The sequence below is a fragment of the Klebsiella sp. GW_Kp182 genome (genome assembly GCF_040062275.1).
GTDB classification, from domain to species: domain Bacteria; phylum Pseudomonadota; class Gammaproteobacteria; order Enterobacterales; family Enterobacteriaceae; genus Klebsiella; species Klebsiella michiganensis.
The window spans coordinates 56,233-112,329 of record NZ_JBEAFQ010000042.1; the positions used below are offsets into that span (position 1 = coordinate 56,233).

Consider the following 56,097-nt stretch of genomic DNA (forward strand, 5'->3'; position numbering starts at 1 on the left):
TCTTTCTGCATTCGCCCTGACTCAAAAATATAAATACAATTTGTGGCCTGTGTCAAGCAAGGTAAAAACGAGAACCTCAATCACAACGGATAATTATGAGATTATATCGTAATGAAACATAAATCACTTATATTCTTAATGGGTATAGTTTAAAAGACCAGGAATAATAGTTCATGATCGATGGAGATTTTGTCAAAGCAGATTTGTAGTTGCAGAAAAATCCATGAGGCCGGGAGGCTGAAAATCGAGGCAAATCCCGGCAGCCCATCTTTCAGCCTTCCACGCAGACAAGGACGAGGCCCGGCGACAAGTCAGCGGTTATATTCTGGTGAATGGCCATAGCGCCAGGCTTCACCATGACAACAGTGTGCTGAAGCCGGAAGAATTAGATAGCAGATACCCTTTTTACTGTAAAATCGTCGCCAATATGGCTTACCAGGTCAAAAAAGGGTTCTGCTGTTTTAGCCGGATGTTGTGGAAATCCCACAGGGCTACATTAGCCTTCGTGCAGCCCGCACTCTCTTTTCAGACCAAAGAAGCGCGTTTCTTCCTCCGCCATCCCCGGCTCCCATTTGCGGGTGGTGTGGGTATCCCCCACAGACAAATAGCCCTGATCCCACAGCGGGTGATACTTCAGGCCGTGCTTTTGCAGATACTGATAGACGGTACGATTATCCCAGTCGATGATCGGCAGCACCTTAAACACGCCGCGCTGGATCGCCAGCACCGGCAGGTGGGCGCGGCTGCCGGACTGCTCGCGGCGCAGGCCCGCAAACCAGGTTTGCGCATTCAGCTCTTCCAGCGCCCGGTTCATCGGCTCGACCTTGTTAATATCATTGTACTTTTCAATACCCTCAACGCCCTGCTCCCACAGCTTACCGTAGCGCGCCTCCTGCCAGGCGGCGCTCTCCTTCGCCCGATAGATCTTCAGGTTCAGATTGAGTTTGTCCGTTAACTCGTCGATAAACTGGTAGGTTTCCGGGAACAGATAGCCGGTATCGGTCAGAATGACCGGAATATCCGGGCGCACCTGATTGACCAGATGCAGGCTCACCGCCGCCTGAATACCAAAGCTCGAAGAGAGCACATATTCGCCCGGCAGGTTTTCCAGCGCCCACGCGACGCGCGCTTCCGCGCTCAGCTTTTCCAGCTGGCTATTGGTTTCCGCCAGCTGCAAAACACGATCGACCTTCGGTAATGCGTTCAGCGCGTTTAGATCGAGTACGGACATAAGAACCTCGCTTGCCTGTTTCGCCGGGCGGTACTGCGTTTGCCCGGCCTACAAAACCCACAGGCCCGGATCGCTGCTCGCCACCGGGCACCTGGATGTTATTCCCAGAAATCACGGGCTGGGTCGAGCACCGGGCGAATGATGCCCGCACGCACCGTAAAGTCGCCGAAGCCTTCACCCGCTTCGCGCTCTTTCGCCCAGCGCCCTACCAGTTCGTCGATCGAATCGAGAATTTCCGACTCGGTAATGTTTTCCCGATACATACGTGGAATACGCGTCCCGCTGCGGTTGCCGCCAAGGTGCAGGTTATAGCGGCCCGGCGCTTTACCGACCAGCCCCACTTCCGCCAGCATCGCGCGGCCGCAACCGTTCGGGCAGCCGGTAACGCGGGTAACGATATGCTCGTCGCCAACGCCATGTTTGCTCATCACCGCCTCGACTTTATCGATAAACGACGGGAGGAAACGCTCGGCTTCCGCCATCGCCAGCGGGCAGGTCGGGAACGACACGCAGGCCATAGAGTTTTCGCGCTGCGGCGTGACGGCGTTCATCAGGCCGTGATCGCGGGCCAGCTTCTCGATCTTCGCCTTCTGATCTTCCGGTACGCTGGCAATAATCAGGTTCTGGTTCGCCGTAATGCGGAATTCGCCTTTGTGGATCTTCGCAATCTTCAGCAGGCCGGTTTTCAGCGGGCGACCCGGATAATCAAGGATACGGCCATTTTCAATAAACAGCGTCAGATGCCAGTTATTGTCGATACCCTTCACCCAGCCGATACGATCGCCGCGGCCGGTGAACTCGTACGGACGGATCGGCTCAAACTTGATGCCCGCCCGACGTTCCACTTCCGCCTTAAAGGTCTCAACGCCAACGCGTTCGAGGGTGTATTTGGTTTTCGCATTTTTACGATCGGTACGGTTACCCCAGTCGCGCTGGGTCGTGACCACCGCTTCCGCCACCGCCAGAGTGTGCTCTAGCGGCAGATAGCCAAACTCGCTCGCCGTACGGGCGTAGGTTTTCTTATTGCCGTGCTCAATCGATAAACCGCCGCCGACCAGCAGGTTGAAGCCAACCAGCTTGCCGTTTTCGGCGATGGCCACGAAGTTCATATCGTTCGCGTGCAGATCGATATCGTTCTGCGGCGGGATCACCACGGTCGTTTTGAACTTACGCGGCAGATAGGTCTGACCGAGGATCGGCTCTTCATCGGTGGTGGCGACTTTCTTCTGATCCAGCCAGATCTCGGCGTAGGCGCGCGTGCGCGGCAGCAGGTGCTCGGAGATCTTCTTCGCCCATTCGTAGGCTTCAGTATGCAGCTGGGACTCGTACGGGTTAGAGGTACACAGCACGTTACGGTTCATATCGTTGGCGGTGGCCAACGCGTCCAGCCCGACCGAATGCAGCATCTGGTGCACCGGCTTGACGTTCTTCTTCAGAATGCCGTGGAACTGGAAGGTCTGACGGTTGGTCAGACGGATACTGCCGTAGATGGTGTTATCGGCGGCGAATTTATCGATCGCCTGCCACTGTTTGGTGGTGATCACCCCGCCCGGCAGGCGGCAGCGCAGCAGCATCGCGTGACGCGGCTCCAGCTTCTGCGCCGCGCGCTCGGCGCGGATATCGCGGTCATCCTGCTGGTACATACCGTGAAAACGGATCAGCAGAAAGTTATCGCCTTTAAAACCGCCGGTCAGGCCGTCGTTCAAATCTTCCGCAATGGTGCCGCGCAGGTAGTTGCTTTCGAGCTTCATGCGCTCGGCGTCAGTCAGTTTACCTTCGACCACCAGCGGGCCTGGATGTTTTTCGCTCATTAGTAGACATCTCGCTGATAACGGCGCTCAACGCGCAGCTCACTTAAAAATTCGTCCGCCGCTTCGGCGTCCATCGCGCCGTATTCGGCAATCACTTCCAGCAACGTCTGCTCAACGTCTTTTGCCATACGATTGGCATCGCCGCAGACATAAATATGGGCGCCGTCGTTAATCCAGCGCCACAGTTCGGCCCCCTGCTCGCGCAGCTTGTCCTGAACGTAGACTTTTTGTTGTTGATCGCGGGACCAGGCCAGGTCGATGCGGCTCAGCAGGCCTTCTTTGACGTAGCTTTGCCACTCCACCTGATAAAGGAAATCTTCGGTAAAGTGCGGGTTGCCGAAGAACAGCCAGTTCTTCCCTTCCGCGCCTTCCGCCGCGCGCTGCTGCATAAAAGCGCGGAACGGCGCGATGCCGGTGCCGGGGCCAATCATGATCACCGGCGTCTGCGGGTTGGCAGGCAGACGGAAGTTATCGTTATGCTCGATAAAGATGCGCACTTCGCCATCTTCTTCGACGCGGTCAGCCAGGAAGCTGGAAGCGCCGCCGGCCCGAGCGCGGCCTTCGATGTCATAACGCACCACGCCAACGGTGACGTGAACTTCGCTTTCCACTTCCGCCTGCGAAGAAGCGATCGAGTACAGTCGCGGCGTCAGCGGGCGCAGCAGGTCGACCAGCGCCTGGGCATCCAGCTGCGCCGGGGAGAAACGCACCATATCGACAATCGGCGTGGTCGCGGCGTAATGCTGGAGCTGTGCCTTATCGCCCACCAGCGGCAGCAGGGATTCGCTGCGGGTTAAGGTGGCATAATTTTCCACGATGTTACCGGTGTTGACCGTCAGCTCGAAGTGCCACTCCAGCGCTTCGGCGAGCGGCAGCGTTTTGCCGTCAACCGTGACCGGCTCCTCGCCCGTCAGCCACAGCAGCTCTACCAGCTCTTTCACCAGAGCCGGATCGTTCTGGTACCAGACGCCCAGCGCATCGCCCGGCTGATAGCGCAGGCCGGAGTCGCCGAGGTCGATTTCAATATGGCGCACATCTTTTTCAGAATCGCGACCGGTAATTTTTTGATTCACCGCCAGCGTCGCGGTCAGCGGCGCTTCTTTGGTATAGGGGCTGGTGTGGATCTCGTTCACCGACCCGCTGGCAATCAGCTGAGACGGGGCGGCGGCAGGGGCGCGCGCTTTCAGCACCTCAACCACCCGAGCGCGCCATTCGGCGGCGGCGGCCTGATACTCTACATCAGCATCAACCCGGTCGAGCAGGCGTTCGCCGCCCAGTTCGGCCAGCTTGTTATCAAAATCTTTGCCGGACTGGCAGAAGAATTCATAGGAAGTATCGCCGAGGCCAAACACGGCAAATGCGGTATCGGTCAGCTTCGGCGCTTTCTTCGAGAACAGGAACTTATGCAGCGCGACGGCTTCTTCCGGCGGCTCACCTTCCCCCTGCGTTGACGTCACCACGACCAGCAGTTTTTCGGAGGCAATTTGTTTGAATTTATAGTCGCCTGCGTTGACCAGCTTCACGTTCAGCTGCGCGGCCTGCAGATCGTCGCGCAGCGCTTCAGCGACGCGGCGGGCGTTGCCGGTTTGCGATGCCGAAATCAGGGTAATGGACGGCACTTCAGCCGCCTGGGCTGGCGCAACAACCGCCGCGCCGGGCTGCTGGTTCAGCACCCCCCAAAAATAGCCGGAAACCCAGGCCAGCTGGGTGGGCGTGAAGTCAGTCGTGGCCGCCTGAAGGCGCGCCATTTGCTCCGGACTCAGCGGTAGCAAATTGGAAGGTGGGGCCTGTGTCGTCATGCGTTGTTATGTTCCAGTAAGCAAAGCTGTGATTCACGCCCTGTCAGCGTGATAAACAGAAGAAAATGTATTCACTCTAAATAATTCGAGTTGCAGGCAGCGACACGGCGCCCATCAGGGCAAAGCCCAAGGCTGGGCCGAGTTATTGCCAACGCACATGCGGCTCGAAGTATGACGAGTGAGTAGGTTAACGGTGCAAATAGTAACAACTAAATAAAGGATGGAAATAACAAATAACCAAATGGACTAACCTGTTTTAGTTATAGTTATTAACAACAAAATCGATTAAATAAGCCCATGAAATATAGGCAATTAATTTGAACAGGCTGGATGAATGTGGCTATTTTCCGCTCAGGGCCGTTTTAGTTAATGCGAAAAAATGTGCTTTCCGGTACCCTACGGCGGTTTTTTGCCATATTGAGAAGAAAAGATGTCCACCACGCTGTTTAAAGATTTCACCTTCGAAGCCGCTCACCACCTGCCGCACGTGCCGGAAGGTCATAAGTGCGGTCGCCTGCACGGCCACTCTTTTATGGTGCGCCTGGAGATTACCGGTGAAGTCGATCCCCATACCGGGTGGATCATGGATTTTGCCGAGCTGAAGGCCGCGTTTAAACCCATCTACGATCGCCTCGACCATTACTACCTGAACGATATTCCCGGGCTGTCCAATCCGACCAGCGAAGTGCTGGCAAAATGGATCTGGGAGCAGATGAAACCGCGGGTACCGCTGCTGAGCGCGGTGATGATCAAAGAAACCTGTACCGCGGGCTGCGTCTATCGCGGCGAGTGATAGTGCCTTTAGCTGAATAAGACCCTGATAGCCCTGCGCTATCAGGGTTTTTTTATATCACGCGATATTGAGGTACTTGTGCGTCTGCATCGATAAGCGCCAGTTGCGGGCGATACAGGTTTCGATGCACAGGCGCGTCGCGTCATCTTTCTGGCTAATCGGCTGAAGCGCGATAATACGCGGCTTTTCATCGGCCAGCGTTGCCAGCAGCTCATCCAGCGCTTCGATATCGCGCACGCGTCCAACCGGATGTTTAATTTCATCAGCCCGCTGTAGCGCCTGAGAGAGTACGTCATAGCCGCCGCGCATGTTCACCTTTGGCGACACCGTCACCCAGGTATGCGGCGTGCAGCGCACTTCATGGGTGCCGCTGGTTTCAATCTGGCAGCTAAATCCGTTTTGCTCCAGTAAAGAGGTTAACGGCGTTAAATCATGAATGCATGGCTCGCCGCCGGTAATAACCACGTGGCGGGCCGTCCAGCCCTGACGCCCGATGATAGCCAGCAGATCTTCGCTGCTCGCCGGGCCCCATTTATCGCTCTCTTTGGTTTTTGCCAGAATGCTGAACAGCGACACTTCCCGATCGGCAAGCTTATCCCAGGTATGTTTGGTATCGCACCAGGCGCAACCAACCGGGCATCCCTGTAAACGAATAAAAATGGCGGGAACGCCGGTGAAGTAACCTTCGCCTTGCAAGGTCTGGAACATCTCGTTAATCGGGTACTGCATAATCATCTCTGCTTAGGGTTGTGAGCGCGCATTATCGCAGATTTGCCCGCGCAGATCTTGTCCCGCGCTGCGCCGCGTGGTGGGTAAAACCTAAACCTTAATAATAAACCTCCGGCAGCTGGCCGATTCCATTATCCCACACCGGCTAATTTAATTAGTCTGATAATCATCAGGCGACTATTAAGCAGCACGGCTAAAATTTTTGGTGTAACAAAACATGTATGATTTTGAAAGCCAAAAATAAAATAACAAACTTAAAAATAATAAATTTCAACGATGTACAAATGGATACACGAAATAATGAATTTATTGTCATAGCTTAGGGTCAAATTCGATCCACGACGCCAAATTATCTTAAAATAACCTTAATAAACCGCACCTTATGGTCATTTTCCATTTAATATCCGTTTAATTTTCCGCGCCTAGAATCCAGTCAACCAACCATAATGAGACTGCATTCATGAATACATTATTAATTACTGGCGCGACCGGTTTTCTCGGTGGAGCAGTGTTAGAAAGCATTCTGAATAAAAAGAATGCGCCTAATCTATTACTGTTAGTTCGTGCAGATAATAGTGTAGCTGCCGTAGAACGGGTAAAGGAAAACCTGCGAAAATTCAATATTAGCGAAGAGAGATTAACGGCCCTGACGCCCGGCAACATTCTGCTGGGGGATCTGGCCAATCCGCAGCCCTTTCTCGACGACCCGCGCCTGAATCAGGTGACCTACGTGCTCAACTGCGCCGCCGTCGCCTCATTTGGTAACAATCCGCTTATCTGGAAGGTCAACGTCGAAGGTACGCTGCAGTTTGCCCGGCGGATGGCTCAGGTCGGCGGCCTTGAGCGCTTTCTGCACGTGGGTACCGCGATGTCCTGCTCGCCGGACCCCGATTCGCTGGTAGCGGAAAGCACGGCGTTTCGTGAACGCGCCGAGCATCTGGTCGAATACACCCACTCTAAATCAACAATTGAGCGTCTCATGCGGCAGGAGTGCCCAACGCTACCGCTGGCGATCGCCCGTCCCTCTATTGTTGTTGGCCACACTCATCACGGCTGTCAGCCCTCCAGCAGCATCTTCTGGGTGTTCAGCATGGGGCTGATGCTGCAAAAATTTATGTGTTCGATGGAAGACCGCATCGATGTGATCCCCGTCGATTACTGCGCCGATGCGCTGCTGATGCTGCTTACCAGCCCGCTGGCGCGCGGAGAGGTGGTGCATATTTCAGCGGGAGAGGAAAACAGCGTAAGGTTTGCGGATATCGATAACGCGATGGCCTCCGCCCTCGAGCAGGCGCCGGTCGGCGATAAATACGCGCAGGTCAGCTATGAAACGCTGGTCAAAATGCGCCGTGAGCTGAAGGCTATTTTTGGCCCCTGCAACGAACGGCTGATGCTAAAAGCCATGCGCCTGTACGGCGCCTTCGCCACGCTTAACGTACGATTCAGCAACGACAAGCTGCTCAGCATGGGTATGCCAAAACCGCCGCGCTTTACCGATTACATTGACCGCTGCGTACAGACCACGCGCGGGCTTTCTATCCCGCAGCAAATGGCGGTAGATTTTAAGTAGCCGCTTTTGCAGGTATAAAAAAAGCCAGCCCGAAGGCTGGCTTTTTCATATCAGATAAAGACAGGCTTATGCCTGACCTTTGATCTCTTTACGACCGTTGTACGGTGCTTTTTCGCCCAGCGCTTCTTCGATACGAATCAGCTGGTTGTATTTAGCAACGCGGTCAGAACGGCTCATAGAACCAGTTTTGATCTGGCCTGCAGCGGTACCCACAGCCAGGTCAGCGATGGTCGCGTCTTCAGTTTCGCCAGAACGGTGAGAGATAACGGCAGTGTAGCCAGCGTCTTTCGCCATTTTGATCGCAGCAAGAGTTTCGGTCAGAGAACCGATCTGGTTGAATTTGATCAGGATGGAGTTAACGATGCCTTTCTCGATGCCTTCTTTCAGGATCTTGGTGTTGGTTACGAACAGATCGTCACCAACCAGCTGGATTTTGTCGCCCAGTACTTTAGTCTGATATGCGAAACCGTCCCAGTCAGATTCGTCCAGGCCATCTTCGATGGAGACGATCGGGTACTGTTTGGTCAGCTCTTCCAGGAAGTGGGTGAATTCTTCAGAGGTGAACGCTTTGTTGCCTTCGCCGGCCAGAACGTATTTACCGTCTTTGTAGAATTCAGAAGCCGCGCAGTCCATCGCCAGAGTGATGTCTTTGCCCAGCTCGTAGCCAGCAGCTTTAACCGCTTCAGCGATAACAGCCAGCGCTTCAGCGTTGGAGCCCAGGTTCGGCGCGTAGCCGCCTTCGTCACCAACAGCGGTGTTCATACCTTTGGCTTTCAGAACTTTAGCCAGGTTGTGGAACACTTCAGAACCCATACGTACGGCTTCTTTCAGGGATTTAGCGCCAACCGGCTGAATCATAAATTCCTGGATGTCGACGTTGTTGTCAGCGTGCTCGCCGCCGTTGATGATGTTCATCATCGGAACCGGCATGGAGTATTTGCCCGGAGTGCCGTTCAGCTCAGCGATGTGCTCGTACAGCGGCTGACCTTTAGAAGCAGCGGCAGCTTTGGCGTTAGCCAGAGAAACGGCCAGGATAGCGTTCGCACCGAAGTTAGATTTGTTTTCAGTACCGTCCAGGTCGATCATGATTTTGTCGATGCCAGCCTGATCTTTGGCATCTTTGCCAAGGATTGCCTGAGCGATCGGGCCGTTAACCGCGCCAACAGCTTTCAGTACGCCTTTACCCATGAAACGGGATTTGTCGCCATCGCGCAGTTCCAGCGCTTCGCGGGAGCCAGTAGAAGCACCTGACGGAGCAGCTGCCATACCGACGAAACCACCTTCCAGGTGTACTTCGGCTTCAACAGTCGGGTTACCACGGGAGTCGATGATTTCACGACCGATGACTTTAACGATTTTGGACATTAGGTTTTCCTCAGTACAAGTTAAACTAAAACTCCAGACAAACAATGCACCCGGATGGGTGCATTGCCGTTCTAACTCTTTTACTTCGCCTGACGCTTCTGGTACTCGCCTGCGGCCTTCACAAAGCCAGCAAACAGCGGATGGCCATCACGCGGCGTCGAAGTAAACTCCGGATGGAACTGACAGGCGACGAACCACGGATGGTTAGGCACCTCGATGATCTCGACCAACTGATCATCCCCGGAACGGCCCGCAATACGCAGGCCCGCATTTTCAATCGGCTTCAGCAACATATTGTTGACTTCGTAGCGGTGACGATGGCGTTCGGTAATGGTTGGCTCGCCGTACAGCTGGCGCACCAGGCTATCTTCAGCCAGCTGGCACTGCTGCGCGCCGAGGCGCATCGTGCCGCCGAGATCGCTCTTATCAGAGCGGACTTCGACATTACCGTCTTCATCACGCCATTCGGTAATCAGGGCCACGACCGGGTACTTACAGTCTGGCACAAATTCCGTTGAGTTGGCGTTTTCCATCCCCGCTACGTTGCGCGCGAACTCAATCAGCGCAACCTGCATCCCCAGGCAAATGCCCAGGTATGGAATGTTGTTTTCACGCGCGTAGCGCGCGGTGGCAATCTTACCTTCAACCCCGCGATAGCCGAAGCCACCAGGAATGAGGATAGCGTCTAAATTCTTCAGAATTTCGACGCCGCGCGTTTCCACATCCTGCGAATCAATCAGCTTGATGTTGACGGTGACGCGATTTTTCAGACCGCCGTGTTTCAGCGCTTCAATCACCGATTTGTAGGCGTCCGGCAGTTCAATGTACTTGCCGACCATACCAATGGTGACTTCACCTGCCGGGTTCGCTTCTTCGTAGATAACCTGTTCCCATTCGGCCAGGTTCGCTTCCGGACAGTTTAAGCTGAATCGTTTACAAATATAATCGTCCAGCCCCTGAGATTTCAACAGGCCCGGGATTTTATAAATGGAATCGACATCTTTCATCGAAATAACGGCTTTTTCCGGGACATTGCAGAACAATGCAATTTTGGCACGTTCGTTCGCCGGAATAGCGCGATCGGAGCGGCAGACCAGAATATCAGGCTGAATACCGATGGAGAGCAGTTCTTTAACGGAGTGCTGGGTCGGCTTGGTTTTGACTTCACCCGCGGCGGCCATATACGGCACCAGGGTCAGGTGCATAAACAGCGCGTTTTCACGACCGATATCCACCGCCAGCTGGCGAATCGCTTCAAGGAACGGCAGCGATTCAATATCGCCAACGGTGCCGCCGATTTCAACCAGCACCACATCATGGCCTTCACCGCCGGCCAGCACGCGCTCTTTGATCGCGTTGGTGATGTGCGGAATAACCTGAACGGTGGCACCCAGATAGTCGCCGCGACGCTCTTTGCGCAGGACGTCAGAGTAAATACGACCCGTGGTGAAGTTGTTGCGACGGGTCATCTTGGTGCGAATGAAACGCTCGTAGTGACCCAGGTCCAGATCGGTTTCAGCGCCGTCTTCAGTAACGAACACTTCCCCGTGTTGGATTGGGCTCATGGTGCCCGGATCGACGTTGATGTACGGATCCAGTTTCATCATGGTCACGTTAAGCCCGCGGGCTTCGAGAATGGCTGCGAGGGAAGCTGCGGCAATGCCTTTACCCAGAGAGGATACGACCCCGCCGGTCACAAAAATATAGTTCGTTGTCATGCTGAACCTGAGAAGTTAGGTTTAAAAGACGATGGAATAACCAGGACGGGAAAGCAGTATACCCGATCATGACTGACGCCACAAACTTTCATTATCCCTCCTTTTCATCAGGCCCACACAAACGCAGGGAGTGAGAAAATAGCCGCTTTTGGCGAAATGTTTTTGACGTAAATCAAGCGCTTGTTATTTAAAAAATCACACAAATAGCGCTTGATCACGAAAACTCTTTAGAGATCAGTTTCCTGGCGTTTTACTTCCTGCCACACCAGCTCCATGGTATCGAGGTCAACGCCGGTCATTTCCAGGCCGCGCGCGGCGACAATCCGCTCAACTTCGCGGAACCTGCGCTCAAACTTCAGGTTGGCTTTTTGCAGCGCAACTTCGGCTTTTACCCCTAAATGGCGGGATAAATTGACCGTCGCAAACAGCAGGTCGCCCACTTCCTCCTCCAGTTTAGCTTCATCCACCACGGCCTGCTGCGCTTCGTGCATCACTTCATCTATTTCTTCGTGCACTTTATCCAGCACCGGCCCCAGAGAGGTCCAGTCAAAGCCTACCGCCGAGCAGCGTTTCTGGATTTTATGCGCGCGCATCAGCGCCGGAAGGCTATGCGGGATGTCGTCCAGCGCGGAGTGCTGGGACTTTTCCGCTCGCTCAGCGCTTTTGATCTGTTCCCAGCGGGCCAGCACTTCGCTGCTGCTACCGGCGCTCGCCTCGCCGAAAATATGCGGATGACGGCGCTCCAGCTTGTCGCTGATGGCGGCGCAGATATCGTTAAAATCAAAGCGCCCCTCTTCCTGCGCCATCTGAGCGTAGAAGACGACCTGGAACAACAGGTCGCCCAGCTCACCGCGCAGATCGTCAAAATCTTCGCGGGCGATAGCGTCGAGCACTTCATAGGTTTCTTCAAGGGTATACGGCGCGATGGTGGCAAAGGTCTGCTCTTTGTCCCACGGGCAGCCGTTTTCCGGATCGCGCAGACGCCGCATAATGCCGAGCAGGCGTTCGATTTGAGTCATAAGTCTGTCCTGATAAAAAAATGCCGGGTGGCGGTAGCGCCTGACCCGGCTGACATAAGCGTGGGAGTTTATCCGCCGTGCAGACGACGGGCGTCGATGACGTCAGGTACCTGATTCAGCTTCGCCAGTACGCGCCCCAGCACCTGCAGGTTGTAGATCTCAATGGTCATATCGATCGTCGCCATCTGCTGTTTAGTATCGCTGCGGCTGGCAACGCCCAGCACGTTGACCTTCTCATTGGCGAGAATGGTGGTGATGTCGCGCAGCAGGCCGCTACGATCGTTGGCCTGGACGCGCACCACCAGCGAGTAGCCCGCCGAGTAGCTCTCTCCCCACACCGCGTCAACGATGCGCTCGGGAGCATGAGACTGTAGCTCCGCGAGCTGATCGCAATCCGCGCGGTGCACCGAGATCCCGCGGCCCTGGGTGATAAAGCCCACGATCTCGTCGCCGGGAATCGGCTGGCAGCAGCGCGCAATGTGGTGCATCAGATTGCCGACACCCTCCACCACCACGCGACCATTGTCTTTGCTGCGATTCTGCGGAGCGTGAGTTTTCTGCTGCAGCTGCTTTAACGCCGCCGCATCCTGCTCCGCCGCGCTGGGTTTATTAAACTGCGCCTGCAGGAAATTAACCATCTGGTTGAGGCGAATATCGCCCCCGCCAATCGCCGCCAGCAGTTCGTCCTGCTCGTTAAAGTTGTAGCGCGGCAACAGATGCTTTTCCGCGTCCTTCAGGCTGATGCCGAGATGCTCGAGCTCATCATCAAGGATCTGTCGCCCGGCAAGAATATTCTTGTCGCGATCCTGCTTGCGGAACCAGGCGTGAATTTTGGAACGCCCGCGGCTGGTGGTGACGTAGCCAAGGTTCGGGTTCAGCCAGTCGCGGCTGGGGTTGGGCTGCTTCTGGGTGATGATTTCAATCTGGTCGCCCATCTGCAGCTGATAGGTGAACGGCACAATACGCCCGCCGATTTTCGCCCCGATGCAGCGGTGGCCGACATCGCTGTGTATATGGTAGGCAAAATCGAGCGGCGTCGAACCCGAAGGCAAATCCACCACGTCGCCCTTCGGTGTAAAGACATAAACCCGGTCATCAAAGACCTGGCTACGCACCTCATCCAGCATCTCGCCGGAATCGGCCATCTCTTCCTGCCAGGCGATCAGTTTACGCAGCCAGGCAATGCGATCTTCATAGCCGCGCCCGCCGCTGGCCGCTGCGCTGGCGCCCTCTTTATACTTCCAGTGCGCGGCCACGCCCAGCTCGGCATCTTCATGCATCTGGCGGGTACGGATCTGAATTTCAATGGTTTTTCCGCCGGGGCCAAGCACAACGGTATGAATTGACTGGTAGCCATTAGGCTTGGGATTGGCGACGTAATCATCGAACTCATCCGGCAGATGGCGGTAATGAGTATGCACGATCCCCAGCGCGGCATAGCAGTCCTGCAGGCGCTCGGCGACAATACGCACCGCCCGCACGTCAAACAGCTCGTCGAAGGCGAGATGTTTTTTCTGCATTTTGCGCCAGATGCTGTAGATATGCTTGGGACGCCCGTAGACCTCAGCCTTGACGCCCTCAGTTTTCATTTCCGTGCGTAAATGGCTGACGAATTCATCAATATAATGTTCACGATCGATGCGCCGCTCGTGTAACAGCTTAGCGATTCGCTTATATTCCGCCGGATGCAGATAGCGGAAGCAGTAATCTTCGAGCTCCCACTTCAGCTGGCCGATCCCCAGGCGGTTGGCCAGCGGCGCGTAAATATTGGTACACTCTTTTGCCGCCAGTACGCGCTCATCTTCCGGCGCATCTTTCACTTCACGCAGATGGGCGATACGCTCGGCGATTTTAATCACCACGCAGCGGAAGTCATCGACCATCGCCAGCAGCATGCGGCGAATGTTGTCCACCTGTTCAGAGGAGACCGAATCCGTATGGGTGGCTTTAAGCTGGCGTATCGCGGCCATGTCCCGCACGCCGTGGATCAGGGTGACGACCGATTTCCCGACGCTCTCCTGCATGATCTCTTCGCTGACGACGTTGCCGTCCGCCAGCGGGAAAAGCATCGCCGCACGCAGCGTATCGATATCCATGCTCAACATGGAGAGAATTTCCACCATCTCCACGCCGCGCCATAGCAGGAGATCGGCCTGCGGATGCCCCTGCGTTTTCTCTCGACAATAATCCCAGGTTTCGGCTAAGCGTTCACACGACTGCTGGCTGGAAATTCCCAGACTCGCGATCCATTTCTTCGGGTCAAATTCACCAGCTTTATTTAAATGTGCACTTCTTACCGCAACCATTGTCCTCTCCTTAAGGGACCGCCTGCCGAAGTCGGCAAGCCTCAACTTTTACACTTCATCCTTCAAACCGCGTCAACGCTGGCGTTCGTCTTTTATCTCAGTCACCTGCTTCTGAGGATGCCGCTTCACTGCGATTTGAATGATTCTTGTGCTCAAACAACACCATTGATTCCAGATGTCCGGTATGCGGGAACATATCGAGCATCGCCAGGCGTTGAATGGTATATCCCGCCTGCAATAAAACGTCGCTATCGCGCGCCAGGGTCGCCGGGTTACATGAAACATACACCACCCGACGCGGCGCTAATTTTATAATATGTAACATAACGCCCGCCGCGCCGGCGCGCGCCGGGTCGAGCAAGACCTTATCAAAACCGTGCTTCGCCCACGCCTGGCGGGTGACGTCCTCTTCCAGGTTCTCATGGAAGAAAGTCACATTATGCAACCCGTTCAACGCCGCGTTCTCCTGGCCCTTCGCCACCAGCGCGGGAACCCCTTCAACGCCAACCACCTGCGCCGCACGCTTCGCCAGCGGCAGGGTAAAGTTGCCCATGCCGCAAAAGAGGTCCAGCACGCGATCCTGAGGCTGGATATCCAGCCATTCCAGCGCCGTACGCACCATCAGTTGGTTTACGCCATCGTTCACCTGGATAAAATCGCGCGGACTGAACACTAAGCGTAGACCGTCCGAGGTATACCAGGGGGCTTCCCCGCGAATATGTTCCAGTATCTCGCTTTGCGGGGCGAGGTACAGGGAAAGACCGTGAGATTGCGAAAAACGTTCCAGCTTTTCTTTATCTGCCGCGGGAAGCGCCGCCGTATGGCGCAATACCATCAGCGGGCCGTTATCCGCCTGCACCAGCTCAACGTGGCCAAGCTGACGCACCGATTTCAATTCGCTAAGACATTCACGTACCGCGGGCAATAGCGCACCAAGAGTGGGCACCAAAACGGGGCACTGCACCACATCGACGATCTCGCTGGCGTTAGCCTTGCGGAAGCCCATCTGTAATTGTTGGGACTTTGGCTGATAATTCAAGCTCAGACGCGCCCGGCGGCGATAGCCCCACGGCGAAGCGGCTATAATGTCATCAACGTCGCGCTTCATCAGCCTCGCGAGCGCGGCGCGTTTGCTCTGCTGCTGCAGTTCAATGCTGGCGTGCTGCTGCTGGCACCCGCCGCAGATGCCAAAATGCGGGCAGCGCGGCGCCTGCCGCTGCGGGCTATCGCTAAGACGGCGTTTAACCTGGGCGCGGGCGTACTGTTTTTTATCTTCGACCACAACAACGTCAGCCTGCTCCTGTGGCAATAAACCGCTGATAAACAGCGCCTTACCCTGATGACGCGCAACGCCCTGGCCGAAGGGGTCAAGGTCATTTACTGTAACGGTTATGATCTGGCGCGTCGTCACACGCCGTTTTGCAGAGTAGAATTGCGCCATCGTAGAGATTTGTCTCAATTAAATATACTGACTCTGGATAAGAGTTCGGTCAGGATGAGCCAGAGTAACAACGCACCAGCCTCCTGAAAGATGATGTGTATATTCTCCCATAATGGAACCGCATGACCAACTACAGCCTTCGTGCCCGCATGATGATTCTTATTCTGGCGCCTACCGTTCTGATCGGTCTGCTGCTCAGTATTTTCTTCGTCGCACACCGCTATAACGACCTACAGCGCCAGCTGGAGGATGCCGGCGCCAGTATTATCGAACCGCTGGCGGTCTCCAGTGAATATGGCATGAATTTGCAAAACCGCGAGTCAATCGGGCAGCTCATCAGCGTGCTGCACCGCCGCCACTCCGATATTGTGCGCGCCATTTCCATCTACGACTCGCACAACAGGCTGTTCGTCACCTCTAACTTTCAGCTCGATCCCGGCGAACTTCAGCTGCCAAAAGGGGAACCCTTTCCCCGCCGCCTGAGCGTGGTGCGCCACGGCGATTTGATGATTTTGCGTACCCCTATTATCTCGGAAAGCTATTCACCGGATGAATCGCCGGGAAGCGATGCCAAGATGCCGGATAATATGCTGGGCTACGTGGCGCTTGAGATGGATCTCAAATCGGTGCGGCTACAGCAGTACAAAGAGATCTTTATCTCCAGCGTGATGATGCTGTTCTGTATCGGTATTGCGCTGATCTTCGGCTGGCGGCTGATGCGCGACGTGACCGGGCCGATCCGCAATATGGTGAATACCGTTGACCGCATCCGCCGGGGCCAGCTTGATAGCCGCGTCGAAGGCTTTATGCTCGGCGAGCTGGATATGCTGAAAAACGGTATCAACTCCATGGCTATGTCGCTGGCGGCCTACCACGAAGAGATGCAGCATAACGTCGATCAGGCGACATCGGATCTGCGGGAAACGCTTGAACAGATGGAAATCCAGAACGTCGAGCTGGACCTGGCGAAAAAACGCGCGCAGGAAGCGGCGCGAATCAAATCCGAATTCCTCGCCAACATGTCCCATGAACTGCGCACGCCGCTCAACGGCGTCATTGGCTTTACCCGCCTGACGCTGAAGACCGACTTAAACACCACCCAGCGCGATCACCTGACGACCATTGAGCGTTCCGCGAATAATCTGCTGGCCATCATTAACGATGTTCTGGACTTCTCTAAGCTCGAAGCCGGGAAGCTTATTCTGGAGAGTATTCCGTTCCTGCTGCGCACTTCGCTGGACGAGGTGGTCACGCTGCTGGCGCACTCGGCGCACGATAAGGGGCTGGAGCTGACGCTGAATATCAAAAACGATGTGCCGGATAACGTCATTGGCGACCCGCTGCGCCTGCAGCAAATTATTACCAACCTGATGGGCAACGCCATCAAGTTTACCGAACACGGCAATATCGACGTGCTGGTGGAACAGCGCGCCATCAGCAACTCAAGAGTACAAATCGAAGTCCAGATCCACGATACCGGTATCGGGATTCCTGAACGCGATCAGTCGCGTCTGTTCCAGGCGTTCCGCCAGGCCGACGCCAGCATCTCCCGTCGCCACGGCGGAACCGGACTTGGGCTGGTCATCACCCAGCGGCTGGTGAAAGAGATGGGCGGCGATATCTCCTTCCATAGCCAGCCTAATCGCGGCTCGACGTTCTGGTTCCATATCAGCCTCGACCTCAACCCCAACGCGGTTCCCGACAGCGTGCCAACCCAGTGCCTGGCGGGTAAAAAGCTGGCCTATATCGAGGCCAACGCGGCGGCGGCGCAGTGTACGATGGAGCTACTGGCGACAACGCCGCTGGAGGTGGTTTACAGTCCGACGATGACCGCCCTACCGGATGCTCACTACGATATCCTGCTGGCCGGCATTCCCGTATCAATACGCGACCTGAGCCAGCATCGCGATAAGCTGGAAAGAGCCAGCAAGCTTGCCGATCATCTGGTGCTGGCCCTGCCGTGCCACGCCCAGGTCAGCGCCGAAACGCTGCGCCAGGACGGCATTGCCGCCTGTTTGCTTAAGCCATTGACCTCAACGCGCTTACTGCCGGCGCTGACGGCCTCCTGCCAGACGCAGCCGACGGTTCTGCCGCCGCGTTCCGATAGTAAGAAGCTTCCGATGACGGTCATGGCCGTTGATGACAATCCGGCGAATCTCAAGCTTATCGGCGCCCTGCTGGAGGATTTAGTCCAGCACGTTATCCTCTGCGACAGCGGCCAGCACGCCGTCGAGCGGGCCAGAGAAACGCAGCAGGATCTGATTCTGATGGATATTCAGATGCCGGAGATGGATGGGATCCGCGCCTGCGAACTGATTCACCAGCTCCCTCATCAACAGCAAACGCCGGTGATCGCCGTGACCGCCCACGCCCTGGAAGGGCAGCGAGAGAAATTACTCAGCGCGGGGATGAACGACTATCTGGCGAAACCCATTGAGGAGGATAAGCTCTACAGCCTGCTGCTGCGCTACCAGCCGGGAAAGACGCTACCGCCGCAGGTCGCCGCGGAGCCTGTTGAGCCGCCCGTTAACCATGACATCACCCTCGACTGGCAGCTGGCGCTGCGTCAGGCGGCGATGAAACCGGATCTGGCGCGGGAAATGCTGCAGATGCTGCTCGCCTTTATGCCGGAGGTGCGTAACAAGGTAGAAGAACAGCTGGTGGGAGAACAGCCGGAAGGCGTGCTGGATCTTATTCATAAGCTTCACGGCAGCTGTAGCTATAGCGGCGTGCCGCGGCTGAAAAAACTGTGTCACACCCTTGAGAGCCAGCTACGCGCGGGCACCGCCGCCGAGGAGATGGAGCCGGAGTTTCTGGAGCTGCTGGATGAAATGGACAACGTCGCGCGCGAAGCCTGTAAGCTGTTGGGGATTTAGAGGATGTAAAACGCGAGCCCCGGTCTGCGCTTCGCGACCGGGGAAAAACCTATAATAGCCGGCCCATTTTCAGCACGGCGGCGACGTTTCTCGCCGTCATACGCACGTTTTCGGCGGCATTTTCCAGTGCTTGCTCCAGGGTGCAAACGGAATAAATCACGCTGAATACCGCATCCAGGCCGTGCTGATGCACGACGCCGACGTCAGCCGTCAGGCTCCCGGCAATGCCGATGACCGGCAGGTTGTAGCGTTTTGCCACCCTCGCCACGCCAACCGGCACTTTGCCGTGAACCGTCTGGCTATCGATACGCCCTTCGCCGGTGATCACCAGGTCCGCATCCGCCACGATATCGGCAAGATGGAGCGCATCGGTCACAATCTCAATGCCCGGCCGCAGCTTTGCGCCGCAAAAGGCGTACAGGCCCGCGCCCATTCCCCCCGCCGCGCCGCCGCCTTCAAGATGCAGCACATCAAGTTCTAAATCGCGATGGATAATATCGGCAAAATGGGCCAGCGCGTTGTCAAGGCAGGGGATCATCTCCGCCGTCGCCCCTTTCTGCGGCCCAAATACCGCCGTCGCACCCTGTGGTCCCGTCAGCGGGTTGGTAACATCGCAAGCGACGTCAATACGACAGCCGGCCAGGCGTTTATCAAGTTCGCTAACGTCGATGCGCGCGAGGCTCTCCAGCGCGCGTCCGCCGGCGGCAATCTGCTGGTTATCTTTGGTCAGCAGTTTCGCCCCCAGCGCCTGTACCATCCCGGCGCCGCCGTCGTTCGTCGCGCTGCCGCCGATGCCGATAATAATTTGGCTCACTCCGGCATCCAGCGCATGGCGAATCAGCTCGCCGGTCCCCCATGAAGTGGTCAGCAAAGGATTTCGCCGCGCCGGCGGTACGCTCTCCAGGCCGCTTGCCGCCGCCATTTCAATAAACGCGCACTGCCTGTCGCCCGACAGGCCATAAAAGGCCTCCACGGGTTCACCGAGCGGACCGGTGACGGTGACCGCAATCCGGCATCCCTGGGTCGCGGCAACCATGGCTTCAACGGTTCCTTCGCCACCGTCGGCAACCGGCAGCTTAACGTACTCCGCATCGGCGTAAATTTCCCGAAAACCTTGTTCTATCGCGGTTGCGACATCCAGCGCACTCAGGCTCTCCTTGTATGAATCCGGTGCGATCACTATCTTCATATGCTGTCCTTAAAATGAACGATTACCCGACGCCGTGCAGGAAACCGGTCCCCGAAGGGACCGGTATTTCTTTAGCGCACCATGCATGGACGCTTGTTATCAAACGTCCAGTTCGGGATCAAATACTGCATGCCCATCGCGTCATCGCGCGCGCCCAGGCCGTGTTTCTGGTACAGCTCATGGGCTTTCATCACCCGATCCATATCGAGCTCCACGCCCAGACCCGGTTTCGCCGGTACCTGTACCATCCCGCCTTTAATTTCAAAGGGCTCTTTGGTCAGACGCTGGTTACCCTCCTGCCAGATCCAGTGGGTGTCGATGGCGGTAATTTTACCCGGCGCTGCCGCTGCCACGTGGGTAAACATCGCCAACGAGATATCAAAGTGGTTGTTAGAGTGCGAGCCCCAGGTCAGGCCAAACTCGTGGCACATCTGCGCCACGCGGACGGAACCCTGCATGGTCCAGAAGTGCGGATCCGCCAGCGGGATATCGACGGACTGCAGCGACAGCGTGTGGCCCATCTGACGCCAGTCGGTCGCGATCATATTGGTCGCCGTCGGCAGGCCGGTGGCGCGGCGGAACTCCGCCATCACTTCGCGTCCGGAGAAGCCCTGTTCTGCGCCGCACGGATCTTCCGCATAGGCCAGAGAGCCTTTCAGGTATTTGCCAATTTTGATCGCTTCATCCAGCGACCACGCGCCGTTCGGATCGAGGGTCACGCGCGCCTGCGGGAAGCGCTTCGCCAGCGCAACGATGGACTCCGCTTCCTCTTCCCCGGCCAGTACGCCGCCTTTCAGTTTAAAGTCATTAAAGCCATATTTCTCATACGCCGCTTCCGCCAGGCGCACCACCGCATCCGGGGTCATCGCTTCATCATGACGCAGGCGATACCAGTCGCATTTGTCATCCGGCTGGCTCTGATACGGCAGCGGCGTGGCTTTACGGTTGCCGACGAAGAACAGGTAGCCGAGCATTTCCACTTCGCTGCGCTGTTGGCCATCGCCCAGCAGAGACGCCACGTTCACGCCCAGATGCTGGCCCAGCAGGTCAAGCATCGCCGCTTCGATCCCGGTCACTACGTGAATTGTGGTACGCAGATCGAAGGTCTGCAAACCGCGTCCACCGGCGTCGCGGTCGGCGAAAGTATTGCGCACGGCGGTCAGCACGTTTTTGTATTCACCCAGCGTCTTACCGACCACCAGCGGGATCGCGTCCTCCAGGGTGGTGCGGATTTTCTCTCCGCCGGGGATTTCACCGACGCCGGTATGGCCGGAATTATCTTTGATCACCACAATATTGCGCGTGAAGAACGGGGCGTGCGCGCCGCTCAGGTTCATCAGCATGCTGTCGTGGCCCGCGACCGGAATGACCTGCATAGAAGAAACAACGGGGGTCGAAAATTGTGCGCTCATAATTTATTCCTTATTCAAATCAGTGACGGCCGAAAACGGGGCGTTTACGGTCAAAAGTCCATCCGGGGATCAGGTACTGCATTGGGCCTGCGTCATTACGCGCGCCGCCGGGCAGCTTTTTATACGCCTCATGCGCTTTCTGTACCTGCTCCCAGTCCAGCTCAACGCCAAGTCCTGGCGCGTCCGGAACAGCAATTTTTCCGTGCTTAATCTCCAGCGGATTTTTGGTCAGGCGGCAATCTCCCTCCTGCCAAATCCAGTGGGTATCAATGGCCGTGGGGTTACCCGGCGCCGCCGCGCCGACGTGGGTGAACATGGCCAGTGAAATATCAAAGTGGTTATTGGAATGGCAGCCCCAGGTCAGGCCCCAGTCATCGCACAGCTGCGCCACGCGCACCGCGCCGGACAGGGTCCAGAAGTGCGGATCGGCCAGCGGAATATCCACGGCGTTCAGCATCACCGCATGGCCCATTTCGCGCCAGTTGGTGGCGATCATGTTAGTTGCCACCGGCAAACCGGTGGCGCGGCGGAATTCCGCCATCACTTCGCGGCCGGAAAAGCCCTGCTCGGCGCCGCAGGGGTCTTCGGCGTAGGTCAGCACATCGTTCAGCCCTTTGCACAGGGCGATGGCTTCATCCAGCAGCCAGGCGCCGTTAGGGTCGACCGTAATGCGCGCATCCGGGAAACGCTTCTTCAGCGCGCGGGCGGTTTCGATCTCCTGCTCGCCGGGCAGCACGCCGCCCTTGAGTTTGAAATCTTTAAAGCCGTAGCGATCCTGCGCGGCTTCCGCCAGCCGCACCACCGCCTCGCTGTTCAGCGCTTCCTGATGACGCAGGCGATACCACGCGTGGCTGCCCGGCGTGCTTTCCAGATAGGGCAGATCGGTCTTCGTACGATCGCCCACGTAGAACAGGTAGCCCAGCACGGTCACCGCATCGCGCTGCTTGCCCGGCCCCAGCAGTTCGCAAACCGGCACGTTGAGCGCCTTGCCCAACAGATCCAGCAGCGCAGCCTCCAGCGCCGCCACCGCGTTCACCCGCAGTTCGAACGTCCAGGCGCCTTTACCAAAGGTGTCAAAATCCGCGGCCTGGTTGCCTTTATGCACCTGCTGAACCACTTTATTCAGGCGGGCGATTTCCTGCCCCAAAACCATCGGGATCGCCTCCACCAGCGTCTGATAAATCACCTCGCCGCCGGGCGCTTCGCCGACGCCGGTATTGCCGGCGCTGTCGGTCAGCACCACGATATTACGGGTAAAGTACGCGTTATGGGCACCGCCGATATTGAGCAGCATACTGTCCTGCCCGGCTACCGGGATAACCTTCATGTCGGTGATAACGGGGCTCGATTGCGTTGTCATGATGATTGTCCTGCCACAGGTTTCAGTTCAATACGCTTAATATCGCCGACCAGAACCAGATAGCTCAGCACCGCCACCAGCGCATGGACGCCCACATAAATCAGCGCGCCGTTAAACGAACCGGTGGTGCCAACGATGTAGCCAATCGCAATCGGCGTCACGATGCCGGAGATATTGCCGAACATGTTGAACAGACCGCCGCTCAGCCCGCTGATCTCTTTCGGTGCCGTATCCGCCATGACCGCCCAGCCCAGCGCGCCGATGCCTTTACCGAAGAAGGCCAGCGCCATAAAGCCGATAATCATCCACTCCACGTTGACGTAGTTACAGAACACCATCACCATCGACAGCAGCATCCCCATCACGATCGGCGTTTTACGCGCGATGTTCAGCGAGCCGGTACGACGCATCAGCCAGTCGGAAATAATCCCGCCGAGCACGCCGCCCGCGAAGCCGCAGATAGCCGGCACCGAAGCGACAAAACCGGCTTTCAGAATGGACATGCCGCGCGCCTGCACCAGATAAACCGGGAACCAGGTGATAAAGAAATAGGTTAAAGCGTTAATGCAGTACTGTCCGATATAGACGCCAATCATCATGCGGGAGCCCAGCAGCTGCTTAATTTGCCCCCATTTTACGCTAAACGGCACCTTAGCTTTGGCCGCCGCCTGATCCATGTTGATCAGCGCGCCGCCAGCGGCGATGTAATCGAGCTCTTTTTGGTTCACGCCCGGATGCTGGTTGGGTTCATGAATGACCTTCAGCCAGACAAAGCTGATGATAATCCCGAGTCCGCCCATAAAGAAGAACACGTGCGACCAGCCCACCTCATGGGTCAGCCAACCCATGATTGGCGCAAAAATAACGGTGGCAAAGTATTGCGCGGAGTTAAAGATAGCCACCGCGGTGCCCCTCTCCTGCGCCGGGAACCACGCCGCGACGATACGGCTGTTTCCGGGGAAAGATGGCGCTTCGGCCAGGCCGACAAGGAAACGCAGGGTAAACAGCGCGACGATAATGCCGAAGCCGCTGAAGATATCGACGAAGCCCTGCAGCAGGGTAAACATGGACCAGATAAAAATGGACCAGAAGTAGACGCGTTTTGAACCGAAACGGTCAAGCAGCCAACCGCCCGGGATTTGGCCGATCACATAGGCCCATGAAAACGCGGAGAAAACATACCCCATGCCAACGGCGTCAAGACCAATATCTTTGGCCATCTCCGATCCGGCAATGGATAAGGTGGCGCGGTCGCCGTAGTTGAAGGATGTGACGATAAACAGCATCACCACTATCCAGTAGCGAGCATTGGTGCGCTTTTCAGCGCCGCTCGCCGCCTGACTTAATGAACTCATTGTTGCACTCCTGAATCATAGCGTTAGCTACGTTCATTCTGAACAGCACAACCTGTAGGGTACTCAGAATGACGTGTTAGTGTTTTTCATTGTTTTCGTTATATCTGGCACTGCATTGGGAACTGGCAGGGAAAGTATAAAAAGAGGGGCTGGCGGGCTCACCGTGCAAATACACAGCTTTCACCGGCTGAGTAAATGTGATTTATGGCGTATGCCTAATGAGATGGGGGATGGTTCACGGAAATGAAAAACCGCGCGCGTTCAGAGGCGGAAACGGCGGTGCAAAAGGCAGGAGTGTGAATCAACTCTCTTGACCCCGTGAAATAGCCCGGTAAAGGCCCTGGCATTACACAGGTTTTAAGGCAAATGCCCGAAGCCAGCCACGTGGAGAATTGGTACGATCTTTTTGACCGTTAATCTGGCTCTGGCATTGAACATCAGTAAAAAAGGAGCGCCCTCTAGTGTAGGGAGAGGGCGAAACTTTTTAATCGAGCAGCGACGCCCACTGCGTTACCCATGGGTTAGAGACGCTTTCGGGTTCCGGATCTTCGCTGGCGTCAATCATCAGCATCTCGCCAACGCGCGTGCCGCCCTGTTCCTGCAATAACGCATCAAACTTTAAGCCGCCGCCGCAGAAGTTAGCGTAGGTGCTATCGCCCAAGGCGATAATCCCATAGCGTAAATGCGGCTGATACATATCTTTGATGCCTTCGTACAAGGGCACGATACTGTCCGGTAAATCGCCCTGTCCGGTGGTCGATGTCACCACCAGCACATATCTACCGCTATACGACTCCCAGTCTTTCACCTCGGGATCCTCAAAGACTTTCGCCTGATGCCCCAGCCCGCTCAAAATAGCCTGCGCCTCTTCGGCGACCAGGAGCGAATTTCCATACATCGTGCCGACAAAAATTCCGACTTCTGCCATGACTATCTCCCTGAATTGACCTGTATCTCTTCATCCTGACCGCAGTCGTCGGCAAACTCAACCCTTTCATTTAGCGGGAGAAGGCCGCGCCAGCCAAACTGCGACAGCGCACGCATCCAGACCTCGTCAAGACCGGCGCGAATAACCAACGGTTCGCCGGTAAAGGGATGCGTTAACGAGAGCTGGCTGGCGTGCAGCATCAGCCGATCGCAGCCAAAGTGCGCCGCCGCGCTGCGATTCTGCCGCAAATCGCCGTGTTTGCTATCGCCGATAATCGGATGGCGAAGATGGGCAAGATGGCGACGTAGCTGGTGTTTACGTCCGGTTTTCGGTTCAAGCTCCACCAGGCTATAGCGGGTCGTGGGGTAACGGCCGGTCGCCACCGGCATCTCTACCGTCGCCAGGCCGCGATAATGCGTCACCGCCGGCTGCGGGTCTTTATTTTCGCGGGCAAACTTATCGGCGATTTTATCCAGTTCCTCAACCAGCGGGTAATCAAGCACCGCTTCGTCGCTCAGCCAGCCGCGAGCGATCGCATGATAGCGTTTCTGCATTTGATGCTGCTCGAACTGCTGCGACAGCAATCTTCCCGCTTCGCTCGACAGCCCCATCAGCAGCACGCCGGACGTCGGCCTGTCGAGGCGATGGGCGGTGAATACGTGCTGGCCTATCTGGTCGCGCACGGTCTGCATCACCACCACTTTTTCATCACGATCCAGCCAGCTGCGGTGCACCAGCCAGCCCGATGGCTTGTTCACCGCGACCAGCCACTGGTCCTGATATAAAATCTCCAGCATCAGGCTTCGCCGCCGGCAAACAGCGCATCCAGCAGGACCAGTTCGGCCAGCACCCGCTCGCGCACGGGGTGAGCATTATCCAGAGCCATCTCATAATAGGGCGCAACGGCGAAGTTCTGCGGCAGCGGCGTTCCGCTTTCCAGAAGCTGGTGCATACGCGGAATCAATACCCACTGCAGCCATTCAAGCGGCTCCATGGTGTCGAGGCAAAACGGCTGTTCGCTGGCAAACGCGCGGCTATCGGGGGCACTATCCTGCCAGTGTTCCGTTTCGCGCAGCAGCGCTTCAATGGCGAGCAGGCGCTCGCGCACGCGATGGTCAAGAGTCATGGGAAACCTCGGTGAGTTAAAAACCGGCGCAGAATAGCAAATTCAGACGAGAAATAAAAAAAGGGAGCACTGTATAAAACAGTGCTCCCGGTTCGTTTTGCAGCAATCCAGCTACATTGGTGCTCCCTGCTCGTCCTTGAAAACTTTTCCTGAGGTCTCCTGACCATGTTCATCCATAAACAGTTGCATCCTGCTTTCACACCACCCCGATGCGAAATAACTCATCCTTAAGTCTGTCCTGATCTTCCTGATCCACCGAACGTCCCGCTCGGCTCTCGTTCTCCTTCCTGGAGGTGTCCTTTTACGCAATCCTGCGTTATCCTGTGCTTCATCCTGAAGCCTGTCCTTGCAACGCCATCCCGGCGGGTCCTGCAGAAGCGTCATCATCCTGATGTTCACTTCGTTTATCAACTCCCTGTCGATGTGTATAGAATCCCTGATTCCGCCCTGTCTTACAACCCTTGTTAAGACAATATCTTAAGATTAATCGTCAGTATCCTTAATGAGAAAATCATTAATCACTTGAAAAATATTATATTTCTTAAAATACGCCCCTGAAGGATCGGCTTAAATGATGACGATCTCTTACAGGTCTTGTAAGAGATCTCTCACAAAAGTTTGGGTAGTGTGGATTACAGAACTGGCTTAAGGGAATTAAGGAAACTCGCAAGCGAGGGAGAAAGGGTCGTCCGTTTTCGGGTGCCGAGGGTCTCTTTGATCACTTCACCGCTCATATTACAGACCGAAATGACCTCCAGTTCGCTGTCCAGCGTGGCGATAAACAGCGTGGGCGACAGCTTCAAACGCTTTTGCACCAGCAGATGACCAATCAGATTCTCCTGCACCCGCTGGAAATCATCCGGGCTCCAGGTTTGCAGCAGCGTCATGGTTTCATCGGCAGTTTCATCGGCAAAACGCGCCTGCATATCGCCGGCAAACTGAGTGGTATAATAAGCATGAAGCGGTTGTTGTACCACAATCTCCAGCGCCCGTTCAACCGCGTCAATATTTTGTGCTAATGAAAACGGCTGCGGCTGCCAGAAAACGCCGTCATCATCCGTGCCGTTGACGCACGGCGACGGGATACCGTAAAGCTCTTCGCTGCGCGGCAGGCTGGAGCGCTGCTGCTGCCACGCCTCACAATAACGTTGGGTAAATGCTTGTAGCGCTTCTGCGGTTTGCTGGTCCACCGGTTTCTCTCTTCACGTTAGACAGGATACACTTGGCATATAGTGTAACCGCTTTAACTATGGTGAAACATGTCTTCTTACGATAATCATCAGGCGCTGGCCGGCCTGACGCTCGGAAAATCAACCGATTACCGCGACACCTACGACGCCAGCCTGCTTCAGGGCGTCCCACGCAGCCTGAACCGCGACCCGCTGGATCTGCACGCCGATAACCTGCCGTTTCACGGCGCCGATATCTGGACGCTGTATGAGCTCTCCTGGCTGAACGCCAAAGGCCTGCCGCAGGTCGCCGTGGGCCACGTGGAGCTCAGCGATACCACCGTAAACCTGGTGGAATCAAAAAGCTTTAAGCTCTATCTCAACAGCTTCAACCAGACGCGCTTTGCCGACTGGCAGGCGGTCGAGGCGACGCTGGCGCACGATCTCAGCGCCTGTGCGCAAGGAGAAGTGAAGGTAGCGCTGTATCGCCTCGATGAGCTCGAAGGCCAGCCGGTCGCTCATCTGCACGGCACCTGCATCGACGACCAGGATATTGAAATCGATAATTACCAGTTCAGCGCCGATTACCTGCAGGACGCCGCGGCCGGCAAAGTGGTCGAAGAGACCCTGGTCAGCCATCTGCTGAAGTCCAACTGCCTGATTACCCACCAGCCAGACTGGGGGTCGGTGCAAATCCAGTATCGCGGGGCGAAAATCGATCGCGAAAAGCTGCTGCGCTATCTGGTGTCATTCCGCCACCACAACGAGTTCCACGAGCAGTGCGTAGAGCGCATCTTCAATGACATTCAGCGTTTCTGCCAGCCGGAAGCCCTTTCCGTTTATGCGCGCTACACGCGACGAGGCGGTCTTGATATCAACCCGTGGCGCAGCAATACCGATTTTGTGCCGGCCACCGGTCGCCTCGCCCGTCAATAGTAAACATTTTCACAATTTGCGCGCGTTAACCCGCGCGCAAGGTTGTGAAAACGCCATCAGCAGGGCTATTGTAATCACAGGAAGACGATAATCGTCCTGTAAGGAGTTCACTTGATTACACATGTTAGCCCGCTTGGTTCAATGGATATGCTGTCGCAGCTGGAAGTGGATATGCTTAAACGCACCGCCAGCAGTGACCTGTATCAACTCTTTCGCAACTGCTCGCTTGCTGTGCTCAACTCGGGGAGCCTGACCGATAACAGCAAGGAGCTTCTGTCTCGTTTTGAAAACTTCGATATTAACGTGCTGCGTCGCGAACGCGGCGTGAAGCTGGAACTGATCAACCCGCCGGAAGACGCTTTCGTTGACGGGCGTATTATCCGTTCCCTGCAGGCCAACCTGTTTGCCGTACTGCGCGATATTCTGTTCGTCTACGGCCAAATCCACAATACCGTTCGCTTCCCGAATCTCGATCTTGAAAGCTCGGTGCATATCACCAACCTGGTTTTCTCCATTTTGCGTAACGCCCGCGCCCTGCACGTCGGCGAAGCGCCAAACATGATTGTCTGCTGGGGCGGCCACTCGATTAACGAAAACGAATATCTGTACGCCCGCCGCGTCGGCACCCAGCTGGGCCTGCGCGAACTGAATATCTGTACCGGCTGTGGACCGGGCGCGATGGAAGCGCCGATGAAAGGCGCCGCCGTCGGCCACGCGCAGCAGCGTTACAGAGACAGCCGCTTTATCGGTATGACCGAGCCGTCGATTATCGCCGCCGAGCCGCCGAACCCGCTGGTGAACGAACTGATCATCATGCCGGATATCGAAAAACGCCTGGAGGCGTTCGTGCGCATCGCCCACGGCATCATCATCTTCCCGGGCGGCGTGGGCACGGCGGAAGAGCTGCTCTATCTGCTGGGCATTTTGATGCACCCGTCGAACAAGTCGCAGGTTCTGCCGCTGATTCTCACCGGGCCAAAAGAGAGCGCCGATTATTTCCGCGTGCTGGATGAGTTTATCGTCCATACGCTGGGTGAAGCCGCCCGTCGTCACTATCGCATTATCGTTGACGACGCCGCGGAAGTGGCCCGGCAGATGAAAAAAGCGATGCCGATGGTGAAAGAGAATCGCCGCGAGACCGGCGACGCCTACAGCTTCAACTGGTCGATGCGCATTGCGCCGGACCTGCAGATGCCGTTCGATCCGACCCATGAGAATATGGCCAACCTTAAACTCTATCCGGACCAGCCGGTGGAAGTGCTGGCAGCGGATCTCCGCCGCGCCTTCTCCGGTATCGTCGCCGGTAACGTTAAAGAGGTGGGTATCCAGGCTATCGAGAAATTCGGCCCGTATAAGATTCACGGCGACCCGGCAATGATGCGCCGCATGGACGATCTGCTGCAGGGCTTTGTGGCGCAGCATCGTATGAAGCTGCCGGGCGGCACCGCTTACATCCCCTGCTACGAAATCTGTTCCTGAGTTCTCTTCTGCTCTTCTCCCGGGCGGCGGCTTACGCCCCCGGGCTATTTCTCCCCGCCCGGGCGGCACTCTTTCTCCGCTTTTTCGCTTCTCCATTCGCCCGTATGCTTTCCAGATAAATCATTCCTTTTATGAATTTTTAGCATCGCCTTTACAAAAGCCAATCGTTTGCGTTTCCAAAAACTGCAATAAATATCACCAGGAAAAACGCCTTTTAACGTAAAAACGTCGAGAACTTCGCATTTTTACAGTAAAAACCTCGTTATTACGTCGCGCCACTATTCTCTCATATGCTGAAAATGATAGCCTCCGCGCCACAAATCTCTGGCTGATCACCAGAAACAGGCTGTTGGACTAAAATTGCTTACATTTAAAGTGGATTATTGCATTTGAGATCGCGATCACTGATGCATTCACCATATAAATGTATCTTCCCGCACCAATTGTTACGGAGAAAATGCCTAAAAAACCGTAAACAAACGAATTTCATATTATTTGGTCTTTTTTATTCAATAGATTTTGTTGCTTCCTCCAGGAGATACAGATGGAAACCACTCAAACCAGCACCATCGTTTCGGATGCTACCCGTAGCGGTTGGCGTAAGACGGACACCATGTGGATGCTGGGCCTGTACGGCACGGCTATCGGCGCGGGCGTCCTGTTTCTACCGATCAACGCCGGCGTCGGCGGTATGATCCCGCTGATCATCATGGCGATTCTGGCCTTCCCGATGACCTTCTTCGCCCACCGCGGGATGACCCGTTTCGTGCTGTCCGGTAAGAATCCGGGCGAAGACATCACTGAAGTGGTCGAAGAGCATTTCGGCGTTGGCGCAGGTAAGCTGATTACCCTGCTCTACTTCTTCGCCATCTACCCGATTCTGCTGGTCTACAGCGTGGCGATCACCAACACCGTGGAAAGCTTTATGCTGCACCAGCTGCACATAACGCCGCCGCCTCGCGCCATTCTTTCCCTGATTCTGATTGTCGGCATGATGACCATCGTGCGCTTCGGCGAGCAGATGATTGTGAAAGCGATGAGCGTGCTGGTGTTCCCGTTCGTGGTCGCGCTGATGATTCTGGCCTTTTATCTGATCCCGCAGTGGAACGGCGCGGCGCTGGAAACCCTCTCCCTGAGCAGCGCGACCGCGACCGGCAACGGCCTGTGGATGACCCTGTGGCTGGCGATTCCGGTGATGGTGTTTTCTTTTAACCACTCGCCGATCATCTCCTCCTTCGCCGTCGCGAAACGCGAAGAGTACGGCCAGGGCGCAGAGAAAAAATGCTCCAGCATTCTGGCCCGCGCGCACATCATGATGGTGCTGACCGTCATGTTCTTCGTCTTCAGCTGCGTACTGAGCCTCTCCCCGGCGGATCTGGCGGCGGCGAAAGATCAGAACATCTCGATTCTGTCTTACCTGGCGAACCACTTTAACGCGCCGATCATCGCCTGGATGGCGCCGATCATTGCGATGATCGCCATCACTAAATCCTTCCTTGGCCACTACCTGGGCGCTCGCGAAGGCTTTAACGGCATGGTGATTAAATCCCTGCGCGGTAAAGGCAAGTCCATCGAAATCAATAAACTGAACAAAATCACCGCCCTGTTCATGCTGGTCACCACCTGGATTGTGGCGACGCTGAACCCCAGCATCCTCGGGATGATCGAAACCCTGGGCGGCCCGATTATCGCGATGATTCTGTTCCTGATGCCAATGTACGCGATTCAGAAAGTCCCGGCGATGCGTAAATACAGCGGCCACGTCAGCAACGTTTTCGTGGTGATTATGGGCCTGATTGCTATCTCCGCGATTTTCTACTCTTTGTTTAGTTAATATCCCCCGCGCCGCCTGACGGCGGCGCTCCCGACAGCACTGGATGCATCATGATCAGCGTATTCGATATTTTTAAAATCGGCATTGGCCCTTCCAGCTCCCACACCGTTGGACCGATGAAAGCGGGCAAACAATTCACGGACGATCTTATTGAGCACGGGCTGCTTTCCGAGGTAACCAAAGTCGTCGTCGATGTCTACGGCTCCCTTTCCCTGACGGGAAAAGGCCACCATACCGATATCGCGATTATTATGGGCCTGGCGGGCAACCTGCCGGATACCGTCGACATCGACGCGATTCCCGGCTTTATCCAGGACGTCAACACCCATGGCCGCCTGATGCTGGCAAACGGCCAGCAGGAAGTGGCGTTCCCGGTCGATCAGTGCATGAATTTCCACGCCGACAACCTGTCGCGGCATGAAAACGGCATGCGTATTACCGCCCTCGGCGGCGAGAAGGTTCTCTACAGCCAGACGTATTACTCCATCGGCGGCGGGTTTATCGTCGATGAAGACCATTTCGGCGTGACCCGCGAGGCGCCGGTCGCCGTACCTTATCCGTATAAAAACGCCGCCGATCTGCAGCGCCACTGCCGCGAAAGCGGGCTATCGCTCTCCGGGCTGATGATGCAAAACGAGCTGGCGCTGCACAGTAAAGAAGCGCTGGAGCAGCATTTTGCCGCGGTCTGGGAAGTGATGAGCAGCGGAATTGAGCGCGGCATCACCACCGAGGGGGTTCTGCCGGGCAAGCTGCGGGTGCCGCGTCGCGCCGCCGCGCTGCGCCGGATGCTGGTAAGCCAGGACAACACCAACAGCGACCCGATGGCGGTCGTTGACTGGATTAACATGTTCGCCCTGGCGGTTAACGAAGAGAACGCCGCCGGCGGACGCGTCGTGACCGCGCCGACCAACGGCGCCTGCGGTATCGTACCTGCGGTGCTGGCCTACTACGACAAGTTCATCCGCAAAGTGAACGCCAACTCGCTGGCGCGCTATATGCTGGTCACCAGCGCCATTGGCTCGCTCTATAAGATGAACGCCTCGATTTCCGGCGCCGAAGTGGGCTGCCAGGGTGAAGTCGGCGTAGCCTGTTCAATGGCGGCGGCCGGTCTGGCTGAACTGCTTGGCGGCAGTCCGGGTCAGGTATGCATCGCGGCGGAAATTGGTATGGAGCACAACCTCGGTCTCACCTGCGATCCGGTTGCCGGCCAGGTGCAGGTGCCGTGCATCGAGCGTAACGCTATCGCAGCGGTCAAGGCGGTCAACGCCGCGCGTATGGCCCTGCGCCGCACCAGCGAGCCGCGGGTGTGCCTCGATAAAGTCATCGAGACCATGTACGAAACGGGCAAAGATATGAACGCCAAATATCGTGAAACCTCGCGCGGCGGCCTGGCAATGAAGATTGTCGCCTGCGATTAACGCCCCCCTCCCGGTATGCTGCGGCATGCCGGGCTTCCTTTCCCTGCCCTCCTCCTTCATTTATGTTATATAAATGATAATTTAGTTATTTATTAGTTATAAAGACGATTTGTTACCTTACGGAAAAACCGCTCAAGGAGAACAAATCATGCTCAGATTATCCCGCCCGGCGCTGCTGCTACTGCTGGCAGGCTTATCCGCTTCCGCGCTGGCGAAAGCGCCGGAGACCGTGAATATCGGTTATCAGAAAGCCAATATCTTCGCGCTGCTTAAATATCGCGGCACCCTCGATGAAAGCTTCAAAAAGCAGGGTATCGCCGTACGCTGGATTGAATTTCCCGCCGGGCCGCAGATGCTGGAAGGGCTGAACGTCGGCAGCATCGACCTCGCCGCCACCGGCGATGCGCCGCCGGCCTTTGCCCAGGCGGCGCAGGCGGATCTGGTCTATTTAGCCCACTCCCCGGCGAACCCAAAAACCGAGGCCATCGTGGTGGCGGAAAACTCGGCAATTAAGAGCGTGGCCGATCTTAAGGGCAAGCGCGTGGGGCTCAATAAAGGCTCCGACGTAAACTACCTGCTGGTGACCGCGCTGGAGAAAGCCGGGCTGAGCTATAAAGATATCACGCCGGTCTATCTGCCGCCTGCTGACGCCCGCGCCGCCTTCCAGCGCGGCGCTATTGACGCCTGGGTTATCTGGGATCCGTTCCTCGCCGAAGTGGAAACGAACGCCAAAGCGCGACAGATTGGCAATGCCGAAGGGCTGGTGCCGCACTACACTTTCTACCTGGCCAGCCGCAAATTTGCCGACACCTATCCGGATACCGCAAAGCAGGTGGTGGATGAGCTGGGTAAACTGAGCGAATGGGCCAACAGTCATCAGGACGATGCCGCCGGGATCCTCTCCACCTCAACCGGGCTGGATAAGGCTATCTGGCTGAAGACGCTGGCGCGTCTGCCTTATGGTGCCGAACGTATGACGCCTGCGGTCTATAACGAACAGCAGGCGCTGGCGGATACCTTCACCCGTATCGGCCTGCTGCCGGTGAAAGTCGATGTTCGCAGCGCGACCTGGTCGCTGGATAAGCAGTAAGCCTTCCCTTCCCGGGTCGCGGCGCAGGCGCCTTACCCGGGCTACCGGCCCGCAGACGACGGTGGATCCGTAGCCCGAGCGCCGCCTCCGGGAAAAACCTCCCGCCCCACAGTTCAGCCCCTCACCCTTCGGGGAGAGGGGGACCGGCAAAATTAACTCACCTTCTCTTCACTTCCGACCGCGACCTGCGCGCCGTAGCGATAGCCTGCGCCCGGATGCGGCGCAGCCAGCCGCGGGCCGGCGCCAAACAGCTTCTCGCGCAGGGTTCCCTCGCGATACTCCTGCTTAAACACGCCGCGCTTTTGCAGCTCCGGAACCAGCAAATCCACCACGTCGCGGAAGGTTTCGTGGGTCACCGCATAGGCGAGGTTAAACCCATCGACGTCGGTCTCTTCGACCCAGGACTGCAGCTCATCGGCGACCGTCTGCGGGCTGCCGACCACCAGCGGCCCGAAGCCGCCGATCCCCGCCCAGTCCGCCAGCTTCTGCACGGTCCACTGGCTGTTCGGATCGGCGGTGGAAAACGCCTCTACCATCGACTGAATCGCGTTGGTATGCAGATACTCCAGCACCTGATCCGGCTGATACTGACCAAGGTCGATGCCGGTCCAGCCGGAGAGCAGAGCCAGCGCCCCTTCGTAGCTGACGTACGGTTTATACTCCTGCCATTTAGCCTGAGCTTCACGGTCGGTTTCGCCGACGATGACCGTCTGCATATTGAAGATCAGGATGCTGCGCGGATCGCGCCCGGCCTCCTCGGCGCGACGGCGAATATCCGCCACCGTCTTTTTCAGCAGCACTTTCGACGGCGCGCCGACAAATACGCACTCCGCGTGGCCGGCGGCGAACTGCTTGCCGCGGCTGGAGGCGCCCGCCTGATAGAGTACCGGCGTACGCTGCGGCGACGGCTCGCAGAGGTGGATCCCCGGCACCGAGAAGAAGTTCCCCTGATGGTTAATCGGGTGAATTTTTCGTGGATCGCTGAAGATCTTACGTTCCCTGTCGCGCAGCACCGCGCCATCCTCCCAGCTCCCCTCCAGCAGCTTATAGACCACCTCCAGATATTCATCGGCATAGTCGTAGCGGGCGTCGTGGTCGGTCTGCGCTTTCTGGCCAATATTACGCGCCCCGCTCTCAAGATAGGAGGTCACGATATTCCAGCCCACTCGCCCCTTGGTCAGATGGTCGAGGGTTGAAAGACGGCGGGCGAACGGATAGGGATGCTCAAAAGAGAGCGAAGCGGTCAGGCCGAATCCCAGATGCTCCGTCACCAGCGCCATCGGCGTAATCAGCGCCAGCGGATCGTTGACCGGCACCTGCGCCGCCTGGCGGATCGCCGCATCGCCGTTGCCGTTCAGCACGTCATAGACTCCCAGCACATCAGCGATAAATAGCCCGTCAAACTTGCCCCGCTCCAGCAGACGCGCCAGGTCGACCCAATACTCGAGGTCTTTATACTGCCAGGAGCGGTCGCGCGGATGGGCCCACAGCCCCGGCGACTGATGGCCGACGCAGTTCATATCAAAAGCGTTCAGACGAATTTCACGTTGTGATGACATAGCACTCTCCACGGCGCGCCCCGCTGTCGGGACGCGCGCATAATCATTAAAGGAATCAGGGGATAAAAGGCGTTCAGAACGCCGGACATCGGGCGGATTGTTTGACGCCCAGGGTCCGCAGCGCTTCGTCGGCCACGGCGGCGGCATGGTCGGCCACCTGCGGCAGCCCCATTAATTCTCCGAAATACGCCCGCGCGGCGGGTCCGGAAACCAGCAGATTGGGCGTAATCCGCCCTTCCCGGCCAATCGCCCGCGAGCGGCGATCGACGTCCAGGCCAAGGCCGAACGCATCGGCGCGAATCAGCCCACGCTGGCTCAGCTGACGCAGCAGCGGCTGGCTGTCGGTCAACCCGCCGTGCGCCGGGCCGGTGGTTAAAATAAAGTGGTCAGCGCTCACCCGCAGCGTTTCACCGCGCCGGGGAGCCAGGGTTAGCGCCAGCTTTTGCGCGTCGCCTTCCAGCGCCGTCAGCCTGGCCGCCAGCACCCGCAGGCTGCCGTCGCGCTGGCGCTGCTCAAGGACCCCGGCGACCTGCGGAGCGATACGGTAGCGGTGAACGTCCCAGTAGCTGCGCAAATGACGCAGGAAGCGCTTGCGATCGGCCACCGTCAGCCCCTGCCAGATGCTCTGCCCCTGATTACGCACCGCGTCCAGCACCACCTGCCAGGCCTGTCCCTGCTCCGCCGCGCGCTCGATATCCAGACGGATTTGCCGCAGCCGCTGGCGCAGCGTTCCGCGATCGTATTCGCCAGGCCAGGGTTCACTACTGCCGCTGAGATTGCTGCGGGACAGCAGCCCGCGGCGTGAAAATGCCGCGATCGGCCCCCGATGGCCCAGACGCGTCAGGGTCGCGACGGTGTCCGCCATCGTCAGGCCGGTGCCCATGACCGCGACGCTCGCTTCCGGGGCGATAGTTGCCAGCACGCCCGCTCGCCAGGGGTTAGCGATGAGCGCCGGATGCGTTGCGAACGGCGTCGCCAGCGACGGCAGCGACGGCGGCGGATGGCTGATGGCCAGCACCAGCAGATCGGCCTGCAGCCGACGCCCGCCGTCGGTGACAACTTCACCATGATTAACGCTCAGCGCCTGCTCGCGCAGATGCGTCAGCCGCCCGCCGCTGGCGCGCGCCTCCTCGGCGAAACGCTGGGCGACATAGCGGCCAAACTGACCGCGCTGCGGATAGACCGCGCCGTCTGCCAGCAGGGCATGCGGGTCATCCGCAAAGGCGGGCTGGCTGCGGTACCAGCGATCGAACGCGCCCTCCTCTTCACCGGCAAGCTGCATCCGCGCGGCAGGAACGTTAATCCGATGGCTCGGTTCGGTCGTGGAGTAGGCCACGCCCGCGCCGGGCACCTCGCGCGGCTCCAGCAGCGTGACCCGCACGCCAACCGGCGCCAGGCGCAGGAGATGAATCGCCACCGCCGCACCGCTAAATCCGCCGCCGACAATCACCACGTGCGGTTCAGTTTGCATAGCCCACCGCCTTCACAACTCGGTGTAACATACGCGCCTCCTCAGCTTGCGCTGACCTGTTTCACCGGACGCTTATCGCCGCCGATGGTTTCGCCAAACGGGCCGGTATTGACGCTACGCGCCTTCGGCTGATCGTGGCCTGCCAGCGGCAATAGCGGCATGACCAGGTCAGCGAAACGATGGGCTTCTTCCAGATGCGGGTAGCCGGAGAAGATAAAGTTGGTGATACCGAGCGCCTGATATTCACGAATGCGTTCTGCCACCTGCTGCGGATTGCCGACCAGCGCCGTCCCGGCCCCGCCGCGCACCAGCCCCACGCCCGCCCACAGGTTCGGCGCAATACGCAGATTGTCGCGCGATCCTTTATGCAGCGAACTCATTCGCGCCTGGCCGGTGGAGTCCATACGGGCAAAAATTTTCTGCGCCTGGGCGATAGTTTCGTCATCAAGGTGTGAAATCAGCCGATCGGCGGCGGCCCACGCCTCCTCTTCGGTTTCGCGAACAATCACATGCAGACGAATCCCGTACTGCAACGTGCGGCCCCGCGCGGCGGCGCGCTCGCGCACTATCGCCAGCTTTTCGGCCACCAGCGCCGGCGGCTCCCCCCAGGTCAGGTAGGTATCGATTTGATCGGCGGCGACGTCGATGGCTTCCTCAGAGGAGCCGCCAAAAAACAGCGGCGGGCCGTTTTCCTGTACCGGCGGAAACAGCACTTCCGCGCCTTCCACGTGGATATGCTCGCCGTGATAATCCACCTTTTCACCTTTCAGCAGGCGCGAGTAGACGTCGAGAAATTCGCGGGTGACCTGATAGCGTTCGCCGTGGCTGAGGAAAATACCGTCGCCTTTGTTCTCCACCGGATCGCCGCCGGTCACCACGTTAATCAGCAGCCGACCGCCCGACAGGCGGTCGAGCGTCGTCGCCATCCTCGCCGCCAGCGTCGGCGGCTGCAGGCCCGGACGAACGGCCACCAGATAGCGCAGGCGGCGGGTCAGCGGCGCCAGCGCCGAGGCCACCAGCCAGGAGTCTTCGCAGCTTTTCCCCGTTGGGATCAGCACGCCGTAGTAGCCGAGGCTGTCGGCCGCCAGCGCCACCTGCTGCAGGTAAGGCAAATCAACCGGGCGTCCGCCCTCCGAGGTGCCCAGGTAGCGGCCATCGCCGTGGGTGGGCAGAAACCAGAATACGTTGATTTTATCGTCGGTTTTTTGCGTCATTATCCATTTCCTATATAACCATATCCGATATTTATCGAAGAGTTGTTTTAATTTGGTTATATGAGTGTTAGCGATAATCGTGCCAATGGTGAATAAAAAATTAACAGTATAAATTCATTGAGTTACAAAAAACCGAACCTTACGCCGCTGTTGCAAATGCCGCAGCCAATGCGTCCGGACTGCGGCATTTGCAACAGACCGGCGAGTTAGCCCTCTGGTTTCCGTCCCCGGCACAGGATAACTTCAGGACATCAAATACCGGAGGTCACCATGCTGAATCCTGAATTTCCATCCTCTACGCCCGCGCTGATCGACCCGGCGTCAAAAGCGTTTCAGAGCCTGCTGGATAAACTGGCCCCCACCGAGGCGACTGTGCTGATTGTCGGCGAAACCGGCACCGGTAAGGAGGTCGTCGCCCGCTACCTGCATCACCATAGCCCGCGCCGCCACCGGCCGTTTCTGGCCGTCAACTGCGGCGCGCTCAGCGAAAGCCTGGCGGAAGCGGAGCTGTTCGGCCATGAAAAAGGGGCGTTTACCGGCGCGGTACAAGGCCATCCCGGCTGGTTCGAGGCGGCGGAGGGCGGCACCCTGCTGCTCGATGAAATCGGCGAGCTTAGCCTGCCGCTTCAGGTCAAACTGCTGCGCGTTCTGCAGGAGCGCGAAATCACCCGCGTAGGCTCGCGCAAGGCCATTAAGGTGGACGTGCGGGTGATCGCCGCCACCCACGTGGACCTGATGCAGGCCATCCGCGAGCGTCGTTTCCGCGAAGACCTCTACTATCGCCTGAATATCGCCCTCGTCCCGCTGCCGCCGCTGCGCCAGCGTCGCCAGGATATTCCCGTACTGGCGGACCATTTTCTCTCGCTCTACGCCCGCCGCCTGGGCCGCCCGGCTCGTCGTCTGGCCCCGGAGACGCTGGCAAGGCTGATGGAGTACCCCTGGCCGGGCAATATTCGCGAGCTGGAAAACACCCTGCATAACGCGGTATTGCTGAGTAAAGAAGAGGAGATCGGCCCCGCCCAGCTGCGGCTGACGACGCTGAACAATGAGCCCTCGGCGGCGGGCGATAATGAGCTCGACGATTTTATTCGTCGTCAGCTTTCCCTGCCGGGCGAGCCGCTGTGGGAGAGGGTCACCGGGGCGTTAATACGCGGCGCGATGGCCCACAGTGACGATAATCAAAGCCAGGCCGCGGCGCTGCTCGGTATTAGCCGCCACACGCTGCGCACGCAGCTGGCCAATTTTGGCATCATTAAAAGCCGCCGCCGTCAGGAGCCTCTCTTCGGCGCGGCGGTCAACAGCGTCTCTCGCGACCGGGAATTGCGCATCGGCTTCCAGCGCTTCGGCAATCTTGGCATCCTGAAAGCGCGGCAAAGTCTCGAGCAAGCCTTTGCCAGCCGCGGCGTCAGCGTGCTGTGGAGCGAATTCCCCGCCGGGCCGCAGCTGCTGCACGCCCTCGCCTGCGATGAGATCGATTTTGGCACCACCGGCGAAGCGCCGCCGGTTTTCGCTCAGGCGAGTAACGGCGAGCTGGTCTACGTCGCCTGGGAACCGCCCGCTCCGCAAAGCGTGGCGATGGTCGTCCCGCAGCACAGCGACATTCGCACCATTGCCGACCTGCGCGGCAAGCGTATCGCACTGAATAAGGGCTCTAACGTGCACTGGCTGCTGCTGCATATCCTGGAAGAGGCCGGGCTGGCATTAAACGACGTCAAAGTGGTCTATATTCCGCCGAAATATCCGCTGACCGCCAGCGATTACCTGGCGGTGGACGCCTGGATGATGTGGGATCCGCTGCTCAGCGACGCGGAATATAGCGGCGAATTACGGGTTGTTGCCAGCGGCGAGGGGCGCGTCAATAACCACCAGTTCTACCTGTCGCGCCGCGACTACGCCAGCCGCAATAGCGATATCATGCAGCGCCTGTTAGCCGAGCTGGCGCAGACTGGCCAGTTTATTGACCAGCACCGGGAGCAAGCCGCCGGACTGCTCTCCGCCGAGCTGGGGCTTAACGCCGCCTCTCTGACGCGCGCCTTATCGCGCCGCAGCCATCGTCCGCGGCCGATGGATCTCAACGTGATTCGCGCCCAACAAAGTATCGCCGATCGCTTTTACGCCCTGGGGCTTATCCACAAACCGGTTTCGGTGCGCGAGGCGGTCTGGTACGGCGAAGCCACCAATAGCGATCTCGGCCTGCTGATGCACGTTGATTAGCCGGAAACTGCGAGTCATCTTCCTGATTTCCCTGGCGCCAATAGCCTCATCCGCGCGGCGATGTTACCCTGAAAGGCACTGCAATAAGAGCCTATTTATGAGGATATCCGTGGCCGTTCATCTGTTAATCGTCGACGCACTTAATCTGATTCGCCGCATCCACGCGGTGCAGGGGTCACCCTGCGTCGACACCTGCCTGCATGCGCTTGAACAGCTGGTGGTCCATAGCCAGCCAACCCACGTGGTGGCGGTATTTGATGATGAAGACCGCGGCCACGGCTGGCGACATCAGCGTCTGCCCGATTATAAAGCCGGGCGCGCGCCGATGCCGGAGACCCTCGAAGCGGAAATGCCGGCGCTGCGGGCGGCGTTTGAGCAGCGCGGGTTTCGCTGCTGGGCGCTCAGCGGCAGCGAAGCCGACGATCTTGCCGCGACCCTGGCGGTCAAAGTGGCGCAGGCCGGCCATCAGGCAACCATCGTTTCAACCGACAAAGGCTACTGCCAGCTGCTGTCGCCAACGATCCGCATCCGCGACTATTTTCAGAAGCGCTGGCTTGATGCGCCGTTTATCGCCAAAGAGTTTGGCGTGACGCCGGAACAGCTGCCTGACTACTGGGGGCTGGCGGGCATCAGCAGCTCAAAGGTTCCCGGAGTGGCGGGCATTGGGCCGAAAAGCGCCGCCCAGCTGTTAACCGATTTTCAGGATCTGGAAGGGATCTACGCGCGGCTGGCGGACGTGCCGGAGAAGTGGCGCAAGAAGCTGGAAGAACAGAAAGAGATGGCCTTCACCTGCCGGGACATCGCGCGCCTGCAAACCGATTTACAGCTGGACGGCAACCTGCAGCAGCTGCGGCTGTCCCGGTAGCGCCGGGCTGCGGTGCGCGCGGCTTCCCGGAGGCGATGCTGCGCATCTGTCCGGGCTACCGGCCCGCAGACGGTGAGCGCATTCCCCGGGTCGCGGCTTATGCCTTACCCGGGCTACCGCAGACGGCTGAATACCTGTAGCCCGGGCAAGGCGCATCAAGCGCCGCCCCCGGGAGCAGAGCGCAGCGTGGCACCATTTCCCCGGAGGCGATGCTGCGCATCTGTACGGGCTACCGGACCGCAGACGGTGAGCGCATTCCCCGGGTCGCGGCTTACGCCTTACCCGGGCTACCGCAGACGACGGTGAGCCCGTAGCCCGGGCAAGGCGCGTCAAGCGCCGCCCCCGGGAGCAAAGCACAGAGGGACAGCCCGTAGTCCGGCTAAGCGCAGCGCAAGCCGGGGAATAACAGCGCCGGGGTATCAGCCCAGCACATCTCCCGGAAGCAGCCGGCAGAAGCCTTCGCTTACGGCATCACTCTTCGATACGCAATCCGTAGGTTTTGAATTTCTCCAGCACGATAGCAATGGCCTCGTCGCCAAGAACCGGCACCGGATCGGTGATGGCCAGAGTGCTGAGATAAAGCTGCGCCAGCACCTCAACTTCATGCGCCAGCCACAGGGCCTTCTCCAGATTCTCTTCACAAGCGATCAGGCCATGGTGCTGCAGCAGCGTCGCTTTGCGGTTTTTCAGCGCCACGGCCACATGCTCAGACAGCTCGCGGGTACCAAACGTGGCGTAGGGCGCACAGGGGATAGAGTTGCCGCCCGCCGCCGCAATCATATAGTGAATGGCGGGAATGGGACGATTGAGGATCGACACCGCCGTAGAGTGAACCGCATGATTATGTACCACCGCGTGAGCATCAGGCCGCGTCTGATAAGCCGCCATATGAAAACGCCACTCGCTGGACGGCAGTTTGCCCTGTTCATGCTGACCTTCGGCATCGATATACACAATGTGCGCTTCCGTCAGCTTTTCGTAAGGAATACCCGTTGGCGTGATCAGCATCCCCCCTTGATAACGCACGCTCACGTTACCGGCGGTTCCCTGATTTAACCCCAGGCGGGTCATTTCCAGGCAGGTATCAATAATCTGCCGGGCCAGTCTATTTCGTTCCATTCTTTACCTCTCTTTATGATGCGCAATGCGACAACAGACGGCTCGCCGGAGATGACGCTCCGACGCTGTTGAATAGCTCAAATAATTACTCACCATCATCATCCCGAATAAGCAGAAAGGAATTTACATCCGCCGGTTCTGTGATTCCTCTCACTTATTTCAGTATAAAAACAACCGTTCATTGATTTTTGCTTTCTGAAAAATGCCCGTTCTTACTAATAGATTTAAAAACGGGCATTTTACTGATAGTTTTAACAACTGCCCGTTTTCCACATAATAAAATAAATCGGTCATCGACCCTGTGGGTTTTACAATTAACTTTCTCAAACGGTCATGATTTTCTGATTATTAAAGTGATGATAATCACATAAAACCACCGAGTGGATACGAAGTGTGACCGCTATCATATTAAAAGGCTTTTTTAATTTGAAAATGAATTCATGAGTTCACTCCGTGATGTTTATTTCACTGTTGATGTCGTCACAAGAGCTCGCCTGATTTTTGCGGTCTGGTGGGCATAAGCCGGCTGCAGAACACGCTTCTGAACCAATGAGGATGCTATGGGAAACACAACAATACAAACGCAGAGTTTTCGTGCGGTAGAGACAGGGCAAAGCAAGCGCTACATTATTCCCTTCGCCCTACTGTGCTCGCTGTTTTTTCTTTGGGCGGTCGCAAATAATCTCAACGATATTTTATTACCACAATTTCAACAAGCCTTTACCTTAACCAACTTCCAGGCTGGACTGATTCAATCCGCCTTTTATTTCGGCTATTTTGTCATTCCCATTCCGGCCGGAATTTTGATGAAAAAGTTAAGTTATAAAGCCGGCATTATTACCGGACTGTTCTTATATGCTTTTGGCGCCGCGCTATTCTGGCCCGCCGCTGAGGTTATGAATTACACCTTATTCCTGATTGGCCTGTTTATTATTGCTGCAGGCTTAGGGTGTTTAGAAACCGCGGCAAACCCGTTTGTTACCGTCTTAGGACCAGAAAGCGGCGGTCACTTCCGGCTTAATCTTGCCCAAACGTTTAACTCGTTTGGCGCCATTATTGCGGTGGTTTTTGGGCAAAGTCTCATTTTGTCTAATGTGCCGCATCAATCGCAGGATGTGCTCGATAAAATGGCTCCGGAGCAGCTTAGCGCCTATAAACACAGCCTGGTGCTCTCGGTGCAAACCCCGTATATGATCATCGTCGCGGTTGTCTTACTGGTCGCTCTGTTGATTATGTTGACCAAATTTCCGGCCCTGCAGAGCGACGACCATAGTGACGCCAACCAGAGTTCCTTCTCCGCTTCCCTTGCTCGCCTGGTCCGCGTTCGCCACTGGCGCTGGGCGGTGCTGGCGCAGTTCTGCTACGTCGGCGCGCAAACCGCCTGCTGGAGCTATCTGATTCGCTACGCTATCGAAGAGATCCCCGGCATGACGCCCGGTTTCGCCGCCAACTATCTGACCGGCACGATGGTGTGCTTCTTTATCGGCCGCTTCTCCGGTACCTGGCTCATCAGCCGCTTCGCGCCGCATAAAGTGCTGGCAGCCTATGCCCTGCTCTCGATGATCCTGTGCCTGATTTCCGCTTTCACCGGCGGCCACGTGGGTCTGCTGGCCCTGACGCTGTGCAGCGCCTTTATGTCGATTCAGTATCCGACCATCTTCTCGCTGGGCATCAAAAACCTGGGCCAGGACACCAAATACGGCTCCTCTTTTATCGTCATGACCATTATTGGCGGCGGGATTGTCACCCCGGTGATGGGCTTTGTCAGCGACGCCGCCGGCAACATCCCCACCGCGGAGCTGGTCCCGGCGCTGTGCTTTGCCGTCATCTTCATCTTTGCCCGTTTCCGTTCGCAAACGGCAGCTAACTAAACATTTATCCGAATAACGTGAGGAATCTGGAATGAAAAAAATCAGCTTACCGAAAATTGGCATCCGCCCGGTGATTGATGGGCGCCGCATGGGGGTGCGTGAGTCGCTGGAAGAGCAAACCATGAATATGGCGAAAGCCACCGCCGCGCTGATCGTGGAAAAACTGCGTCACGCCTGCGGCGCGCAGATTGAGTGCGTCATCGCCGACAGCTGCATTGCGGGCATGGCGGAATCCGCCGCCTGCGAGGAGAAATTCAGCAGCCAGAACGTCGGCGTCACCATTACCGTGACTCCGTGCTGGTGCTACGGCAGCGAAACTATCGATATGGACCCGCTGCGGCCAAAAGCCATCTGGGGCTTTAACGGCACCGAACGCCCCGGCGCGGTTTACCTGGCGGCAGCGCTGGCAGCCCACAGTCAGAAGGGTATTCCGGCGTTCTCCATTTATGGTCACGACGTGCAGGACGCCGACGACACCTCCATTCCGCCGGATGTCGAAGAAAAACTGCTGCGCTTTGCCCGCGCCGGCTTAGCGGTGGCCAGCATGAAGGGCAAAAGCTATCTTTCCGTTGGCGGCGTGTCAATGGGGATCGCCGGTTCTATCGTCGATCACAACTTCTTCGAGTCCTGGCTCGGTATGAAAGTGCAGGCGGTGGACATGACCGAGCTGCGCCGCCGCATCGACCAGAAAATCTATGATGAAAGCGAGCTGGAAATGGCGCTGGCGTGGGCGGATAAAAACTTCCGCTACGGCGAAGACCAGAACGCGCAGCAGTATAAGCGCAACGCCAAACAGAGCCGCGCGGTGCTGAAAGAGAGCCTGCTGATGGCGATGTGCATCCGCGACATGATGCAGGGCAACAAGAAGCTGGCGGAAAAAGGGCTGGTCGAAGAGTCGCTGGGCTACAACGCCATCGCTGCGGGCTTCCAGGGCCAGCGCCACTGGACCGATCAATACCCTAACGGCGATACCGCCGAAGCGCTGCTCAATAGCTCGTTCGACTGGAACGGCGTACGCGAACCCTTCGTCGTCGCCACGGAAAACGACAGCCTCAACGGCGTGGCGATGCTGATGGGCCACCAGCTGACCGGCACCGCCCAGGTGTTTGCCGACGTGCGCACCTACTGGTCGCCGGACGCGGTTAAACGCGTCACCGGCCAACCGCTCACCGGACTGGCGGAACACGGCATTATCCACTTGATCAACTCCGGTTCAGCGGCGCTGGACGGCGCCTGCAAACAGCGCGATGCGGAAGGCAAGCCAACCATGAAGCCGCACTGGGAAATCAGCCAGCAGGAGGCCGACGCCTGCCTCGCGGCCACCGAATGGTGCCCGGCGATTCATGAATATTTCCGCGGTGGCGGCTTCTCCTCCCGCTTCCTGACCGAAGGCGGCGTGCCGTTCACCATGACCCGCGTAAATATCATCAAAGGCCTCGGCCCGGTACTGCAGATTGCCGAAGGCTGGAGCGTAGAGCTACCGAAAGCGATGCATGACCAGCTGGATGCCCGCACCAACTCCACCTGGCCCACCACCTGGTTTGCGCCGCGCCTGACCGGTAAAGGCCCGTTCTCCGACGTCTACTCGGTGATGGCGAACTGGGGCGCTAACCACGGCGTGCTGACCATCGGCCACGTTGGCGCCGACTTTATCACCCTGGCGTCGATGCTGCGGATCCCGGTGTGCATGCATAACGTAGAAGAGGCGAAAATCTACCGCCCCTCCAGCTGGTCTGCGCACGGGATGGATAGCGAAGGCCAGGATTACCGCGCCTGCCAGAACTACGGCCCGCTGTATAAACGTTAAAAATGCCTGATGGCGCTGCGCTTATCCGGCCTACGGATGATACCGTCCCGTAGGCCGGATAAGGCGTTTACGCCGCCATCCGGCAACGTCTCGGGAGAGATTATGAAGAATGAAGTCATCCTGGTCCTCGACTGCGGCGCCACTAACGTACGGGCGATTGCCGTTGACCGCCAGGGGAACATTATCGCCCGCGCCGCAACGGCCAACGCCAGCGATATCGCCGTGGAGAACAGCGCCTGGCACCAGTGGTCGCTGGAGGCGATCCTGCAACGCTTCGCCGAATGCTGTCGGCAAATTGCCGACCCGCTCTCATCCTGCACGGTTCGCGGCATCACGGTCACCACCTTCGGCGTCGACGGCGCGCTGGTGGATGAACAGGGCAAGCTGCTCTATCCGGTCATCAGCTGGAAATGTTCGCGTACCGCGTCGGTGATGGACAATATCGGCCGCTTTATGCCCGCGCAGCAGCTCCAGCAGATCTCCGGCGTCGGCGCATTTGGTTTCAACACCCTGTATAAGCTGATATGGCTGAAAGAGAACCACCCGCAGCTGCTGGAGCAGGCTCATGCCTGGCTGTTCATCTCCTCGCTTCTCAACCAGCGTCTGACCGGGGAATTCACGACCGATATCACTATGGCGGGCACCAGCCAGATGCTGGATATCCACCAGCGGGATTTCAGCGCGCAGATTCTGCAGGCCACGGGATTGCCGCGCCGCCTGTTTCCCCGGCTCGTTGAAGCGGGCCAGCAGATTGGCACGCTGCGGAGCGATGCCGCGAAGATGCTGGGTTTAGCCGTCGGCATTCCGGTTATCTCCGCCGGGCACGACACCCAGTTCGCGCTGTTTGGCGCGGGCGCGGAGCAGGATGAACCGGTGCTGTCGTCCGGCACCTGGGAAATTCTGATGGTGCGCAGCGCCCAGGTAGACACGTCGCTGCTCAGCCACTATGCGGGCTCCACCTGCGAGCTGGATTGTCAGCCGGGACGCTATAACCCCGGCATGCAGTGGCTGGCCTCCGGCGTGCTGGAATGGATACGCCAGCTGCTGTGGACGCCTGAAACGCCGTGGCAAACGTTGATTGAAGAGGCCCGGGCCCTCCCCCGCGGCGCTCAGAAGGTGAAGATGCAGTGCGACCTGCTATCCAGCCCAACCGCAGGCTGGCAGGGCATAACGCTGAATACCACCCGCGGTCATTTCTACCTCGCCGCGCTGGAAGGATTAGCCGAACAGCTGGCGCACAATCTGCAAACGCTGCAGCAAATCGGCCACTTCAAAGCCCGCGAGCTGCTGCTGGTCGGCGGCGGCAGCCGCAACGCGCTGTGGAATCAGATCAAAGCCAACAGGCTGGAGATCCCCATTAAAGTACTCGATGACGCCGAAACCACCGTCGCCGGCGCCGCCATGTTTGGCTGGTATGGCGTCGGTGAATTCAGCAGCCCGGAGCAGGCCAGAGCGCAGGTGAGCTACCGGTATCGTTACTTTTACCCGCAAACCGAACCCGAACTGATTGAGGGAGTATGAGATGCTAAAAACGATTTCCCCGTTGATTTCCCCGGACCTCCTCAAAGTGCTGGCGGAAATGGGGCATGGCGATGAGATTATTTTTTCCGATGCCCACTTCCCGGCCCACAGCATGGGGCCACAGGTCATTCGCGCCGACGGCCTGCGGGTGAGCGACCTGCTGCAGGCGATTATTCCGCTGTTTGAGTTAGACAGCTACGCTCCGCCGCTGGTGATGATGGCCGCCGTGGAAGGCGACGCCCTCGACCCTCAGGTAGAAACGCGCTATCGCGAGGCGCTTTCCGGCCCCGCGCCCTGCCCGGAGATCGCCCGCATCGACCGCTTTGCTTTCTACGAGCGGGCGCAAAAAGCCTTTGCGATCGTTATCACAGGTGAGCGAGCTAAGTACGGGAATATTCTTTTAAAAAAAGGAGTAACGCCGTAATCTCATGCCGGAGCGCCCGTCTGATGCGGGCGCTCAGCGAACGCCAGGGTGAGAAAAATGAAAGCGGCACGACAGCAAGCGATACTAGACCTGCTCATTAACCATAACAGCCTGACCACCGAAGCCTTATCGCTACAGCTTAACGTCAGCAGAGAAACCATTCGCCGCGATCTCAGCGAGCTCCAGTCCCAGGGGAAAGTGCTGCGTAACCACGGTCGGGCAAAAGTCATTCACCGGCAAAGCCGTGACAGCGGCGACCCTTTTCATATCCGTCTGAAAAGCCACTACGCGCACAAAGCGGACATCGCCCGCGAGGCGCTTGCGTGGATAGAAGAGGGGATGGTTATCGCCCTTGATGCCAGTTCCACCTGCTGGTATCTGGCCCGCCAGCTGCCGGATATCAACCTTCACGTCTTTACCAACAGCCAGCCGATTTGCCAGGAGCTCAGCAAGCGAGAGAACATTCAGCTTACCTGCTCCGGGGGTACGCTCCAGCGAAAATACGGCTGCTACGTCAGCGCGTCGCTTATCTCACAACTCAAAGCGCTGGAGATCGACCTGTTCATTTTTTCCTGCGAGGGCATCGACAGCGACGGCGCGCTCTGGGACTCAAATACGGTGAACGCCGAGTTCAAATCGCTGCTGCTTAAGCGAGCGTCGCAATCGTTATTGTTGATTGATAAGAGCAAATTTAATCGTTCAGGGGAGGCGCGGATCGGCCATCTGGATGATGTGACGCATATCGTTTCGGACGTGTCGCAGTCGTAACGGCTATGGCAGCGCCGGATAGCGGCTTAACACCCTATCCGGCCTACAAAAGCGGCTAAACTAGCGTTCGTCGCGGCGACCGCCGACGGCAGCCCACAGGCGGCGAACGTGCACCGTCACCTCTTCGCGATCGTGATATAGCTGGCGCGCCTGGATTTGCGCGTTGATGCCGTGCTCGTCCAGCTGTTCCTGAATATAGGCCAGGTTGCGCGACAGCTCTTCGTAGCGTTTTTTCATCGGCAGCTTCAGGTTAAAGATGGTTTCCCGGCACCAGCCGTTCACCAGCCACTGGGCCATCAGCGCCGCCACTTTCGCCGGTTTCTCCACCATATCGCACACCATCCACGAAATGTTGTTGCGCGTCGGGCGATACTTGAAGCCATCTTCACGCAGCCAAGTCACCTGGCCGGTATCCATCAGGCTTTGCGCCATCGGACCGTTATCCACCGAAGAGACCCACATGTTGCGTTTCACCAGCTGATAGGTCCAGCCGCCGGGACAGGCGCCGAGGTCCACCGCGTACATACCGTTCGCCAGACGCTCGTCCCACTCATCCGCCGGAATAAAGACGTGAAACGCCTCTTCCAGCTTAAGGGTCGAACGGCTCGGCGCATCGGACGGGAACTTGAGGCGCGGAATGCCCATATAGAACGGCGAGTTGTTGTTAGACAACGAGTAACCGGTGTAGCAGCAGCCGGGGGCGATAAAGAACACGTGGACCACCGGCCGCTTTGGCGTTTCATAGTTGGTCAGCACGCCCGCTTCGCGCAGCGCCGCGCGCAGCGGTACCGTAAACTTGCGGCAGAACTTCATCAGCTCTTTGCTTTCGTTGGTATCGGCAACCTCTACGCGCAGTTCGCCGCCCTTCTCCACCACGCCCTGCAGCATACCGACGATCGGGGAAATCCGGTCTTCCGGCGGCAGGTCGCGCAGCAGTTCGCCAACCACAAACATCTGGCGGGCAAACACCAGCGAGCTGAACGGCAGTTCGCGCACCAGCTTTTCGCCATCTTCGGCCTGGTAGCACTCAAAAATCACATAGCCGGAGTCGTCTTTGACCCGGGCAAAACCAAACACCTCAAGGCGCGAGGCCTTATCGGTAATTTCTGCTGCGCACTCTTTCTCAAACCCAGGGCGACAATAGAGGACAACTTTATTCATGAACAACGCCCTTACGTTTCAGACGAATTGCACCAATTAACATTAATATCCAACCGGCGAGGAAGCAGACGCCCCCAACCGGCGTAACGAACGCCCACAGGCGTAAATGCGAGAGCGCCAGACAGTAGAGGCTGCCGCTAAAAAGAACGGTACCGAGCGCCATAAAGACGCTGCTCCAGTAAAACCAGATGCTGATGCGGCGCTGCATCGCCACCGCCAGGCCAAAAATAGCCAGCGTATGGAATGCCTGATACTGCAGGCCGGTGTGGATCCAGCCCATTTCCGCAACGCCCATGGTTTTACTCAAAACGTGCGCGCCAAAAGCGCCCAAAGCCACAAAGATAAAACCGCTTATCGCGGCGAAAATCAGCATAAAACGGCTGGTCATGTGTTTACCCTACGATGATTTATTGTTCATAACGAAAGCGAAATTTTTCTTGTTCATTAGCCGCTTTTGCCAGAATCCACTGGCGGAAGGCGGCTATTTTACCCAGTTCTGCCTGACTGTCATGACAAACGAGATAAAACGCATTCTTACTGACCAGAACATCATTAAACGGGCAGACCAAACGGCCCGCCTCAATCTCGGACTGCGCCATTACATTGTTGGCCAGCGCGACCCCCTGTCCATGGATTGCCGCCTGCAGCACCATTGCGCTGTGGCTAAATATAGGTCCCTGTTGAACATTAATATGGTTTAGACCTAACTGGCGGGTATAAGTTTGCCAGTCGCGGCGGGAAGCATCGTGCAACAGGGTATGTTGCGCCAGATCGGCAGGCGTTTTCAACGCTTTATCGCCGGTGAGCAACAGCGGTGAGCACACCGGGAGCAGATATTCGGCGTACAGCTTTTCCACCCGCAGCCCCGGCCAGTTGCCGCGGCCGTAAAAAATCGCCACGTCGACATCGTCGGCCAGCTTATCCTCCTGACGGTCCACGGCCTGGATCCTGACGTCGATTCCCGGATAAGCTGAGTTAAAGCTTGTGAGCCTTGGCACCAGCCACTGAATGGCAAAACTGGGGAGCATACTGACGGTTAAGGCCCCTTTTGCGCTTCGGGCCTGAAGCTTGCGGGTCGCTTCGGTGAGCTGCGAGAAAATCTCTTTGATATCCTGAAAATAGCTCTGCCCCTCCTCCGTCAAAAGAAGAGAACGATTGCGTCGACGGAACAGCTTGAGGCCGAGGAAATCCTCCAGGGACTTGATTTGGTGGCTGACTGCGGCCTGCGTCACAAAAAGCTCATCGGCGGCGCGAGTGAAGCTAAGATGGCGGGCGGCTGCATCAAAAACACGTAATGCATTCAGAGGTGGCAAACGCTTGGACATAGTTATTCTGGCTTAGATGTTAAGGCAATTTAACAAACAGGAAACAATAGTTAACCTATTAGTTTTTTTTATCTGAGCTATTATAATTTGTCCGTTGAGCTTCTACCAGCAAATACCTATAGTGGCGGCACTTCCTGAGCCGGAACGAAGAGCTTTTTTTGGAATGCGTGTTCCAACAAGCTTTTGGCTTACGGTTGTGATGTTGTGTTGTTGTGTTTGCAATTGGTCCGGGTTTGCGGACCATGGTAGCTCAGCTACCCCTTTTCACTTCCTGTACATTTACCCTGTCTGTCCATAGTGATTTAATGTAGCACCGCACTGCGCGGTGCTTTTTTTTGCCTGCTATACCGAAATCACTTATCCAGCTCGCCCAGCTGTTTTACGTCAGAACGGTTAATCTGCTGCTTGTTACCCCAGGCATCTTTGTACGAAATCATGCCAGTATCATTATCCGTTTGCGGTTTGCCGTCGGTCACGATGGTGCGCCCATCGTTGGTATGCATCATGTAGTTGGAGGAGCAGGCGCTCAGGCCAAAGGTCAGCACACAGGCAGAAATAATTGCGGCAGTCTTATTCATTTTCATCTTTCTCTCCTTTCGACTATTTATACTGTTTATGATTCGTTCTGTACCAGGTTAAAACGCAAACCCAACACTATTCAGCATAACTATCTTTTACCCACCCGAAGTCATATTCAGAAAATTCCAGTCGTTAGCAGAAACCTTGTATCACCCGCCGATTTGCGCGACGATCCTGATATCGATACGAGGAATCTCATGAACGCATTCAACCCCGTCCAATTTCGCGCCCAGTTCCCGGCGCTGGCCGACGCCGGCGTCTATCTTGATAGCGCCGCGACAACCCTCAAACCGCTGGCGGTCATTGAGGCCAGCGACCAGTTCTATCGCCTTAGCGCCGGTAACGTCCACCGCAGCCAGTTCGCCACCGCCCGTCAGCTAACCGAACGCTATGAAAACGCGCGCGAACGGGTGGCAACGCTGCTCAACGCCCCTTCCGGCCAGGATATCGTCTGGACGCGCGGCACCACCGAAGCCATTAATATGGTGGCGCAGAGCTACGTGCGCCCGCGCCTGAAACCCGGCGATGAGATTATCGTCAGCGAAGCAGAGCATCACGCCAACCTGGTGCCGTGGTTAATGGTTGCCGGGCAAACCGGCGCGCGGGTGGTGAAGCTGCCGCTGGCGGGCAACCGCCTGCCGGACGTGGCGGCGCTTGGCGCGCTTATCACGCCGCGCAGCCGGGTGCTGGCGATTGGCCAGATGTCCAACGTCACCGGCGGCTGTCCGGATCTGGCGCTGGCAATACGCCAGGCCCGCGCTGCCGGGATGGTGGTGATGGTCGACGGCGCGCAGGGGGCGGTGCATTTCCCGGCGGACGTCCGGGCGCTGGATATCGACTTTTATGCTTTTTCAGGCCATAAGCTCTACGGGCCGACCGGCATCGGCGCGCTGTATGGCAAAAGCGAACGGCTGGCGGAGATGTCGCCGTGGCTCGGCGGCGGAAAAATGATTACCGAAGTCACCTTCGATGGCTTCAAAACCCAGCCCGCCCCCTGGCGCTTCGAGGCGGGAACGCCCAATATCGCCGGGGTGATCGGCCTGAGCGCGGCGCTGGAGTGGCTGGAGGAGACGGACATCGCGCAGGCGGAAAACTGGAGCCGCGGCCTGGCGACGCTGGCGGAAGACGAGCTGGCGAAACGTCCGGGCTTCCGCTCCTTCCGCTGCCAGGACGCCAGCCTGCTGGCGTTTGATTTTGACGGCGTTCACCATAGCGATATGGTGACGCTGCTGGCGGAGTCGGGGATCGCGCTGCGCGCCGGTCAGCACTGCGCCCAGCCGCTGCTGGCGGCGCTTGGCGTCAGCGGCACGCTACGGGCCTCCTTCGCGCCTTATAACACGCAAGACGATGTCTACGCGCTGGTGCACGCCGTGGACCGCGCTCTGGAAATACTGGTGGATTAATGACGACTTCTCACCCTTTTGGTACCCGCATCACCGAGGCATCTCTACGGCAGACCTTTACCCCGCTCAGCCAGTGGGAAGATAAATACCGCCAGCTGATTTTACTGGGTAAGCAGCTTCCCGCGCTGCCGGACGACCTGAAAGCGCGAGCCAAAGAGATTGCCGGTTGTGAAAACCGCGTCTGGCTGGGGCACGTCGTTGACGCCGAGGGCAAGCTGCATTTCTTCGGCGATAGCGAAGGCCGCATCGTGCGCGGCATGCTGGCGGTGCTGTTGACCGCCATAGAAGGCAAAAGCGCCGCTGAGCTGCTGGCGCAGGATCCGCTGGCGCTATTTGATGCGCTGGGGCTGCGCGGCCAGCTGAGCGCCTCGCGCAGTCAGGGGCTCAGCGCCCTGAACGAAGCGGTGCTCGCCGCCGCCCGCGAGGTTGAGGTTTAAGCTTATCCCGGGGGCGGCGCTTGACGCGCCTTGCCCGGGCTACGGGTTCATGCGGTTTTGTCGCCCGGACAGGTGCGCAGTTTTGTAGCCCGGGTAAGGCGCCTGCGCCGCGACCCGGGAATTTACGCCGTCTGCCGCTCCGCCTTCGCCAGCATTTTCTTCAGCGCGTGGGAGACGGCGACAAAACCAAAGGTCGCGGTCACCATCGTCGCGGCGCCAAAGCCGGATGCGCAGTCCATTCGCTTCGGCCCCTCAGCGGTGCTTTTCATCGCACAAACGCTGCCGTCCGCCTGCGGATAAACCAGCGCTTCGGTGGAAAACACGCAATCCACGCCGAGCTTACCTTTGCTGTTCTTCACCACCCCAAACTGGCTCTTCAAACGCTCACGCAGCTTTGCCGCCAGCGGATCCTGGATGGTTTTCGCCAGATCGGCGACCTGAATTTGCGTCGGATCGATTTGCCCGCCCGCGCCGCCGGTGGTCACCAGCGGAACCTTATGGCGACGACAGTAAGCGATTAGCGCCGCTTTCGGGCGCACGCTGTCGATGGCGTCAATCACGTAGCTAAAGCCAACGCCAAGATACTCGGCGACGTTTTCCGGGGTGACAAAATCGTCCACCACCGTGACCCGGCACTCGGGGTTGATCAGGCGAATACGTTCCGCCATCACCTCGGCTTTAGCCAGGCCAACGTTGCCGCCAAGGGCGTGGATCTGGCGATTGGTGTTGGTCACGCAGACATCATCCATATCGATCAGGGTAATCGCGCCAATTCCGGTTCTCGCCAGCGCTTCCGCCGCCCATGAGCCTACGCCGCCGATGCCGACCACGCAGACGTGCGCGTCGGCAAAACATTGCAGCGCCTTTTCACCATATAAACGCGCCGTGCCGCCAAAACGCTGGCGCCAGGCATCGCTGATTACAACAGACATAAAACCTCAGAATTAGTGGACATTCCCGGGTCGCGGCGCAAGCGCCTTACCCGGGTGACAAAATCAGCCGTAGCCCCGGTAAGCGCAGCGCGACCGGGGAAAAGAACCGGCGTACTAGCCGCTAAAGACGTTGCCCGCGCCCGGGGCGTTTTTCAGCACCCATACGCGGCCGTAGTGGTTATACCAGCCGGCACGATGCCCGGCATCCGGGCCAATGCCCTGGTAAATATCGAAGTGCTGGCCTTTAATCGCCCCGCCAACATCGAGAGCCACCATTAAACGCAGCTCGTACTGGCCGTTAAACTTGCCGTTATTATCCAGCAGCGGCACCTCCGCCAGCAGCGTGGTGCCGGCAGGAACAATGGAACGGTCGGAAGCCACCGATGCCCGGCCGATCAGCGGCACCGCGCTGGCGCCTTTCACCGGCGCAAAAGACTGCGGTTTAAAGAAGACGAACGACGGGTTCTGCTCCAGCAGCTCGCGGACTTCCGCCTCGCTGTGTTTTTCGCCCCATTCGCGGATCGCCTGCATCGACATATCTTCGCGCTTCACTTCGCCGCGGTCGATCAGCACTTTACCGATGCTGTAGTACGGCCAGCCGTTTTTCCCGGCATAGCTGAAGAAGTTCAGCGGCGAGCCGTCGCCAAAGTCAATGTAGCCGCTGCCCTGCACGTCCATGATGAAGTTATCCATCAGCGAGTTGCTGTAGGCCAGAATGTAGTTGTCGCTCAGAGCCCCGGCGTAGATGCTGGCGCGGGACGGCAGCTTGCCGCGCTTCGGCGGCATCCGGTAAATCGGGTACTGGAACTCGCCCTGGCGAGTATGGCGCGCCTGCACCACCGGCGTGTAGTAGCCGGTAAACTGGACGTTACCGTAGTTATCCGTCCCCTGCATCTGCCAGGCGTCGATACCAAACTGGCTCAGCGTGCGGGTGTCGCCGCCGGAACGCAGCCACTCCTGAATCGCATTGTAGACGTTGCTCTGGCTGGTGTAGAGGCGCGGAGAGGCGCTACGAATCTGTCTCACCTGCTCGGAGAAATCGCCGGCGTTGATCGGCGAGCCGACCGCATCAGGCTGGTTAACCAGTGAAAACGGCTGGGTGAGTTTACCTTCATTATACTGCTGACCGCGATCGGTCGGTTTTGAGGAACAGGCGGCCAGCATTGCCAGCATCGCGCCTGTTACTGCGTATTTTGCCCAACGTCCTTTCATGGTATCTCTTCTTTATGCTGCTAAGCCCGGGTGCGTGATGAAGATAACAAACCCCCAGGGCTAATGAAATGCGCTTAGGCACCGCAAAGGCAGTTTTGCGCAAAAAATAGGCTGGAAGTGATTCTATATGCACCATTTTTTACAAAATTGATGATTTCTGCCAAAAAGGGTTGCATCAAAACGTTAGCGGAGTATAGTGCGCTTCCACGGACGCGGGGTGGAGCAGCCTGGTAGCTCGTCGGGCTCATAACCCGAAGGTCG

Annotated in this window: 45 protein-coding genes (1 of these 45 only partly in view); 17 read left to right on the forward strand and 28 right to left on the reverse strand. The window is 57.5% G+C overall.

The genetic code is table 11. The features are described from left to right. From ABLU88_RS18315 to cysJ, 4 genes are all read right to left on the reverse strand, one after another. A protein-coding gene (locus ABLU88_RS18315) for a hypothetical protein (RefSeq protein ID WP_348837502.1) crosses the window boundary here: on the reverse strand, positions 1 to 11 show its start. Its footprint begins 964 nt before the window's first position; only the first 11 of its 975 coding nucleotides appear in the window; it begins with the start codon at positions 9 to 11; its stop codon lies beyond the left edge, outside the window. Between the two features lie 485 nt (positions 12 to 496). Further along, positions 497 to 1,231: a phosphoadenosine phosphosulfate reductase gene (gene cysH / locus ABLU88_RS18320; protein WP_014226592.1), complete on the reverse strand. Its 735-nt coding sequence runs from the start codon at positions 1,229 to 1,231 to the stop codon at positions 497 to 499. A gap of 98 nt (positions 1,232 to 1,329) precedes the next feature. Continuing rightward, complete coding sequence (gene cysI / locus ABLU88_RS18325; RefSeq protein WP_004853633.1) at positions 1,330 to 3,042, reverse strand: assimilatory sulfite reductase (NADPH) hemoprotein subunit; 1,713 nt, start codon at positions 3,040 to 3,042, stop codon at positions 1,330 to 1,332. Then, a complete protein-coding gene (gene cysJ, locus ABLU88_RS18330; protein WP_348837505.1) occupies positions 3,042 to 4,841 on the reverse strand; it encodes an NADPH-dependent assimilatory sulfite reductase flavoprotein subunit in 1,800 nt (599 codons plus the stop codon). Before cysJ ends, cysI begins: the two co-directional genes overlap by 1 nt. Before the next feature lie 430 nt (positions 4,842 to 5,271). Here cysJ and queD point away from each other — a divergent pair, with 430 nt between their 5' ends. Then, positions 5,272 to 5,634: a 6-carboxytetrahydropterin synthase QueD gene (gene queD, locus ABLU88_RS18335; protein WP_004853637.1), complete on the forward strand. Its 363-nt coding sequence runs from the start codon at positions 5,272 to 5,274 to the stop codon at positions 5,632 to 5,634. Between the two features lie 57 nt (positions 5,635 to 5,691). Here the strand turns inward: queD and queE are convergent, their stop codons facing one another. Then, the gene (gene queE, locus ABLU88_RS18340; protein WP_004124321.1) at positions 5,692 to 6,363 is read right to left on the reverse strand and encodes a 7-carboxy-7-deazaguanine synthase QueE; all 672 of its coding nucleotides are present in this window, start codon (positions 6,361 to 6,363) and stop codon (positions 5,692 to 5,694) included. A gap of 460 nt (positions 6,364 to 6,823) precedes the next feature. Here queE and ABLU88_RS18345 point away from each other — a divergent pair, with 460 nt between their 5' ends. Further along, complete coding sequence (locus tag ABLU88_RS18345; protein ID WP_348837508.1) at positions 6,824 to 7,933, forward strand: SDR family oxidoreductase; 1,110 nt, start codon at positions 6,824 to 6,826, stop codon at positions 7,931 to 7,933. A gap of 66 nt (positions 7,934 to 7,999) precedes the next feature. Here the strand turns inward: ABLU88_RS18345 and eno are convergent, their stop codons facing one another. From eno to rlmD, 5 genes are all read right to left on the reverse strand, one after another. Next, positions 8,000 to 9,298: a phosphopyruvate hydratase gene (gene eno / locus ABLU88_RS18350; RefSeq protein ID WP_004124327.1), complete on the reverse strand. Its 1,299-nt coding sequence runs from the start codon at positions 9,296 to 9,298 to the stop codon at positions 8,000 to 8,002. Positions 9,299 to 9,378: 80 nt separating this feature from the next. Beyond that, positions 9,379 to 11,016, reverse strand: a complete 1,638-nt coding sequence (pyrG, locus tag ABLU88_RS18355; protein WP_004105009.1) for a glutamine hydrolyzing CTP synthase — start codon at positions 11,014 to 11,016, stop codon at positions 9,379 to 9,381. 227 nt (positions 11,017 to 11,243) lie between these two features. Continuing rightward, positions 11,244 to 12,035: a nucleoside triphosphate pyrophosphohydrolase gene (gene mazG / locus ABLU88_RS18360; protein WP_048260291.1), complete on the reverse strand. Its 792-nt coding sequence runs from the start codon at positions 12,033 to 12,035 to the stop codon at positions 11,244 to 11,246. Between the two features lie 68 nt (positions 12,036 to 12,103). Next, positions 12,104 to 14,341 (reverse strand): GTP diphosphokinase, encoded by a 2,238-nt coding sequence (relA, locus tag ABLU88_RS18365; protein WP_004853643.1) that lies wholly within the window; start codon positions 14,339 to 14,341, stop codon positions 12,104 to 12,106. Between the two features lie 97 nt (positions 14,342 to 14,438). Then, entirely contained in the window at positions 14,439 to 15,782 is a 1,344-nt protein-coding gene (gene rlmD, locus ABLU88_RS18370) for a 23S rRNA (uracil(1939)-C(5))-methyltransferase RlmD (protein ID WP_014226597.1), read from the reverse strand. A gap of 122 nt (positions 15,783 to 15,904) precedes the next feature. Between rlmD and barA the strand changes: the two genes are divergently transcribed. Continuing rightward, the gene (gene barA, locus ABLU88_RS18375) at positions 15,905 to 18,658 is read left to right on the forward strand and encodes a two-component sensor histidine kinase BarA (protein ID WP_048260293.1); all 2,754 of its coding nucleotides are present in this window, start codon (positions 15,905 to 15,907) and stop codon (positions 18,656 to 18,658) included. A 49-nt stretch (positions 18,659 to 18,707) separates the two neighbouring features. Here the strand turns inward: barA and ABLU88_RS18380 are convergent, their stop codons facing one another. The 8 genes from ABLU88_RS18380 to syd form a co-directional block, all read right to left on the reverse strand. Then, on the reverse strand, positions 18,708 to 19,847 hold the full coding sequence (locus tag ABLU88_RS18380; protein WP_025106427.1) for a glycerate kinase: 1,140 nt from the start codon (positions 19,845 to 19,847) through the stop codon (positions 18,708 to 18,710). A 71-nt stretch (positions 19,848 to 19,918) separates the two neighbouring features. Continuing rightward, complete coding sequence (gudD, locus tag ABLU88_RS18385; protein ID WP_014226600.1) at positions 19,919 to 21,259, reverse strand: glucarate dehydratase; 1,341 nt, start codon at positions 21,257 to 21,259, stop codon at positions 19,919 to 19,921. Positions 21,260 to 21,278: 19 nt separating this feature from the next. Then, positions 21,279 to 22,619 carry an enolase C-terminal domain-like protein gene (locus ABLU88_RS18390; protein WP_014226601.1) on the reverse strand — a complete coding sequence of 447 codons (1,341 nt, stop codon included), beginning with the start codon at positions 22,617 to 22,619 and terminating at the stop codon, positions 21,279 to 21,281. Continuing rightward, positions 22,616 to 23,974, reverse strand: a complete 1,359-nt coding sequence (gene gudP, locus ABLU88_RS18395; RefSeq protein WP_004124361.1) for a galactarate/glucarate/glycerate transporter GudP — start codon at positions 23,972 to 23,974, stop codon at positions 22,616 to 22,618. The genes ABLU88_RS18390 and gudP overlap by 4 nt, the downstream gene beginning before the upstream one ends. A gap of 484 nt (positions 23,975 to 24,458) precedes the next feature. After that, positions 24,459 to 24,902: a flavodoxin gene (locus tag ABLU88_RS18400; RefSeq protein ID WP_014226602.1), complete on the reverse strand. Its 444-nt coding sequence runs from the start codon at positions 24,900 to 24,902 to the stop codon at positions 24,459 to 24,461. 2 nt (positions 24,903 to 24,904) lie between these two features. After that, complete coding sequence (truC, locus tag ABLU88_RS18405; protein ID WP_348837514.1) at positions 24,905 to 25,699, reverse strand: tRNA pseudouridine(65) synthase TruC; 795 nt, start codon at positions 25,697 to 25,699, stop codon at positions 24,905 to 24,907. Next, on the reverse strand, positions 25,699 to 26,028 hold the full coding sequence (locus tag ABLU88_RS18410; protein WP_014226604.1) for a YqcC family protein: 330 nt from the start codon (positions 26,026 to 26,028) through the stop codon (positions 25,699 to 25,701). Before ABLU88_RS18410 ends, truC begins: the two co-directional genes overlap by 1 nt. Before the next feature lie 632 nt (positions 26,029 to 26,660). Then, positions 26,661 to 27,218: a SecY-interacting protein gene (gene syd, locus ABLU88_RS18415; RefSeq protein ID WP_014226606.1), complete on the reverse strand. Its 558-nt coding sequence runs from the start codon at positions 27,216 to 27,218 to the stop codon at positions 26,661 to 26,663. Between the two features lie 69 nt (positions 27,219 to 27,287). Here syd and queF point away from each other — a divergent pair, with 69 nt between their 5' ends. From queF to ABLU88_RS18440, 5 genes are all read left to right on the forward strand, one after another. After that, entirely contained in the window at positions 27,288 to 28,133 is an 846-nt protein-coding gene (gene queF, locus ABLU88_RS18420; protein ID WP_224225598.1) for an NADPH-dependent 7-cyano-7-deazaguanine reductase QueF, read from the forward strand. Positions 28,134 to 28,244: 111 nt separating this feature from the next. Next, entirely contained in the window at positions 28,245 to 29,612 is a 1,368-nt protein-coding gene (ppnN, locus tag ABLU88_RS18425) for a nucleotide 5'-monophosphate nucleosidase PpnN (protein WP_004853652.1), read from the forward strand. Positions 29,613 to 30,156: 544 nt separating this feature from the next. Further along, entirely contained in the window at positions 30,157 to 31,446 is a 1,290-nt protein-coding gene (locus tag ABLU88_RS18430) for an HAAAP family serine/threonine permease (RefSeq protein ID WP_004124376.1), read from the forward strand. A 50-nt stretch (positions 31,447 to 31,496) separates the two neighbouring features. Then, positions 31,497 to 32,864, forward strand: a complete 1,368-nt coding sequence (locus tag ABLU88_RS18435) for an L-serine ammonia-lyase (protein WP_025106426.1) — start codon at positions 31,497 to 31,499, stop codon at positions 32,862 to 32,864. Positions 32,865 to 33,012: 148 nt separating this feature from the next. Then, positions 33,013 to 33,954, forward strand: a complete 942-nt coding sequence (locus ABLU88_RS18440) for an aliphatic sulfonate ABC transporter substrate-binding protein (protein ID WP_014226608.1) — start codon at positions 33,013 to 33,015, stop codon at positions 33,952 to 33,954. 152 nt (positions 33,955 to 34,106) lie between these two features. On the opposite strand, the gene ABLU88_RS18445 is transcribed toward ABLU88_RS18440, so the two are convergent. The 3 genes from ABLU88_RS18445 to ssuD all read right to left on the reverse strand — a co-directional run bounded on the left by ABLU88_RS18445 (position 34,107) and on the right by ssuD (position 38,198). Beyond that, on the reverse strand, positions 34,107 to 35,513 hold the full coding sequence (locus ABLU88_RS18445) for an LLM class flavin-dependent oxidoreductase (RefSeq protein ID WP_014226609.1): 1,407 nt from the start codon (positions 35,511 to 35,513) through the stop codon (positions 34,107 to 34,109). Positions 35,514 to 35,586: 73 nt separating this feature from the next. Next, complete coding sequence (locus ABLU88_RS18450) at positions 35,587 to 36,984, reverse strand: FAD-dependent oxidoreductase (RefSeq protein WP_064358544.1); 1,398 nt, start codon at positions 36,982 to 36,984, stop codon at positions 35,587 to 35,589. Between the two features lie 41 nt (positions 36,985 to 37,025). After that, entirely contained in the window at positions 37,026 to 38,198 is a 1,173-nt protein-coding gene (gene ssuD / locus ABLU88_RS18455; RefSeq protein ID WP_014226611.1) for an FMNH2-dependent alkanesulfonate monooxygenase, read from the reverse strand. 270 nt (positions 38,199 to 38,468) lie between these two features. Here ssuD and ABLU88_RS18460 point away from each other — a divergent pair, with 270 nt between their 5' ends. Next, positions 38,469 to 40,412 carry a sigma-54-dependent Fis family transcriptional regulator gene (locus ABLU88_RS18460; RefSeq protein WP_049079281.1) on the forward strand — a complete coding sequence of 648 codons (1,944 nt, stop codon included), beginning with the start codon at positions 38,469 to 38,471 and terminating at the stop codon, positions 40,410 to 40,412. Between the two features lie 109 nt (positions 40,413 to 40,521). Beyond that, the gene (gene xni, locus ABLU88_RS18465; RefSeq protein ID WP_025108014.1) at positions 40,522 to 41,277 is read left to right on the forward strand and encodes a flap endonuclease Xni; all 756 of its coding nucleotides are present in this window, start codon (positions 40,522 to 40,524) and stop codon (positions 41,275 to 41,277) included. A 471-nt stretch (positions 41,278 to 41,748) separates the two neighbouring features. Here the strand turns inward: xni and fucA are convergent, their stop codons facing one another. Next, positions 41,749 to 42,396, reverse strand: coding sequence for an L-fuculose-phosphate aldolase (gene fucA / locus ABLU88_RS18470; RefSeq protein ID WP_004853673.1), 648 nt, complete (start codon positions 42,394 to 42,396; stop codon positions 41,749 to 41,751). 560 nt (positions 42,397 to 42,956) lie between these two features. Between fucA and fucP the strand changes: the two genes are divergently transcribed. The 5 genes from fucP (at position 42,957) to fucR (ending at position 48,787) form a co-directional block, all read left to right on the forward strand. Further along, positions 42,957 to 44,267, forward strand: coding sequence for an L-fucose:H+ symporter permease (fucP, locus tag ABLU88_RS18475; protein WP_004853675.1), 1,311 nt, complete (start codon positions 42,957 to 42,959; stop codon positions 44,265 to 44,267). Positions 44,268 to 44,298: 31 nt separating this feature from the next. Beyond that, positions 44,299 to 46,074 (forward strand): L-fucose isomerase, encoded by a 1,776-nt coding sequence (gene fucI, locus ABLU88_RS18480; protein WP_348837521.1) that lies wholly within the window; start codon positions 44,299 to 44,301, stop codon positions 46,072 to 46,074. A gap of 102 nt (positions 46,075 to 46,176) precedes the next feature. Continuing rightward, positions 46,177 to 47,595 carry an L-fuculokinase gene (gene fucK, locus ABLU88_RS18485; protein ID WP_348837523.1) on the forward strand — a complete coding sequence of 473 codons (1,419 nt, stop codon included), beginning with the start codon at positions 46,177 to 46,179 and terminating at the stop codon, positions 47,593 to 47,595. Between the two features lies 1 nt (position 47,596). Next, complete coding sequence (gene fucU / locus ABLU88_RS18490; RefSeq protein ID WP_004853682.1) at positions 47,597 to 48,019, forward strand: L-fucose mutarotase; 423 nt, start codon at positions 47,597 to 47,599, stop codon at positions 48,017 to 48,019. 57 nt (positions 48,020 to 48,076) lie between these two features. After that, positions 48,077 to 48,787 (forward strand): L-fucose operon activator, encoded by a 711-nt coding sequence (gene fucR, locus ABLU88_RS18495; protein ID WP_025108018.1) that lies wholly within the window; start codon positions 48,077 to 48,079, stop codon positions 48,785 to 48,787. 60 nt (positions 48,788 to 48,847) lie between these two features. On the opposite strand, the gene rlmM is transcribed toward fucR, so the two are convergent. From rlmM to ABLU88_RS18515, 4 genes are all read right to left on the reverse strand, one after another. After that, a complete protein-coding gene (gene rlmM, locus ABLU88_RS18500) occupies positions 48,848 to 49,948 on the reverse strand; it encodes a 23S rRNA (cytidine(2498)-2'-O)-methyltransferase RlmM (protein WP_014226619.1) in 1,101 nt (366 codons plus the stop codon). Continuing rightward, positions 49,941 to 50,336, reverse strand: a complete 396-nt coding sequence (locus tag ABLU88_RS18505) for a DUF423 domain-containing protein (RefSeq protein WP_004853688.1) — start codon at positions 50,334 to 50,336, stop codon at positions 49,941 to 49,943. Before ABLU88_RS18505 ends, rlmM begins: the two co-directional genes overlap by 8 nt. A gap of 19 nt (positions 50,337 to 50,355) precedes the next feature. Continuing rightward, positions 50,356 to 51,273 carry a glycine cleavage system transcriptional regulator GcvA gene (gene gcvA / locus ABLU88_RS18510; protein ID WP_004114967.1) on the reverse strand — a complete coding sequence of 306 codons (918 nt, stop codon included), beginning with the start codon at positions 51,271 to 51,273 and terminating at the stop codon, positions 50,356 to 50,358. A 353-nt stretch (positions 51,274 to 51,626) separates the two neighbouring features. Beyond that, positions 51,627 to 51,851 (reverse strand): YgdI/YgdR family lipoprotein, encoded by a 225-nt coding sequence (locus ABLU88_RS18515; protein ID WP_348837532.1) that lies wholly within the window; start codon positions 51,849 to 51,851, stop codon positions 51,627 to 51,629. A 198-nt stretch (positions 51,852 to 52,049) separates the two neighbouring features. Between ABLU88_RS18515 and csdA the strand changes: the two genes are divergently transcribed. Together csdA and csdE are read left to right on the forward strand one after the other, a co-directional pair. Beyond that, the gene (gene csdA / locus ABLU88_RS18520; protein WP_109240821.1) at positions 52,050 to 53,255 is read left to right on the forward strand and encodes a cysteine desulfurase CsdA; all 1,206 of its coding nucleotides are present in this window, start codon (positions 52,050 to 52,052) and stop codon (positions 53,253 to 53,255) included. Continuing rightward, positions 53,255 to 53,692: a cysteine desulfurase sulfur acceptor subunit CsdE gene (gene csdE, locus ABLU88_RS18525; RefSeq protein WP_032751059.1), complete on the forward strand. Its 438-nt coding sequence runs from the start codon at positions 53,255 to 53,257 to the stop codon at positions 53,690 to 53,692. Before csdA ends, csdE begins: the two co-directional genes overlap by 1 nt. A gap of 122 nt (positions 53,693 to 53,814) precedes the next feature. Here csdE and tcdA read toward each other — a convergent pair whose 3' ends face one another. Beyond that, positions 53,815 to 54,624, reverse strand: coding sequence for a tRNA cyclic N6-threonylcarbamoyladenosine(37) synthase TcdA (tcdA, locus tag ABLU88_RS18530; protein ID WP_009651598.1), 810 nt, complete (start codon positions 54,622 to 54,624; stop codon positions 53,815 to 53,817). Positions 54,625 to 54,738: 114 nt separating this feature from the next. Further along, positions 54,739 to 55,836 (reverse strand): murein transglycosylase A, encoded by a 1,098-nt coding sequence (mltA, locus tag ABLU88_RS18535; protein WP_004124438.1) that lies wholly within the window; start codon positions 55,834 to 55,836, stop codon positions 54,739 to 54,741. Positions 55,837 to 56,097 lie beyond the last annotated feature (261 nt).

Coding starts and splice junctions, on each gene's coding strand:
- queE (WP_004124321.1), bottom strand. CDS start 6,363: ATGCAGTACCCGATTAACGAGATGTTCCAGACCTTGCAAGGCGAAGGT.
- ABLU88_RS18380 (WP_025106427.1), bottom strand. CDS start 19,847: ATGAAGATAGTGATCGCACCGGATTCATACAAGGAGAGCCTGAGTGCG.
- ABLU88_RS18505 (WP_004853688.1), bottom strand. CDS start 50,336: ATGACCAGCCGTTTTATGCTGATTTTCGCCGCGATAAGCGGTTTTATC.
- rlmD (WP_014226597.1), bottom strand. CDS start 15,782: ATGGCGCAATTCTACTCTGCAAAACGGCGTGTGACGACGCGCCAGATC.
- fucK (WP_348837523.1), top strand. CDS start 46,177: ATGAAGAATGAAGTCATCCTGGTCCTCGACTGCGGCGCCACTAACGTA.
- eno (WP_004124327.1), bottom strand. CDS start 9,298: ATGTCCAAAATCGTTAAAGTCATCGGTCGTGAAATCATCGACTCCCGT.
- csdE (WP_032751059.1), top strand. CDS start 53,255: ATGACGACTTCTCACCCTTTTGGTACCCGCATCACCGAGGCATCTCTA.
- ABLU88_RS18400 (WP_014226602.1), bottom strand. CDS start 24,902: ATGGCAGAAGTCGGAATTTTTGTCGGCACGATGTATGGAAATTCGCTC.
- fucI (WP_348837521.1), top strand. CDS start 44,299: ATGAAAAAAATCAGCTTACCGAAAATTGGCATCCGCCCGGTGATTGAT.
- rlmM (WP_014226619.1), bottom strand. CDS start 49,948: ATGAATAAAGTTGTCCTCTATTGTCGCCCTGGGTTTGAGAAAGAGTGC.
- fucU (WP_004853682.1), top strand. CDS start 47,597: ATGCTAAAAACGATTTCCCCGTTGATTTCCCCGGACCTCCTCAAAGTG.
- cysH (WP_014226592.1), bottom strand. CDS start 1,231: ATGTCCGTACTCGATCTAAACGCGCTGAACGCATTACCGAAGGTCGAT.
- csdA (WP_109240821.1), top strand. CDS start 52,050: ATGAACGCATTCAACCCCGTCCAATTTCGCGCCCAGTTCCCGGCGCTG.
- gcvA (WP_004114967.1), bottom strand. CDS start 51,273: ATGTCCAAGCGTTTGCCACCTCTGAATGCATTACGTGTTTTTGATGCA.
- cysJ (WP_348837505.1), bottom strand. CDS start 4,841: ATGACGACACAGGCCCCACCTTCCAATTTGCTACCGCTGAGTCCGGAG.
- ABLU88_RS18515 (WP_348837532.1), bottom strand. CDS start 51,851: ATGAATAAGACTGCCGCAATTATTTCTGCCTGTGTGCTGACCTTTGGC.
- ABLU88_RS18450 (WP_064358544.1), bottom strand. CDS start 36,984: ATGCAAACTGAACCGCACGTGGTGATTGTCGGCGGCGGATTTAGCGGT.
- ABLU88_RS18445 (WP_014226609.1), bottom strand. CDS start 35,513: ATGTCATCACAACGTGAAATTCGTCTGAACGCTTTTGATATGAACTGC.
- barA (WP_048260293.1), top strand. CDS start 15,905: ATGACCAACTACAGCCTTCGTGCCCGCATGATGATTCTTATTCTGGCG.
- ABLU88_RS18410 (WP_014226604.1), bottom strand. CDS start 26,028: ATGACTCTTGACCATCGCGTGCGCGAGCGCCTGCTCGCCATTGAAGCG.
- tcdA (WP_009651598.1), bottom strand. CDS start 54,624: ATGTCTGTTGTAATCAGCGATGCCTGGCGCCAGCGTTTTGGCGGCACG.
- ssuD (WP_014226611.1), bottom strand. CDS start 38,198: ATGACGCAAAAAACCGACGATAAAATCAACGTATTCTGGTTTCTGCCC.
- mazG (WP_048260291.1), bottom strand. CDS start 12,035: ATGACTCAAATCGAACGCCTGCTCGGCATTATGCGGCGTCTGCGCGAT.
- truC (WP_348837514.1), bottom strand. CDS start 25,699: ATGCTGGAGATTTTATATCAGGACCAGTGGCTGGTCGCGGTGAACAAG.
- mltA (WP_004124438.1), bottom strand. CDS start 55,836: ATGAAAGGACGTTGGGCAAAATACGCAGTAACAGGCGCGATGCTGGCA.
- ABLU88_RS18460 (WP_049079281.1), top strand. CDS start 38,469: ATGCTGAATCCTGAATTTCCATCCTCTACGCCCGCGCTGATCGACCCG.
- gudD (WP_014226600.1), bottom strand. CDS start 21,259: ATGAGCGCACAATTTTCGACCCCCGTTGTTTCTTCTATGCAGGTCATT.
- ABLU88_RS18390 (WP_014226601.1), bottom strand. CDS start 22,619: ATGACAACGCAATCGAGCCCCGTTATCACCGACATGAAGGTTATCCCG.
- ABLU88_RS18435 (WP_025106426.1), top strand. CDS start 31,497: ATGATCAGCGTATTCGATATTTTTAAAATCGGCATTGGCCCTTCCAGC.
- relA (WP_004853643.1), bottom strand. CDS start 14,341: ATGGTTGCGGTAAGAAGTGCACATTTAAATAAAGCTGGTGAATTTGAC.
- queF (WP_224225598.1), top strand. CDS start 27,288: ATGTCTTCTTACGATAATCATCAGGCGCTGGCCGGCCTGACGCTCGGA.
- gudP (WP_004124361.1), bottom strand. CDS start 23,974: ATGAGTTCATTAAGTCAGGCGGCGAGCGGCGCTGAAAAGCGCACCAAT.
- ABLU88_RS18430 (WP_004124376.1), top strand. CDS start 30,157: ATGGAAACCACTCAAACCAGCACCATCGTTTCGGATGCTACCCGTAGC.
- fucR (WP_025108018.1), top strand. CDS start 48,077: ATGAAAGCGGCACGACAGCAAGCGATACTAGACCTGCTCATTAACCAT.
- fucP (WP_004853675.1), top strand. CDS start 42,957: ATGGGAAACACAACAATACAAACGCAGAGTTTTCGTGCGGTAGAGACA.
- pyrG (WP_004105009.1), bottom strand. CDS start 11,016: ATGACAACGAACTATATTTTTGTGACCGGCGGGGTCGTATCCTCTCTG.
- cysI (WP_004853633.1), bottom strand. CDS start 3,042: ATGAGCGAAAAACATCCAGGCCCGCTGGTGGTCGAAGGTAAACTGACT.
- fucA (WP_004853673.1), bottom strand. CDS start 42,396: ATGGAACGAAATAGACTGGCCCGGCAGATTATTGATACCTGCCTGGAA.
- queD (WP_004853637.1), top strand. CDS start 5,272: ATGTCCACCACGCTGTTTAAAGATTTCACCTTCGAAGCCGCTCACCAC.
- ABLU88_RS18345 (WP_348837508.1), top strand. CDS start 6,824: ATGAATACATTATTAATTACTGGCGCGACCGGTTTTCTCGGTGGAGCA.
- ABLU88_RS18440 (WP_014226608.1), top strand. CDS start 33,013: ATGCTCAGATTATCCCGCCCGGCGCTGCTGCTACTGCTGGCAGGCTTA.